This window comes from Mesorhizobium sp. M1403, assembly GCF_040317695.1.
Classification (GTDB): Bacteria; Pseudomonadota; Alphaproteobacteria; order Rhizobiales; family Rhizobiaceae; genus Mesorhizobium.
In genome coordinates this window covers 1-57,671 of the sequence record NZ_JAMYKY010000031.1, presented here as the reverse complement: position 1 = coordinate 57,671, position 57,671 = coordinate 1, and the positions used below count along the sequence as shown (strand labels likewise).

At 64.1% G+C, this 57,671-nt stretch carries 46 protein-coding genes (1 of these 46 running past the window's edge); 22 read left to right on the top strand and 24 right to left on the bottom strand.

Annotation, left to right across the window (positions count from 1 at the left end; translation table 11 throughout):
- Positions 1-99, top strand: the end of a protein-coding gene (locus tag NKH01_RS30530) for a methionine ABC transporter permease (protein WP_352495104.1). It extends 558 nt beyond the left edge of the window; only the last 99 of its 657 coding nucleotides appear in the window; its start codon lies off the left edge, out of view; its stop codon occupies positions 97-99.
- A gap of 32 nt (positions 100-131) precedes the next feature.
- Here the strand turns inward: NKH01_RS30530 and NKH01_RS30525 are convergent, their stop codons facing one another.
- Both NKH01_RS30525 and NKH01_RS30520 read right to left on the bottom strand, forming a co-directional pair.
- The gene (locus NKH01_RS30525; protein WP_353024012.1) at positions 132-1,874 is read right to left on the bottom strand and encodes a hydantoinase B/oxoprolinase family protein; all 1,743 of its coding nucleotides are present in this window, start codon (positions 1,872-1,874) and stop codon (positions 132-134) included.
- Position 1,875: 1 nt separating this feature from the next.
- Positions 1,876-3,960: a hydantoinase/oxoprolinase family protein gene (locus tag NKH01_RS30520; RefSeq protein ID WP_353024010.1), complete on the bottom strand. Its 2,085-nt coding sequence runs from the start codon at positions 3,958-3,960 to the stop codon at positions 1,876-1,878.
- 216 nt (positions 3,961-4,176) lie between these two features.
- Here NKH01_RS30520 and NKH01_RS30515 point away from each other — a divergent pair, with 216 nt between their 5' ends.
- From NKH01_RS30515 to NKH01_RS30495, 5 genes are all read left to right on the top strand, one after another.
- Positions 4,177-5,004, top strand: a complete 828-nt coding sequence (locus NKH01_RS30515; RefSeq protein ID WP_352591988.1) for a ferredoxin--NADP reductase — start codon at positions 4,177-4,179, stop codon at positions 5,002-5,004.
- A gap of 163 nt (positions 5,005-5,167) precedes the next feature.
- Complete coding sequence (deoC, locus tag NKH01_RS30510; protein ID WP_352481416.1) at positions 5,168-6,217, top strand: deoxyribose-phosphate aldolase; 1,050 nt, start codon at positions 5,168-5,170, stop codon at positions 6,215-6,217.
- A gap of 13 nt (positions 6,218-6,230) precedes the next feature.
- A complete protein-coding gene (locus NKH01_RS30505; RefSeq protein ID WP_353024007.1) occupies positions 6,231-8,603 on the top strand; it encodes an aldehyde dehydrogenase family protein in 2,373 nt (790 codons plus the stop codon).
- A gap of 178 nt (positions 8,604-8,781) precedes the next feature.
- Positions 8,782-9,513, top strand: coding sequence for an SDR family oxidoreductase (locus tag NKH01_RS30500; RefSeq protein ID WP_352495108.1), 732 nt, complete (start codon positions 8,782-8,784; stop codon positions 9,511-9,513).
- A 162-nt stretch (positions 9,514-9,675) separates the two neighbouring features.
- Positions 9,676-10,521, top strand: a complete 846-nt coding sequence (locus NKH01_RS30495) for a fumarylacetoacetate hydrolase family protein (RefSeq protein ID WP_023720565.1) — start codon at positions 9,676-9,678, stop codon at positions 10,519-10,521.
- A gap of 165 nt (positions 10,522-10,686) precedes the next feature.
- Here NKH01_RS30495 and NKH01_RS30490 read toward each other — a convergent pair whose 3' ends face one another.
- The 6 genes from NKH01_RS30490 to NKH01_RS30465 all read right to left on the bottom strand — a co-directional run bounded on the left by NKH01_RS30490 (position 10,687) and on the right by NKH01_RS30465 (position 16,993).
- The gene (locus tag NKH01_RS30490) at positions 10,687-11,685 is read right to left on the bottom strand and encodes an ABC transporter ATP-binding protein (RefSeq protein WP_023718925.1); all 999 of its coding nucleotides are present in this window, start codon (positions 11,683-11,685) and stop codon (positions 10,687-10,689) included.
- Between the two features lie 15 nt (positions 11,686-11,700).
- Complete coding sequence (locus NKH01_RS30485; protein WP_023718924.1) at positions 11,701-12,762, bottom strand: Gfo/Idh/MocA family protein; 1,062 nt, start codon at positions 12,760-12,762, stop codon at positions 11,701-11,703.
- On the bottom strand, positions 12,759-13,598 hold the full coding sequence (locus NKH01_RS30480) for a carbohydrate ABC transporter permease (protein WP_010912697.1): 840 nt from the start codon (positions 13,596-13,598) through the stop codon (positions 12,759-12,761). Before NKH01_RS30480 ends, NKH01_RS30485 begins: the two co-directional genes overlap by 4 nt.
- A gap of 12 nt (positions 13,599-13,610) precedes the next feature.
- Positions 13,611-14,534, bottom strand: coding sequence for a carbohydrate ABC transporter permease (locus NKH01_RS30475; RefSeq protein WP_023718922.1), 924 nt, complete (start codon positions 14,532-14,534; stop codon positions 13,611-13,613).
- A gap of 237 nt (positions 14,535-14,771) precedes the next feature.
- Positions 14,772-16,031 carry an ABC transporter substrate-binding protein gene (locus NKH01_RS30470; protein WP_352858740.1) on the bottom strand — a complete coding sequence of 420 codons (1,260 nt, stop codon included), beginning with the start codon at positions 16,029-16,031 and terminating at the stop codon, positions 14,772-14,774.
- Between the two features lie 2 nt (positions 16,032-16,033).
- A complete protein-coding gene (locus NKH01_RS30465) occupies positions 16,034-16,993 on the bottom strand; it encodes an N-acetylmuramic acid 6-phosphate etherase (RefSeq protein WP_353024003.1) in 960 nt (319 codons plus the stop codon).
- A 199-nt stretch (positions 16,994-17,192) separates the two neighbouring features.
- On the opposite strand from NKH01_RS30465, the gene NKH01_RS30460 reads away from it, so the two are divergent.
- The 4 genes from NKH01_RS30460 to nagA are packed head-to-tail and all read left to right on the top strand — an operon-like array spanning position 17,193 to position 21,050.
- The gene (locus tag NKH01_RS30460; RefSeq protein ID WP_352481411.1) at positions 17,193-18,074 is read left to right on the top strand and encodes a glucosamine kinase nucleotide-binding domain-containing protein; all 882 of its coding nucleotides are present in this window, start codon (positions 17,193-17,195) and stop codon (positions 18,072-18,074) included.
- The gene (locus NKH01_RS30455; protein WP_023718918.1) at positions 18,071-18,853 is read left to right on the top strand and encodes a GntR family transcriptional regulator; all 783 of its coding nucleotides are present in this window, start codon (positions 18,071-18,073) and stop codon (positions 18,851-18,853) included. The genes NKH01_RS30460 and NKH01_RS30455 overlap by 4 nt, the downstream gene beginning before the upstream one ends.
- Entirely contained in the window at positions 18,850-19,881 is a 1,032-nt protein-coding gene (locus NKH01_RS30450) for an SIS domain-containing protein (protein ID WP_352789046.1), read from the top strand. The genes NKH01_RS30455 and NKH01_RS30450 overlap by 4 nt, the downstream gene beginning before the upstream one ends.
- Positions 19,878-21,050: an N-acetylglucosamine-6-phosphate deacetylase gene (nagA, locus tag NKH01_RS30445; protein WP_353024001.1), complete on the top strand. Its 1,173-nt coding sequence runs from the start codon at positions 19,878-19,880 to the stop codon at positions 21,048-21,050. The genes NKH01_RS30450 and nagA overlap by 4 nt, the downstream gene beginning before the upstream one ends.
- 2 nt (positions 21,051-21,052) lie before the next feature.
- On the opposite strand, the gene NKH01_RS30440 is transcribed toward nagA, so the two are convergent.
- From NKH01_RS30440 to NKH01_RS30425, 4 genes are all read right to left on the bottom strand, one after another.
- Positions 21,053-22,576: a malonate--CoA ligase gene (locus NKH01_RS30440; RefSeq protein ID WP_353023999.1), complete on the bottom strand. Its 1,524-nt coding sequence runs from the start codon at positions 22,574-22,576 to the stop codon at positions 21,053-21,055.
- A gap of 39 nt (positions 22,577-22,615) precedes the next feature.
- Positions 22,616-23,293, bottom strand: coding sequence for a ribulose-phosphate 3-epimerase (rpe, locus tag NKH01_RS30435; protein WP_352481407.1), 678 nt, complete (start codon positions 23,291-23,293; stop codon positions 22,616-22,618).
- 230 nt (positions 23,294-23,523) lie between these two features.
- Positions 23,524-27,276 (bottom strand): DUF7929 domain-containing protein, encoded by a 3,753-nt coding sequence (locus NKH01_RS30430; RefSeq protein ID WP_353023997.1) that lies wholly within the window; start codon positions 27,274-27,276, stop codon positions 23,524-23,526.
- Between the two features lie 10 nt (positions 27,277-27,286).
- Positions 27,287-29,494 (bottom strand): hypothetical protein, encoded by a 2,208-nt coding sequence (locus tag NKH01_RS30425; RefSeq protein WP_502895966.1) that lies wholly within the window; start codon positions 29,492-29,494, stop codon positions 27,287-27,289.
- A gap of 321 nt (positions 29,495-29,815) precedes the next feature.
- Between NKH01_RS30425 and dnaK the strand changes: the two genes are divergently transcribed.
- The 6 genes from dnaK (at position 29,816) to NKH01_RS30395 (ending at position 35,476) form a co-directional block, all read left to right on the top strand.
- Positions 29,816-31,732, top strand: a complete 1,917-nt coding sequence (gene dnaK / locus NKH01_RS30420) for a molecular chaperone DnaK (RefSeq protein WP_023718912.1) — start codon at positions 29,816-29,818, stop codon at positions 31,730-31,732.
- A gap of 212 nt (positions 31,733-31,944) precedes the next feature.
- Entirely contained in the window at positions 31,945-33,075 is a 1,131-nt protein-coding gene (dnaJ, locus tag NKH01_RS30415) for a molecular chaperone DnaJ (protein ID WP_023679852.1), read from the top strand.
- Between the two features lie 116 nt (positions 33,076-33,191).
- Positions 33,192-33,797 carry a phospholipid N-methyltransferase PmtA gene (gene pmtA, locus NKH01_RS30410; RefSeq protein ID WP_352481404.1) on the top strand — a complete coding sequence of 202 codons (606 nt, stop codon included), beginning with the start codon at positions 33,192-33,194 and terminating at the stop codon, positions 33,795-33,797.
- 61 nt (positions 33,798-33,858) lie between these two features.
- Complete coding sequence (locus NKH01_RS30405) at positions 33,859-34,455, top strand: NADPH-dependent FMN reductase (RefSeq protein ID WP_352481403.1); 597 nt, start codon at positions 33,859-33,861, stop codon at positions 34,453-34,455.
- Entirely contained in the window at positions 34,452-35,165 is a 714-nt protein-coding gene (gene pyrF / locus NKH01_RS30400) for an orotidine-5'-phosphate decarboxylase (RefSeq protein ID WP_023718909.1), read from the top strand. Before NKH01_RS30405 ends, pyrF begins: the two co-directional genes overlap by 4 nt.
- Positions 35,166-35,188: 23 nt before the next feature.
- Positions 35,189-35,476 carry a DUF1330 domain-containing protein gene (locus tag NKH01_RS30395; protein ID WP_023718908.1) on the top strand — a complete coding sequence of 96 codons (288 nt, stop codon included), beginning with the start codon at positions 35,189-35,191 and terminating at the stop codon, positions 35,474-35,476.
- Here NKH01_RS30395 and NKH01_RS30390 read toward each other — a convergent pair.
- The 6 genes from NKH01_RS30390 to NKH01_RS30365 form a co-directional block, all read right to left on the bottom strand.
- Complete coding sequence (locus NKH01_RS30390) at positions 35,473-36,531, bottom strand: D-alanine--D-alanine ligase family protein (RefSeq protein WP_352593290.1); 1,059 nt, start codon at positions 36,529-36,531, stop codon at positions 35,473-35,475. The two genes, NKH01_RS30395 and NKH01_RS30390, sit on opposite strands and share 4 nt — an antisense overlap.
- 159 nt (positions 36,532-36,690) lie before the next feature.
- The gene (locus tag NKH01_RS30385; protein ID WP_353023991.1) at positions 36,691-37,572 is read right to left on the bottom strand and encodes an SMP-30/gluconolactonase/LRE family protein; all 882 of its coding nucleotides are present in this window, start codon (positions 37,570-37,572) and stop codon (positions 36,691-36,693) included.
- Positions 37,572-38,210 carry a 2-dehydro-3-deoxy-6-phosphogalactonate aldolase gene (locus tag NKH01_RS30380; RefSeq protein ID WP_023718905.1) on the bottom strand — a complete coding sequence of 213 codons (639 nt, stop codon included), beginning with the start codon at positions 38,208-38,210 and terminating at the stop codon, positions 37,572-37,574. Before NKH01_RS30380 ends, NKH01_RS30385 begins: the two co-directional genes overlap by 1 nt.
- Positions 38,207-39,157 carry a 2-dehydro-3-deoxygalactonokinase gene (locus NKH01_RS30375; protein ID WP_353024019.1) on the bottom strand — a complete coding sequence of 317 codons (951 nt, stop codon included), beginning with the start codon at positions 39,155-39,157 and terminating at the stop codon, positions 38,207-38,209. The genes NKH01_RS30380 and NKH01_RS30375 overlap by 4 nt, the downstream gene beginning before the upstream one ends.
- Entirely contained in the window at positions 39,157-39,924 is a 768-nt protein-coding gene (locus NKH01_RS30370) for an SDR family NAD(P)-dependent oxidoreductase (RefSeq protein ID WP_353023989.1), read from the bottom strand. The genes NKH01_RS30375 and NKH01_RS30370 overlap by 1 nt, the downstream gene beginning before the upstream one ends.
- A 132-nt stretch (positions 39,925-40,056) precedes the next feature.
- Entirely contained in the window at positions 40,057-41,856 is a 1,800-nt protein-coding gene (locus NKH01_RS30365) for a GtrA family protein (RefSeq protein ID WP_352999536.1), read from the bottom strand.
- 130 nt (positions 41,857-41,986) lie between these two features.
- Between NKH01_RS30365 and NKH01_RS30360 the strand changes: the two genes are divergently transcribed.
- The 5 genes from NKH01_RS30360 to NKH01_RS30340 all read left to right on the top strand — a co-directional run bounded on the left by NKH01_RS30360 (position 41,987) and on the right by NKH01_RS30340 (position 46,835).
- The gene (locus NKH01_RS30360) at positions 41,987-42,994 is read left to right on the top strand and encodes a glycosyltransferase (protein ID WP_023718901.1); all 1,008 of its coding nucleotides are present in this window, start codon (positions 41,987-41,989) and stop codon (positions 42,992-42,994) included.
- 7 nt (positions 42,995-43,001) lie between these two features.
- Complete coding sequence (locus tag NKH01_RS30355; protein ID WP_352640351.1) at positions 43,002-43,376, top strand: GtrA family protein; 375 nt, start codon at positions 43,002-43,004, stop codon at positions 43,374-43,376.
- 216 nt (positions 43,377-43,592) lie between these two features.
- Positions 43,593-44,534 carry a glutathione synthase gene (gshB, locus tag NKH01_RS30350; protein ID WP_353023986.1) on the top strand — a complete coding sequence of 314 codons (942 nt, stop codon included), beginning with the start codon at positions 43,593-43,595 and terminating at the stop codon, positions 44,532-44,534.
- Between the two features lie 160 nt (positions 44,535-44,694).
- Positions 44,695-46,227 carry a YifB family Mg chelatase-like AAA ATPase gene (locus tag NKH01_RS30345; protein ID WP_352495454.1) on the top strand — a complete coding sequence of 511 codons (1,533 nt, stop codon included), beginning with the start codon at positions 44,695-44,697 and terminating at the stop codon, positions 46,225-46,227.
- The gene (locus NKH01_RS30340) at positions 46,227-46,835 is read left to right on the top strand and encodes a GNAT family N-acetyltransferase (protein ID WP_352965328.1); all 609 of its coding nucleotides are present in this window, start codon (positions 46,227-46,229) and stop codon (positions 46,833-46,835) included. Before NKH01_RS30345 ends, NKH01_RS30340 begins: the two co-directional genes overlap by 1 nt.
- 201 nt (positions 46,836-47,036) lie before the next feature.
- Here the strand turns inward: NKH01_RS30340 and NKH01_RS30335 are convergent, their stop codons facing one another.
- The 6 genes from NKH01_RS30335 to lepA all read right to left on the bottom strand — a co-directional run bounded on the left by NKH01_RS30335 (position 47,037) and on the right by lepA (position 56,129).
- Complete coding sequence (locus tag NKH01_RS30335) at positions 47,037-49,208, bottom strand: malate synthase G (RefSeq protein WP_353023984.1); 2,172 nt, start codon at positions 49,206-49,208, stop codon at positions 47,037-47,039.
- A gap of 290 nt (positions 49,209-49,498) precedes the next feature.
- Positions 49,499-51,526, bottom strand: a complete 2,028-nt coding sequence (locus NKH01_RS30330) for a hydantoinase/oxoprolinase N-terminal domain-containing protein (protein WP_353023983.1) — start codon at positions 51,524-51,526, stop codon at positions 49,499-49,501.
- 298 nt (positions 51,527-51,824) lie between these two features.
- Positions 51,825-52,448 carry a CDGSH iron-sulfur domain-containing protein gene (locus NKH01_RS30325; protein ID WP_353023982.1) on the bottom strand — a complete coding sequence of 208 codons (624 nt, stop codon included), beginning with the start codon at positions 52,446-52,448 and terminating at the stop codon, positions 51,825-51,827.
- A 526-nt stretch (positions 52,449-52,974) separates the two neighbouring features.
- Positions 52,975-53,346, bottom strand: a complete 372-nt coding sequence (locus NKH01_RS30320; protein ID WP_353023981.1) for a hypothetical protein — start codon at positions 53,344-53,346, stop codon at positions 52,975-52,977.
- Positions 53,347-53,625: 279 nt separating this feature from the next.
- A complete protein-coding gene (locus NKH01_RS30315) occupies positions 53,626-54,150 on the bottom strand; it encodes a hypothetical protein (protein WP_353023979.1) in 525 nt (174 codons plus the stop codon).
- A gap of 173 nt (positions 54,151-54,323) precedes the next feature.
- Positions 54,324-56,129, bottom strand: coding sequence for a translation elongation factor 4 (gene lepA / locus NKH01_RS30310; RefSeq protein WP_353023977.1), 1,806 nt, complete (start codon positions 56,127-56,129; stop codon positions 54,324-54,326).
- A 166-nt stretch (positions 56,130-56,295) separates the two neighbouring features.
- Here lepA and NKH01_RS30305 point away from each other — a divergent pair, with 166 nt between their 5' ends.
- A complete protein-coding gene (locus NKH01_RS30305) occupies positions 56,296-57,393 on the top strand; it encodes a TadE/TadG family type IV pilus assembly protein (protein WP_353023976.1) in 1,098 nt (365 codons plus the stop codon).
- Positions 57,394-57,671 lie beyond the last annotated feature (278 nt).

Sequence of the window (57,671 nt, the reverse complement as noted above, 5' to 3'; positions counted from 1 at the left end):
TCAGTCATGATCGCCGTGGTCATCGTCCTGATCGTCCTGGTCTGCGGCATCCAGTGGGCCGGCGACCGGCTGGTCGCGAGGCTGGATCATCGGAACTGAGCGTGGCACAGCGGAGATGCTGGCCAGCATCGTCAGCCGGCGCGCTTCTTTTCGGTCGCTGACCGGTCAATCGCCAACCCGTTCGCCGACAGCGCGACGCCGAACTTTTCGCCGGCTTCTGCGGGTGTGTAATAGCCTAGGGCGATATCCCGAGCGACCCATTCCGGATCACGCTGCCAGGGATTGCCGTAGCCGCCGCCGCCCGGCGTGCCAACGCGCACGCGGTCGCCGGCCCTCAGCGTGATGTCCTGTTCCTTGGAGAGGTGCGGCGGCACATGCGCCTCACCGTCGCGGAACACGGTCACCGTGTTGACCGCGCCGTCCTTGCCGCCGAGCGCGCCTTGCGGGCCGAAACGGCCATGGTCCATGACGAAGGAGGCGCGGGCGTCGCCACGCAGGATCTCGACCTCATAAGCGAGCCCAAAACCGCCGCGATGCTTGCCGGCGCCGCCCGAGCCTTCGCGCAACGCATAGTGGCGATAGAGCACAGGGAAAGCCTGTTCCATGATCTCGACCGGCGGCGATTTGGAAATGCCGATGGTCGAGCAGCCATTGGTCAGGCCATCATGATCGGCATTGCCGCCATAGCCGCCGCCGGATATCTGGTACATGACGTAGTCGCGGCCACGGAGCGGATCGTTGCCGCCGAGCGCGAAATTGCCGCTGGAGCCGGCGGGAGCCGCAGTCACCCTGTCCGGCAGCGCCTGCACCATGGCCGCGAACACCGCCTCGGCGATGCGCTGCGAAACCTCGGCCGCGCAGCCCGATACCGGCCGCGGATATTTGGCATCGAGGAAGGTGCCTTCTGGCCGCTTGACGATGAGCGGCTCGAAGGCGCCGGCGCTGATCGGCACGTCCGGGAAAATGTGGCGCATGGCGAGGTAGACCGAGGACAAGGTCGTCGCCAGCACGCTGTTCATCGGCCCGGCGCAGGGTTTTGACGAGCCTGAGAAGTCGAAGCGGAGCGTGTCGCCTTTTTTCTCGACGGCAAGCGCAATGGTCAGCGGCTCGTTGACCACGCCGTCGGAATCAACAAAAGCCTGCGACCGATAAATGCCGTCGGGAATGGCCGATATGTTGACGCGCATCTGTTCAGCGGCGCGGCGCCGCAATTCGGCGATTGCTTCGACGACCGTTTCGTCTCCGTAACGATCCAAAATGCCGTTGAGCCGGTCCTGGCCGATCAGCAGTGCTGCCGCTTGCGCGCGGATGTCGCCGATGCGCTGGTCGGCAACCCTGATGTTCGAGCAGATGATGGCGTAGATCTCAGGGTCGAGCACGCCCTTCTTGAACAATTTCACCGGCGGCAGCCGCAAGCCTTCCTGCTCCACCGCAGTCGCCGAGGCGGAGAAGCCGCCCGGCACCGAACCGCCAATGTCGGGCCAATGGCCGGTGTTCGACAGCCAGCAGAATATCTTGCCGTCGCGATAGACCGGCATGGCGAAGCGCACATCCATCAGATGGGTGCCGCCGAGATAAGGATCGTTGACGATGTAGATATCGCCCGGCTCGGGCGGCAGGCAGCGTCCGTCGGCGATCATCTCGATCACCGTTTTGGTCGAATACTGCATGACGCCGACGAACACCGGCAGGCCCTGGCTGCCTTGCGCGATCAGCGAACCATCGACTGCCGAATAGATGCCGTCGGAGCGGTCATTGGCCTCGGCGATGACGGGCGAGAAAGCGGCGCGCGAAAACGTCAGGTCCATCTCGTCACAGACCTGCTGCAGCGCCGCCTGGAGGACCGAAAGGGTGATGGCGTCGAGCTTTTGCATCTCAGGCCTCACCAATGTCGATGATGATGTTGCCGTCGGCATCCGAGCGCGCCCGGTCGCCGGGCTCGAGCACGGTTGTGGCATCCATCTGTTCGAGGACCGCCGGGCCTTCGATGATGGCGTCGAGCGGCAACTTTTCCCTACTGTAGACCGGCGTGTCGTACCAGCGCCCGCCATACCAGACCGGCCGGATCTCGCGCCGCGCCTCTTCGAGCGTTTTGGCGCGGCCAGCCGGATCGATCAGCCGCGACAGATCGATCGCCGGCCGCACGCCGGTCACCGAGGTGTTGAGATTGACCAGATTGGCGCGGATTTCCGGCAGCTCGACCTTGAAGCGGGCGAAATAGGCCTTCTCGAACAGTTGCTGCAGGACCTCGCGCGTCACCGCAAACGACGGCAGCGGCACGTTAATAATATGCGTCTGGCCGACGAACTGCATGTCGGCGGAATGCGTGACGCGGATCGTCTCCGGCTTCACCGCTTCCTTGCCGATCAACTCTTCGCCTTCGTTTCGGTGCCGTTCCAATATAGCTTGGAGCTGGGCTTCATCGAGCCCCGCCACCGGCTGGTTGACCGTGTTGACGAAGTCATGGCGCAGATCGGCGACGACGCAGCCGAGCGCATTGGTAATGCCCGGCCGCGCCGGCACCAGCACCCGCGGCAGGCCGAGCTCGCGCGCCAGGGCGGTCGCATGCAGCGGCCCGGCGCCGCCGAAGGCGAACAGCGCGAAATCGCGCGGGTCGTGACCGCGCGACACCGAGACCATGCGGATGGCGCCCGCCATCTTCATGTTGCCCAGCCGCAGCACCGCACCCGCCGCCTCGACGCCGGACAGGCCGGTAGGTCGCCCGATCCTGTCCTCGAATATGCCCGTGACATGTTCGACGGTGACCGGGTTTTCCACCGCCAGCAGCTTTTTCGGCGCCAGCCGGCCGAGCACCAGATTGGCGTCGGTGATGGTCGGCTCCAAGCCGCCGCGGCCGTAGCAGATCGGCCCGGGATTGGCGCCGGCGCTTTCCGGGCCGATCTGGATCAGGCCGGCTGCATCGACGCGGGCGATCGAGCCGCCGCCGGCGCCGACTGTATGCACCGCCACCATCGGCACATGGATCGGCATCGCATATTCGATCTCGATCTCGTTCGACACCGCCGGTTCGGCATTGCGGATCAGCGCCACGTCGGTCGAGGTGCCGCCCATGTCGTAGGTGACCAGGTTTTCGAAGCCGGCGCGCTTGCCGGTATAGGCCGCGGCAATGACGCCGGAGGCGGGGCCGGACATAACGGTCTTGGCCGATTCACGTGTGACAAAGCGGGCCGAGATCATGCCGCCATTGCCGTTCATGATCAGGAAGTCGCGGGCGTAGCCTTTTGACGCCAGCTCCTTGCGCAGCCGTTCGACGTAGCGTTCGAGGATCGGTTGCACCGAGGCGTTGACCGAAGCGGTCACCCCGCGCTCGAATTCGCGCGCTTCCGAAAGCAGCGCATGGCCTGTCGTGATGTAGCCGTTCGGCCAAAGCTCGGCGCCGATCTCGGCCGCGCGCCGCTCATGCGCCGGGTTGGCGTAGGAATGCAGGAAATGGATGACGAGCGATTCGCAGCCGGCTTCGATCAGTTGTGAAATCGCTGCCCGCATCTCGGCCTCGTCGAGCGGTATGCGCACCGCGCCCGAGGCCTCGACCCGCTCCGACACTTCGAGCCGCAGATTGCGCGGAATGATCGGCACAAAGGTGCCTGTCATGCCATAGGCTTGCGGCCGTGTCCGCCGGCCAAGCTCGATGACGTCACGAAAGCCGCGCGTGGTGATCATGCCGGTTTTGGCCAGCCGGCGCTCCAGCACCGCGTTGGTTGTGGTCGTCGTGCCGTGCACGATGAGGTCGATGCCGTCCACGCGAAAGCCGGTGGCACCAAGAGCTGCAACGACGCCGAAAGCCTGGTTGTCGACCGTGGTCGGGGTCTTGGCGATATGCACCCGGCCACCATCACGGCCGTCGATCAGAAGCAGATCGGTAAAGGTGCCACCGACATCGATACCGGCGACGACGCTGCCCCTCGAATCCAGAGCTTGCGCCGAAAAATTCTGTTCCATTGTCGAAACCCGAAATGCCCGAACTGCTTACATGCCTCAGTTTGGAAAGCTGTTTTACGGCGACGTCTTGACGCAAATATCGTTTGTATACTAATAAATTCCGGACACAAGAGCTTACCGCTTCGGAGTGTGCAAGGGCACGCAGGAACCTGACCGGTTCGGGCGCGCAGGTGATAATTTGGCCCGGCGCTGAGCTGGCCCAGAAGGTTAGGTTTGATGAACACCACATCCGCGTTCAACACCGTCGGCGCCCGGCCGTTGCAGTTCCCGATACCGGCCAATGTCTATGCCGAAACCGTGGTCTCGGTGAAGCACTATACCGACCGGCTGTTTTCGTTCCGCATCACCCGGCCGCAGTCGCTGCGCTTCCGCTCCGGCGAGTTCGTCATGATCGGCCTGCCCAATGCCGAGAAGCCGGTGTTCCGCGCCTATTCGATCGCCAGCCCGTCCTGGGACGACGAGCTGGAATTCTTCTCGATCAAGGTGCCGGACGGCCCGCTTACCTCGGAGCTGCAGAAGATCCAGATCGGCGATACCGTCATCATGCGGCAGAAGTCGACCGGCACGCTGGTGGTCGACGCGCTGACGCCGGCCAAGCGCCTGTTCATGATCTCGACCGGCACCGGCATTGCGCCCTTCGCCAGCCTGCTGCGCGATCCCGACACCTATGAGAAGTTCGGTGAAGTCGTGCTGACCCACACCTGCCGCGACAATGCCGAGCTCATCTACGGCCAGGAACTGGTGGCCGCGCTGGAGAACGACCCGCTGATCGGCGAACTGACCGGCGGCCGCGTCACGCTCTATAATTCGACGACGCGTGAGACGTCCGAACGCATGGGCCGCATCACCGCGCTGATCGGCTCGGGCAAATTCTACACCGATCTCGGCATCGACAAGCTCAATCCCGAGACCGATCGCATCATGATCTGCGGCTCGATGCATATGCTGAAAGACGTGAAGGAACTGGCCGAAAGCCTCGACTTCCAGGAAGGCTCGCTGCATCATCCGGCAAGCTTCGTAGTCGAGCGCGCCTTCGTCGGCTGAGACGCGGCAGTTCAGCGTCCACTGCTTTGAGACCCTGATTTTGACCGGACGGTCAAAAATCGGCTGCCTTGACTGTCTTTTTCCGCTATGACCGCCTGAAGGACTCGTGAAGCGCTGCTTCACGGTCTATCTTCGGCATAAGTCGCTGAACAAGGGGCAGGAGATGAGCAGCACAATCCGCGAAACCGATCTCGGCACGTCCAAGATCACGCCGCTGCCGGCGCGCGCCGCCGCCAATGCGCCGATGCCGCAGGCCCATGCTATTGCTCGCAATCCCGGCATGAGGCTCGATCTTGGCTTCATGGAATCAATGCGCAGCGTCAACCGCTCGGCGCTGGAACGCCGCGTCGCCAGCCTGACCAAAAGACGCTCGATCAAGGCCGATAACCAGGCTGCCTGGCTGCTGCGTGCTGTCGCCTGCATGGACCTGACGACGCTGAACTCGAACGACACAGAAGAGCGCGTGCGCCGGCTCTGTGCCAAGGCGGTCAACCCATTCCGCCGCGACATTGCCGAGGGGCTCGGCATTACCGGCGAAAATATCCGCCCGGCGGCGGTCTGCGTCTATCATCCCTTCGTCGCCACTGCCGTCGAAGCACTGCGCGGCAGCGGCATCCGTGTCGCCGCCGTTTCCACGGCTTTCCCGCATGGCCTTGCCCCGCTTTCGACACGTCTGCAGGAGATCGAAGCATCGGTCCGGGACGGCGCCGACGAGATCGACGTCGTCATTCCGCGCGGTCTGGTATTCGGGGCGAAATGGCAGGAGCTCTATAACGAGATCGTCTCGATGCGGGCCGCCTGCGGCGAGGCGCATCTGAAGGTGATCCTCGGCACAGGCGACCTCGCCACGCTGCGCAATGTCATGCTCGCCTCGATGGTGGCGATGATGGCGGGTGCCGATTTCATCAAGACCTCGACCGGCAAGGAAAGCGTCAACGCGACGCTGCCGGTTGGCCTTGCAATGGTGCGCGCCATCCGCGCCTATTTCGAGGAAACCGGCTATCTCATCGGCTTCAAGCCGGCCGGTGGCATTTCTACGGCAAAAGCCTCGCTCGATTGGCTGGTGCTGATGAAAGAAGAACTGGGCCGGCCCTGGTTGGAGCCGGAGCTGTTCCGCTTCGGAGCATCGAGCCTTTTGACCGACATCGAGCGCCAGCTCGAGCATCACCTGACCGGCCACTACTCGGCCAATCATCGCCACGCAATGGCGTGATTCGGAGCGCTTCATGAACATTCTCGAACGCTATCACGCCATGGATTACGGCCCGGCGCCGGAGGCCCGCAACGAGGCCGATGCCTGGCTGACGACCCGTGATTTCTCGAAAGCCCTGTTCATTGGCGGCGACTGGAAAGCAGCTGCAAATGGAAAGACCTTCGACACCAGCGATCCCGCCTCCGGCAAACTGCTGGCCAAGGTCTCGGATGCCGGTGCTGCCGATATCGATGCGGCGGTTTCGGCCGCCACAAAAGCGCTGCCGAAATGGAGCGCCAGCACCGGTTATCAACGCGCCAAAGTGCTCTATGCCATCGGCCGCGCCATGCAGCGCCACCAACGGCTGTTCGCGGTGCTGGAATCGATCGACAACGGCAAGCCGATCCGCGAAAGCCGCGACGTCGACGTGCCGCTGGCGATCCGTCATTTCATCCATCATGCCGGCTGGGCGCAGGCGCTGGACAGGGACTTTCCAGCCCATAAGGGCGTCGGCGTCGTCGGCCAGATCATCCCCTGGAATTTCCCACTTTTGATGCTGGCCTGGAAGATCGCGCCGGCGCTCGCTGCGGGCTGCACCGTGGTGCTCAAACCCGCGGAATTCACGCCGCTCACCGCGATCCTGTTCGCCGAAATCTGCGAGCGCGCCGGCGTGCCGAAGGGCGTCGTCAACATCGTCCAGGGCGGGCCGGAGGCGGGCGCGGCCATCGTCAACCATCCCGGCATCCAGAAGATCGCCTTCACCGGTTCGTCCGAGGTCGGCAAGATCATCCGCAAGGCCACCGCCGGTTCGGGCAAGAAACTTTCGCTGGAGCTTGGCGGCAAGTCGGCCTTCGTCGTTTTCGAGGATGCCGATCTCGACAGCGCCGTCGAGGGTCTGGTCGACGGCATCTGGTTCAACCAGGGCCAGGTCTGCTGTGCCGGCTCGCGCCTTCTGGTGCAGGAAGGCATCGCCGACGCCTTCATCGCCAAGGTCAAGACGCGGATGAGCCGGCTGCGCGTCGGCAGCCCGCTCGACAAGAACACCGATATCGGCCCGCTGGTCGATTTGACCCAACTCGACCGCGTCAAGGGCCTGATTTCCGAAGGCGCCAAGCAGGGCGCGATATGCTGGCAGCCGGACTCGGCACTGCCCGCCTCGGGCTATTACCATCTGCCAACGCTAGCGACAGGTGTTTCGCCGGCTAACATTCTGGCCCAGGAAGAGGTGTTCGGGCCGGTGCTGGCGACCATGACCTTCCGCAATACCGGGGAAGCGGTCGAGCTCGCCAACAACACACGCTATGGCCTGGCCGCCTCGGTGTGGAGCGAGAACATCAATCTTGCGCTGCACGTCGCGCCGCAATTGAAGGCCGGCGTCGTCTGGGTCAACGGCACCAATATGTTCGACGCCGCCTGCGGCTTCGGCGGCTATCGCGAGAGCGGCTTCGGCCGCGAAGGCGGGCGCGAGGGCATGTTCGAGTATCTCTCGGCAAAACTGCCGCTCGGCCCGATCATCAAACCGGCTGTGGCCACTGCCCAGCCCATCGAGCGCCCGGAAGGCGATGCCATCGACCGCACGGCAAAGCTGTTCATCGGCGGTAAGCAGATCCGGCCGGACGGCAATTATTCCCTTGCCGTCGCCAGCGCCAAGGGCAAGCTCGCCGGCGAGGTCGGTCTCGGCAACCGCAAGGATATCCGCGACGCCGTCGCGGCCGCGCGCGCCTGCAAGGCCTGGCCGGAAGCGACCGCCTACAATCGCAGCCAGGTGCTTTACTATCTGGCCGAAAACCTGTCCGGCCGCGCCGACGAGTTTGCCGCCCGTCTGACCCAGCTCACCGGCGCGACGGCCAAGGCGGCGAGTGAAGAGGTCGAGCTATCGATCGAGCGGCTGTTCCTCTATGCCGGGCTTGCGGACAAGTTCGAGGGCCGCGTCCACCAGCCGCCGGCCCGCGCCGTCACATTGGCGCTGCACGAACCGGTCGGCGTCGTCGGCATCGTCGCATCGGACAACGCACCTTTGCTCGGCCTGATCTCGCTGGTTGCGCCGGCGCTCGCCATGGGCAACACCGTGGTCGCCGTGCCGTCCGAACGATATCCACTGCTTGCCATCGACCTTTACCAGGTCATCGAATATTCCGACGTTCCGGCGGGCGCCATCAATATCGTTACGGGCCGTAGCGCCGAGCTGGCCGGCGTGCTGGCCAAGCACGACGATGTCGACGGGCTCTGGATGTTCGCCGATGCCGAGACCTGTGCCAAGGCGGAGGCCGAGTCCATCGGCAATCTCAAGCGTGTCTGGACCGGCAACGGCCACAGCCTTGACTGGACATCGGGCGAAGCAGCCGGCGATGCCTTGCTGCGCCGTGCGATCGAGGTCAAGAACGTCTGGGTGCCCTACGGCGACTGAGTGTCCCGGAGGGACGTCCGGGCTTGACGGGCCAAAAGATGTTCTTTACCGAGAAAAAACATTTGGCCGGCAGGGCGAATATCGAAACAGGCGGGATGGTGGTGCCCGTCTGGCACATTGCGCCCCGGCCTTGTGCCGGTAAAAAGCCGAACGATCACAGACGGGCGAGGAGAAAAGCATGGCGGATCTGACAGGCAAGGTCGTTGTCGTCACGGCGGCGGCGCAAGGCATCGGCCGGGCAAGTGCGCTGGCTTTCGCCAAGGCCGGCGCCGTCGTCCATGCCACCGACATCAACGAAGTGGTGCTCGCCGACCTCGGCAAGACCCCCGGTATCAAGACCCGCAAGCTGGATGTCCTAAACGACGAGGCGGTGAACGTCGCTTTTGCCGAGATCGGCGCGGTCGACGTGCTGTTCAACTGCGCCGGCTTCGTCCATTCCGGCTCGATCCTCGAGATGAAGGACGGCGATCTCGACTTTGCCTATGATCTCAATGTCCGCTCGATGATCCGCACCATCCGCGCCGTGCTGCCCGGCATGCTTGAGCGCGGCGACGGCTCGATCATCAACATGGCGTCGCTGGCCAGCTCGACCAAGGGCGTGCCCAACCGTTTCGTCTATGGCCTGACCAAGGCGGCCGTTATCGGCCTGACCAAATCGGTTGCCGCCGACTATGTCGGCAAGGGCATACGCTGCAATGCGATCTGCCCGGGCACGGTCGAAAGCCCGTCGCTGCACGACCGCATGCACGCGCAGGGCGACTACGAAGCAGCCCGCGCCGCCTTCATCGCCCGTCAGCCGATGGGCCGGCTCGGCACGCCCGAGGAAATCGCCGACCTCGCCGTCTATCTCGCCGGTGCCACCTATACGTCGGGGCAGGCCTATAATATCGACGGTGGCTGGTCGATCTAGGAGTCTGAAAATCCAATTCTGCCGGGCGCCTGGCGCGGCGTCCGCGCTTGCCTAGGCTCACGTACTTTAAGTACGCTCCGCTCCGGTTCTCGAAACCCACGCCATTCGCCGCAGCGGAGCGAGTTTGCAAACGGCCTCTGGTCGCAACTGGGAGAAAACTGCATGAAACTGCTGCGCTATGGCGAGGCGGGGAGCGAACGCCCTGGCCTCCTTGATGCGGATGGAACGATCCGCGACCTCTCCGCCCATGTCACCGACATTGCCGGCAGGGCGATCGACCCGGCATCGCTCGAGTCATTGTCGAAGCTCGATCCGAAATCGCTGCCGGCAGTTTCCGGCAAACCGCGCATCGGCGCCTGCGTCGCCGGCACCGGCAAATTCATCTGCATAGGCCTCAACTATTCCGACCATGCCGCAGAAACCGGCGCAACCGTGCCGCCGGAGCCGATCATCTTCATGAAGGCAAGCTCGGCCATTGTCGGGCCGAACGACGACGTGCTGATCCCGCGTGGCTCGGTGAAGACCGATTGGGAAGTCGAGCTCGGCGTGGTCATCGGCAAGACCGCTAAATATGTCACCGAAGCCGAGGCGCTGGACTATGTCGCCGGCTATTGCGTCGCGCATGATGTCTCCGAACGCGCCTTCCAGGCCGAGCGGCAGGGCCAGTGGACCAAGGGCAAGAGCTGCGACACGTTCGGGCCGATCGGCCCGTGGCTGGTGACCAAGGACGAGGTCAAGGACCCGCAGAACATCCCGATGTGGCTGACGGTCAACGGCAAGACCATGCAGAACGGCTCGACCAAGACCATGGTGTTCGGCGTCGCTTATCTCGTGTCTTATCTCAGCCAGTTCATGTCGCTGCATCCAGGCGACATCATCTCGACCGGCACGCCGCCCGGCGTCGGCCTCGGCATGAAGCCGCCGGTGTTCCTGAAGCCCGGCGATGTGGTCGAGCTCGGTATCGAAGGGCTGGGTATCCAGAAGCAGACGTTCAGGGCGGATGCGTAGAAACCTTCCCTTCTCCCCTTGTGGGAGAAGGTGGATCGGCGCGCAGCGCCGAGACGGTTGAGGGGTGTTGGAAGGAACTCCAACGCCTCATTCCGTCTAGCACCTCTCATCTGACCGAGCTTCGCTCGGCCACCTTCTCCCGCAAGGGGAGAAGGAAGAGGGGCGCTACTTCATCACCTTGCCATCCGCTCCAAACCGATAGGTCTTTACCGGATCCGGCGTCGCATAGAGCGTGGTGCCGGGTTCGGCATTGTAGACGCCAAAAATGCGCACGGTGATCAAGCCGGCCTTCTCGCAGTCGAGATAGAGGTTGGTGTCGGCGCCGAGGTGCTCGGCATGCACGACCGTGCCTTTCCAGGCGCCGGATTTGGGATCGACGGTCAAATGTTCGGGCCGGACGCCGATGGTCTTTGCCGTTTCGCCAAGCCTGGTGCCGTCGACGAAATTCATCTTCGGTGAGCCGATGAAGCCGGCGACGAATTCATTTGCCGGCGAATTGTAAAGCTCCATCGGGCCGCCGATCTGCTCGATCTTGCCTGCGTTGAGGACCACAATCTTGTCGGCCAGCGTCATCGCCTCGACCTGGTCGTGGGTGACATAGATCATCGTCGCCTTCAGCCGACGGTGCAGCTGGGCGATCTCCAGCCTGGTGTTGACGCGCAGTGCGGCATCGAGGTTCGACAGCGGCTCGTCGAACAGAAAAAGCTTGGGTTCGCGCACCACGGCGCGGCCGATGGCGACGCGTTGACGCTGGCCGCCGGACAATTCGGCCGGGCGCCTTTCGAGGTAGGGCTCCAGCGACAGCATCGACGAGGCGATGCCGATGCGGCGGTCGATCTCGGCCGCCGGCGTGCCCGCCTGCTTGAGGCCGAGGCCCATATTGTTCTTCACCGTCAGATGCGGGTAGAGCGCATAGGTCTGGAACACCATGGCGATGCCGCGCTTGGCCGGCGGCGTGGCGGAAACGTCCGCCCCGTCGATGACCACGCGGCCCGAGGTCGAGTCCTCCAGCCCGGCAATGACCCTGAGCAGCGTCGACTTTCCGCAGCCGGATGGACCGACGAAGACGACGAACTCGCCATCCGTCACCTCGAGGTTGATGCCCTTCAGCACCTCGACCGGCCCGAAGGCCTTTTTCACGTTCTCGATGTTCAGCGAGCCCACGGCTTCGTCCCTGTTCTAGAGTTTCACGGCGAGGCCGCTGCGCACGCTCTCGTCGGCGGCAAGGCAGACGGCGAGCGACTTCACCGCGTCGTCCATGTGGCGGCCAAGATCGAGGTCCTCGCGGATCGCCTTCAGCACAAACGCCTGTTCGAGGTCACAGAGGTCCTGATGGCCGGGCTCGCCTTCCATCGACAGCATCTCGTCCGGTTTGGCGAACTTGCCGTCCGCGCCGGTTGCAGCACTGTGCAGGCGGATGGTCGAGGTCTTGGTGTGGGTGTCGATGTCGTCGGACCTGACGCCCTCCTTCATGACGATCGACACGCAGCCGTTGGGCGAGATCACGTCTTTGACGAAGAAAGCCGTCTCCGAAATCATCGGCCCCCAGCCGGCCTCGTACCAGCCGACCGAACCGTCGTCGAACAGCACCTGCAGGTGGCCGTAATTGTACATCGTGGGCGCAATCTCGTCGCTCAGCCGCAGCCCCATACCGCGCACCTCGACCGGCCTGGCGTCGGTGATCTGCAGCATCACGTCGAGATAATGCACGCCGCAGTCGACGATCGGTGACGTCGTTTGCATCAGCTGCTTGTGCGTCTCCCAGCTGTGTCCGGAGGATTGCTGGTTGAGATTCATGCGGAACACGTAAGGGCCGCCGAGCTTCCGCGCCTCGGCGATCAGCCTGATCCAGGACGGGTGGTGGCGCAGGATGTAGCCGATCACCAGTTTCTTGCCGTTGGCCTTGGCCGCGGCTACGACGCGTTCTGCGTCCGCGACCGTCGTTGCCAGCGGCTTTTCGACAAAGACGTGGCAGCCAGCCTCGAATGCCTTGACCGCATAATCGGCATGGCTGTCGGAATAGGTGGCGATGCAGGCGACGTCAGGCCGTTCGTCACGCAGCGCCTCGTCGAATGAACGCCGGATGCCATAGCTCGAAAGCCCTTCCGGCAGCGGCACATCCGAGCGGTTGACCAGTGCGGTAATCTGGAAGCCCGGGTTGGTGTGATAGGCCAGCGCATGGCTGCGCCCCATATTGCCGAGCCCGGCGACGACGACGCGAAGGGGTGTTTGCGAACTCACTTGACCGCTCCCGAAGTGATGCCGCGGATCAGCTGCCGCGAGAAGATGACGTAGAGGATCAGCACCGGCATGATCGCCAGCGACAGTGCGGCCAGAATGGCGTTCCAGTTGGTGACAAACTGGCCGAGGAACAGCTGCGCGCCGAGCGTCACCGTCTTGGTCTCCTCCGACGGCGCCAGGATCAGCGGGAACCACAGGTCGTTCCAGATCGGGATCATGGTGAAGACCGCGACCGTCGCCATCGATGGCCGCACAAGCGGCAGCACCAGCCGGAAGAAGATGGTGTATTCGGACAGGCCGTCGATCCTGCCGGCATTCTTCAGATCGTCGGAGACTTGCTTCATGAATTCCGACAGGATGAAGACGGCGAGCGGCAGGCCTTGCGCCGTGTAGACCAGGATCAGCGCCGTCAGCGTGTTGACCAGCCCGCTCGCCACCATCAGCTGCAGGATGGCGACGGTGCCGAGGCGGATCGGGATCATGATGCCGAGCGCCAGGTAAAGCCCCATCAGCGAATTGCCGCGGAAGCGGTATTCCGACAGCGCGAAAGCCGCCATGGCGCCGAACAGAAGCACGAAGAACAGCGAGGCGACGGTGACGACAAGGCTATTCTGGAAATAGTGGATGAAGTCGCCCTGACCGATCACAGTGGTGTAGCCGATCAGGTCGAAGGTTTTCGGCGTCGGCGGCGTCAGTGGCGCGCCGAAGATGCCCGCGCGGGATTTAAACGAATTCATGATCACGAGGATCACCGGAAACAGCGCGATTGCGGTGTAGGTCAGAAGGATCGCATGCGCGCCGATGGTGCGGGGCAGCGAACGGGTTGCGGTGCTCATGGTCGCGCTCCCCTAAAACTGGTAGCGACGCAAGCGCGTCTGCACGAGGAACAGGTAGACGCAGACGCCGCCGAGGATGATCAGGAACATCATCGTGGCGATCGCCGCGCCCATATTGGGGTCGCCGACCTGCAGCTGGAAACCGAAGAAGGCGCGGTAGAGGAAGGTGCCGAGGATATCGGTCGAATAGTTCGGCCCGGCGAGCGCGCCTTGCGCGGTGTAGATCAGGTCGAAGGCGTTGAAATTGCCGACAAAGGTCAGGATCGAGATGATGCCGATCGACGGCAGGATGAGCGGCAGCTTGATCTTCCAGAATTGCGCCATGCCGGTGATGCCGTCGCATTCGGCGGCCTCGATCACCTCTTCGGGGATGGACAGCAGTGCCGCATAGATCAGCATCATCGGGATGCCGACGAACTGCCACACTGAGATCAGGCTGAGCGCGGTCAGTGCATATTGCGCCTTGCCGAGCCAGGGCGTGAACAGGCTTTTCAGGCCGACAAGGTCCATCATATGCGGCGCCACGCCCCATAGCGGCGACAGTATCAGCTTCCAGGCGAAGCCGACGATGACGAAGGACAGGATCGTCGGCACGAAGATCGCCGTGCGGTAGAAGGCGGAAAACCGCAATCGGGGGCTGGACAGAAGTGCTGCCAAAAGGACGCCGATCGGGTTCTGCACCAGCATGTGGATGATGAAGAACCAGACATTGTTCCGCAGCGCGTTCCAGAAATTGACCGACCAGTTGGGATCACCGAACAGCATGCGGAAATTTTCCAGTCCGACGAACACCTGCGACTGGTTGATGTTGCGGAACAGCGACAGCTGCAGCGTGCCGGCCAGCGGCAAGATCATGATCGCCGTATAGACCAGCAACGCCGGCGCCAGGAAAACGCCGATATGCCAGCGGAACGGTCTTTTCGGTGCTGCGGCCATGCGTTCGGTCCCCGCCGATCAGGTCTTGCTATTGCCGTCAAAAGGCACGGCGCCTCCCTCTCATCGAGGGGAGGGTGCCTCGCGAAGCGAGGCGGGTGGGGTCGGCCGAGGCAGCGCGCCATCATCGTTCGACCGTGCTTTCCAGCAACGATCAAGCCGCGGCCTGCCTCGACGACCCCCTCTGTCGCCTTTGGCGACATCTCCCCTTCGAGGGGGGAGATATCGCTTCGCCACGCCTTACTTCGCCGGCTTGTACCAGCTGTCGAGGCCGTCCTGCAGCTTCTTGGCGGCAGCTTCCGGCGTGTCGGTGCCGTTGATGACGTTGGCCGATTCAACCCACGTCTCGTTTTCGAGGTTCGGCGTGCCGCGCGACAGGATCTGGTAGGTCGAGCGGATCGTCGACTTGCACTTGCCGCGCCAGGAGACGAATTCCTGGGCCAGCGGGTCTTCCATCTTCACCGGCGTGTTGTTCAGGCTGAAGAAGCCGGGCAGCGCGTTGGCGTAGATGGTAGCGAAATCCGGCGAGGCCACCCAGGACAGGAAGGTCTTGGCCGCATCCGCGTTCTTCGAGGCCGCATTGAGGCCCATGCCGATATCGGTGTGGTCGGAGATGTAGCAGGTGTCGCCGGCCTTCTGCACCGGCGGCGGGAAGGCGCCCATCTTGAATTGCGCCTGCGTGTTGAACAGGCCAATTTCCCACGAGCCGGCCGGGTAGATGGCGGCGCGGCCGAGCGTGAACAGGTTCTGGCTGTCCGGATAGGTCTGCGCCTCGAAGCCGTCGCCGAGATAGTCCTTCCACTTGGCCAATTCCTTGTAGGGCTCGACCCACTGCGGATCGGTCAGCTTCTGCTCGCCCTTGATCAGCGCCAGGCGGCCTTCCTCGCCCTTCCAGTAATTCGGGCCGATGTTCTGGTAGCCCATGGTCGCGGCTTCCCAGAGATCCTTGGTGCCCATCGCCATCGGGATGTAGGTGCCGTCGGCCTTGATCTTGTCGAGCGCGGCGTAGAACTCCTCATTGGTCGTCGGCACCTTGATGCCGAGCTTGTCGAAGGCATCCTTGTTGTAGATGAAGCCGTGGATGACCGAGGCCATCGGCACGCAGAAGCTCGACTTGCCGTCGTCGGTCTGCCAGGCGGCCTTGGCAACATCGGAGAAGTTCTCCATGCCGGGCAGCGTCGAGATATCGGCGAGATTGCCCTTCTTGAAAAGTTCCAGCGATTTGTCGAACGGGCGGCAGGTGATCAGGTCGCCGGCCGAGCCGGCGGCGAGCTTGGCGCCGAGGGCGGCGTCATATTCGGTCGGCGCCGACGGCGCGAATACCACCTTGATGCTGGGGTTCTTGGCCTCGAAAGCCGGGATCAGCTTGTCCTTCCAGATGGCAAGGTCGTCGCCGCGCCAGCTTTCGATGTTGAGCGTTACGTCGTCGGCATAAGCCACCCCGGCGGTGCCGAGAATGCTGGTGCCGAGAAGAAGTGCCGTCAGTAGCTTCGTTGTCATGCTCAGTCTCCCTGTTGACCTTTTTCAGGTTCGGTTTTGATGAGAACAGAGGCATTGCGCCCCTTGCTCCCCTCGATCGCGGAAAGGGCTGGCCGCAGCTTGTGGCCGGTCCCTTCCAGTATCTTCTCGGCCACATCGGCGCTGGCGGCGCCGGCGGCGAGCAGAATGGCGGTCTTGACGACGCCGCCGCTCTTTTCGAGCAGGCGGCCCGCCTCGTCCTTGTCGCGCCCGCTGACGGCGGCGACGATGCGCGCGGCGCGGTCGCGCAGCTTGATGTTGTCGGCCGTGAGGTTGACCATGTAGCCATCATGGACATGGCCGAGATGGATGGCTGCCAGCGTCGACAGCATGTTGAGTGCGATCTTCTGGGCGGTGCCGGCGCCCATGCGCGTCGAGCCGGCAATCAGCTCGGGCGGCGTTTCGAGCAGGATGGCGATGTCGGCCAGCCGCAGCAGCAGCGCATCCCCGTTGTTGGCGACAGCAATGGTCGCCGCGCCGCGGCGCCTGGCATCCTCGATCGCCCTGACAGCATAAGGCGTCGAGCCGCTGGCCGAGACGGCGATCAGGCAGTCGCCCTTGCCAACGCCGGCGGCGGCGACCGCTGCCGAAGCTTCGTCAGTGTCATCCTCCGGCCCGCCGGCCAGTGTCTTGAAAGCTTCGTCGCCGCCAGCGATCAGGATGGCGATACGGTCGCGCTGGATGCCGAAAGTGCCCGGCAGCTCCAGCGCATCGGCCAATGCCATCAGGCCCGAGCTGCCGGCGGCCGCATAGGCGAGCTTGCCGCCGCTTTTCAGTCTGCTTGCGATGATTTCGGCTGCCGCGGCAATGGCAGGAATGGCGCCGTGAACGGCCTTGGCGGCCTCGATCTGCGCGTTGGCCAAAGAGGAAAGGACGGCTTCCGGGGCCTGGATATCCAGTCCCTCGGCATTGTGGTGAAGCGCTTCGGTGCGCGTTTCGGCCATCCGCTTTCCTCCAATCGAGAAAACCATACCAAAAAAATACCACTTGTCCACACGCATTAATCAAATCCTTGCGGTGGCGCAGGCTTGCGGACGAAATCAGCTGATTTTCCAACAAACTACGCCTTAACTTTTTTGAAACGGAAATTAATCCTTGGCTATTGGTATTTTATTGGTATTATCCGTCTGGAGGAGAAATCGCGTGAAATTCGTGCTCGGCATCGATGGCGGCGGCACCAGCTGCAGGGCGGCCCTTGCGACGGCCGATGGCAGCGTCCTCGGCCGCGCCAAAAGCGGCGCCGCCAACATCCGAACCGATCTCACCGGCGCCAGGGCCAACATCGTCGACGCGGCGCAGCAGGCCTTTGTCGCCGCGGGCAGAGATCCCGGACTGATCCCGCAAACTCCGGCCATTCTCGGCCTAGCCGGCGCCAATGTCGGCACCTACAGGCAGCAGCTCGAAGCGATCTTGCCGTTCCGCATCAGCCGTGTCGAGACCGACGCCGAGATCGCGCTGGAAGGCGCGGTCGGCTCCGGTGACGGCGCCATGGCCATACTCGGCACCGGCACCGCCTATATGGCGCGCAAGAACGGCCGATCGCGTGCCATCGGCGGCTGGGGGTTCCAGGTCGGCGACCAGGGCAGCGGCGCCCGCATCGGCCGCGACCTGCTCGAGCAGACGCTGCTCGCCTATGACGGCATCCGCGAAGGATCGCCACTGACGCAGGCCATGCTCGCCATCTTCCGCAACAATCCCGAGGATGTGGTCGAATTCACCACCAATGCCAAGCCCGGCGATTTCGGCGGCTTCGCACCCAAGGTGTTCGAACATGCCGAAAAAGGCGACGTCGTCGCTATCTGGATCCTCGACAAGGCGGTGGCCGATGTCGAGGCAGCACTTGGCGTGCTCGACCTTGGTGGCGACGATCCGCTTTGCCTGCTCGGCGGCCTGGCGCCGCTTTACGCGCCGCGCCTGTCGGTGCGCTACCGGGCGCTGCTGAAGCCGCCGCTCGACGACGCGCTGGGCGGCGCGGTTCAGATGGCGGTTCGGATTTTTACGAAGGCGGCGGAGGCGGCGCGATGAGCGACGCCGCCGACCAGATTTTCGCGGCGCTGAGACAATCGTCGCAGAGTGGCGCGCCACTCTATCTGCAGCTGAGGAAAAGCATCGAGGACGCCGTCAAACGCGGGCTGATCGGACCGGGCGATGCGCTGCCTTCCGAGCGCGACATCGCCAGCAAGGCCGATATTTCGCGCGTCACCGTGCGCAAGGCGGTGCAGGACCTGGTCAAGGGCGGCATCCTCGTCCAGCGTCATGGTTCCGGCACCTTCGTTGCGCCGCGCATGGAGCGCGTCGAGCAGTCCCTGTCGATGCTGACCTCGTTTACCGAGGACATGGCACGGCGCGGCATGGCGGTGCGTTCGGCCTGGCTCGACCGCGGCCTCTATCCGCCATCGCCCGACGAGATGATGGTGCTCGGCCTGGCGTCGAACGAATTGGTGGCGCGCGTCGCGCGCCTGCGCATTGCCAACGACACGCCGCTGGCGATCGAGCGCGCCTCACTATCGACAAGCGTGCTGCCCGATCCGGCGGCGATCGGTTCGTCGCTCTACGCGGCGCTGGAAAAGACCGGCAACAGGCCGGTGCGGGCGGTGCAGCGCATTTCCGCCACCAATCTCGGCGATGGCGACGCGCATCTGCTGGAAGTGCCGCCGGGCATTGCCGGCCTGCACATCGAGCGTATCTCCTATCTGGCGAGCGGCAAGGTGATCGAGTTCACCCGCTCCATCTACAGGGGCGACGCTTATGATTTTGTCGCCGAACTCCGGCTGAGCGGGCCGGGCGAAGAGGGCAGGCCATGACCGCAACAATGACCCATATGCGGCGCGAGATCGAGGAGATCCCGGAGGCCACCGCCCGCCTGCTCGACGGCTCGGCCGCCGTGCTGACGGAAGCCGGGCGCGGCATTCGCGAGCGCGACCCGAATTTCATCGTCACAGTGGCGCGCGGCTCGTCCGACCATGCCGCGACCTTCATGAAATATGCCGTGGAGCTGACCGCGGGCCTGGCGGTTGCATCGGTCGGCCCGTCGATCGCCTCGATCTATGGCGCAAAGCTCAAGCTGGGCGGCTCGGCCTGCCTGGCGATCTCGCAGTCGGGCAAGAGCCCGGACATCGTTGCGATGGCGCGAGCGGCGCGGGCCGGCGGTTCGCTGACCGTCGCCATCACCAACACCGCCGATTCGCCGCTCGCGCGGGCTTCGGACTACGCGATCGACATCCTTGCCGGACCGGAGCGCAGCGTCGCAGCGACGAAGACCTTCGTCAATTCGGCGGTCGCAGGGCTCGCTCTGATGGCGCATTGCACCGGCGACGACAAACTTCTGGCAGCACTTGCCCGCTTGCCGGAGCATTTTCGGAAGGCGATCGCTTGCGACTGGATGGCGCTGGCCGGGGCACTCGAGACGCCGAAATCGCTGTTCATCCTTGGCCGGGGCCCGTCGGCGGCGATCGCCAACGAGGCGGCGCTGAAATTCAAGGAAACCTGCGCCATGCATGCGGAAGCCTATAGTGCCGCCGAAGTCATGCACGGCCCGCTGGCGCTGGTCGGTCCCGGCTTCCCAGTGCTGGCGCTGGCTGCCCGCGATGCGTCCGAACCATCCGTCGCCGAGGCCGCCGACAGCCTGGCCGGCAAGGGCGCCGCTGTCTTTGTGACTTCGGACAAGGCAAAGAAGGCGCAGCCTCTGCCGCATGTCGCCACCGGTCATCCGCTGACCGACCCGCTGACACTGATCGTGTCGTTCTATGGTTTCGTCGAGGCTTTTGCCCGCCATCGCGGCCTCGACCCAGACACGCCGCCCAATCTGCGCAAGGTGACGGAAACGCTATGAGCGATCGCTTTGCGCTGACCGGCGCCCGGATATTCGATGGCGATGACTGGCACGACAATGCGGCGCTTGTCGTGCGCGACAGCCTCGTCGAGGCCATCGTTGCCGCCGGCGCCGTTCCATCCGGTGTTGCGCCTATCGAGACCGGCGGCGGTATGCTGGTTCCGGGTTTCGTGGATTTGCAGGTCAATGGCGGTGGCGGCGTCATGCTCAACGACCATCCCGACGTCCCCTCGATCGAGACCATCTGCCGGGCGCACGCGCCCTTCGGCACGACGGCGCTATTGCCGACGCTGATCACCGACACGTCCGAGATCACCGCCGCGGCGGTTGCCGCCGGAGCAGAGGCCGCACAACGGAAGGTGCCGGGCTTCCTAGGCCTGCATCTCGAAGGCCCGCATCTGTCGATCGCCCGCAAGGGCGCACATGACCCGGCCTTGATCCGGCCGATGCTAGATCCCGACCAGGCGATGCTGATCGCGACGCGGAAAAACCTGCCGGTGCTGCTGACTACGGTGGCGCCCGAATCCGTCGAGCCCGACCAGGTATCGGCGCTCAGCAATGCCGGCGTCATCGTCAGCATCGGCCATTCCGATACCGACTATGCCACGGCCCGCACCTTTTCCGAGGCCGGCGCAACGGTGGTCACCCATCTTTTCAACGCGATGAGCCAGATCGGCAATCGCGAGCCGGGGCTGGCGGGCGCGGCAATCGATACCGGCACATTCTATGCCGGCATCATCGCCGACGGTATCCATGTCGATCCGGCCACCATGGCCATCGCCTTGCGCGCCAAGCAGGGGCCGGGCAAGATCCTGCTCGTCACCGACGCCATGGCGACGATCGGCACCGACATGACCTCGTTCACGCTGAACGGTCGCACCATCCACCGCAAGGATGGCAGGCTGACACTTGCCGACGGCACGCTGGCGGGCGCGGATCTCGACATGATTTCCGCGGTGCGCTTCGTGCATCGCGTGGTCGGTCTCGACCTCGACGAAGCCTTGCGCATGGCCTCGCTCTATCCGGCGCAGGCGATCGGCCAGTCGCACCGGCTCGGGCGCTTCGCCAGGGGAACCGCCGCCAACATCGTTTCGTTGTCGGACGATCTGGACATGAAAAGCGTCTGGATCGACGGCGCCAGAGTTTTTGCAGCCAGCCCTGCTGGTTAGGGTTAGCCGGCTTTGGACGTATAGAGGTCCTTGTAGGCTTCGCGCAGCAGGTTCTTCTGCACCTTGCCCATCGTGTTGCGCGGCAGTTCGTCGACGAAGATCACCTGTTTCGGATGCTTGTACCTGGCGAGGTGCCCAGCGATGGCCTCGATGATCGCGGCGGCGCTGATCGTCGAGCCCGGCGCCCTCACCACGATCGCCGTGACACCCTCGCCGAAATCCGGATGGACAACGCCGATGACAGCGCTTTCGGCAACACCGGCAAGAGCGTCGATCTCGCTCTCCACTTCCTTCGGGTAGATATTGTAGCCGCCGGAAATGATCAGGTCCTTGCCGCGGCCGACGATGTGGACATAGCCGTCGGCATCGATCAGCCCGAGATCGCCGGTGATGAAGTAGCCGTCGTCGCGGAATTCCGCCCTGGTCTTTTCCGGCATGCGCCAGTAGCCGCAAAAGACGTTCGGGCCCTTGACCTCGATCATGCCGACCTCGCCCCGGGCAAGTGTTTCGCCGCCATCGGGATCGGAGATGCGCAGGCAGACGCCGGGCAAAGGGAAGCCGACCGTGCCGGCACGCCGCTCGCCCTCGTACGGGTTCGACGTGTTCATGTTGGTCTCGGTCATGCCGTAGCGCTCGAGGATGGCGTGGCCGGTGCGCTCTCGCCAGGCTCTGTGCGTCTCGGCCAAAAGCGGCGCCGAGCCGGAAATGAACAGGCGGATGTTTTTCGCCGCTTGCCGGTTCAAACCGTCCTGCTGCAGCAGGCGGACGTAGAATGTCGGCACGCCCATCAGGACGGTGGCGCGCGGCAGCAGCGAGACGATGCGAGCCGGGTCGAACTTGGTTTCGAACAGCATCGAGGCGCCGGCCATCAGGACGACATTGGTGGCGACGAAAAGGCCATGCGTGTGGAAAACCGGCAGCGCGTGAATCAGCACGTCTGCGGCAGTGAAGCGCCAGAGGTCGACCAGCACCCGCGCATTGGAGGCGAGGTTTTCGTGGCTGAGCATAGCGCCTTTCGAACGGCCGGTGGTGCCGGACGTGTAGAGGATCGCGGCAAGGTCGTCCGGTCCGCGCGCCACATCGTGGAAGTCCACGGCCGCCTCAGAGGCTCGATCAGTCAACGAACCCTCGCCCTTGCTGCCGAGTGTCGCGACCGCAGCGCCCGAGGTCTGCGCCAAAGCGCCGATCTCGCCCGCTCGCGCCGGGTCGCAGACGACCAGTCGCGGCTCGGCATCCCTGAAGAAATAGTCGAGCTCGGTCAGCGTATAGGCGGTATTGAGCGGCAGGAAGATCGCGCCGGCACGCAGGCAGGCGAGATAAAGGAAAATGGCCTCCGGGCTCTTCTCGACCTGAACGGCGACGCGGTCGCCGGCTTCGACGCCCAGCTGCGACAGCGCATGCGCCAGTTGAGCGGAGCGCGCCAGCGTCTCGCCATAGCTGATCGAGCGCCCATCCTCTGTCTCCATCAAAAGGCGTTCGGGCGCGGGCATCCGGGCACGGAAAGCATCGAACAGATGGTTGCTCATATTTCCCCCCGAGCGGCTGGTCCGGCCGGACGGCAGCGGTCAGCCGGCCGCCTTGTCCGCCGCTGCCCTGATTGCCTCGATGTTTGCCCGGTAGGCGTCGACGCTGCCGCCCTTGAAGATAGCCGCGCCGGCGACCAGCACGCTGGCGCCGGCCGCGGTGACAAGGGGCGCAGTTTCAGGCGAAATGCCGCCGTCGATCTCGATCCGGATCGGCCGGTTGCCGATCAGCGCCTTCATCCGCTTCACCTTGTCGACGATCGCTGGAATAAAGGCCTGGCCGCCGAACCCCGGATTGACCGTCATGATCAGGACCAGATCAAGCCGGTCGAGCACGTATTCGATCATCGTCTCCGGTGTCGCCGGGTTGAGCGACACGCCGGCCTTCTTGCCAAGGTTTTTGATCGTCTGCAGCGAGCGGTCGAGATGCGGCCCGGCTTCGGCGTGCACCGTGATGCCGTCGCAGCCGGCCTCGGCGAAGGCGGCCAGATAGGGGTCGGCCGGCGCGATCATCAGATGGCAGTCGAAAAACGCCTCGGTGCGGTTGCGGATCGCCTTGATCACCGGTGGCCCAAACGTGATGTTCGGGACGAAATGCCCGTCCATGACGTCGAGGTGGATCCAGTCGGCGCCGGCGGCCGTCACCGCCTCGACCTCGTCGCCGAGCTTCGAGAAATCGGAAGCCAGCACCGATGGCGCGATCAGGGTTTTTTTGCTCATGATGCGGCCTTCCCGTACGCCCCGGTTTGCGGACCCTCTGTCTGTATCGACTGCCTAGACCATGAGTCCGGAAAGTGGAAGCCGGTTTGTCCTTCCGCCGATGCAGCGGCTTCAGGTTTGCGCTGCCTTCTCATCTGCCCGCTGAAGAAAAACCCCGCCGGATCGCTCCGGCGGGTATTGGGTGACGAGTACGGTCACTGTTTGAAGTTCTGGATTTCCCGCGCCGTATCCTATTGCTCCGGCTGCGGCTTGCGCCTTGGCACGACCTGCTGAGGAACATTCGGATTCAGCAGCAGGTTCGGCTCAAGCGTCGATTTCCTGCGGACCGGGACGCAGTCCGGATATCGTCCGACCGTTCCGATAGGGCAGCGCCGCTTGATGATCGGCTGGCACTGGCCATTGATCGGCCGCGCGCCCGGTGCGCATTCCAGCCGTGGTTTGCGGCAGGCGCCGTCGCGCAGCTCTGTCCCACGCGGACAGACGCAGGCGCCGCGCTTGTTGTGGATCTGGCCAGGTATCGGGCACTCCACCACAACCGGCTTCTTGCGCCTGCAGGCATTGCCCTGCAGTTCCGTACCCCTCGGGCAGATGCAATCGCCAGCGGCGTTATGGATCTGGCCCCGAATGGTGCACTGTTCGGGCTTTGGCTGGATTGGCCGGCAGGCATTGCCCCTGACTTCCGTACCTCTCGGGCAGACGCAATCGCCAGCGGCGTTGTGGCTCTGGCCACGAATGGTACACTCCTCGGGCTTTGGCTGGATTGGCCGGCAGACATTACCCCTGACTTCCGTGCCCCGCGGGCAGACGCACTCGCCGTTGGCGTTGTGGATCTGACCACGAATGGTGCATTGCTCGGGCTGCGGCTTGTTGCCCACGCAAGCGCCGTTCTCCAGCTCGGTCCCGCGCGGGCAGACGCAGCGTCCGTCCTCGGTACGGATCTGGCCTTTGAGGAGAACGCAAGGTTTTGGCTTCGGCACGATGACCGTGCCGCCGCCGGATGAGCATTGGCCGTTACGGAAGGTCGTGCCTGGCGGGCAGACGCAGTTGCCGGCGTCGTTCATGACAAAGCCTTGTGAGCATTCCTTCTTCACCTCATGCGTGATGATGAAGGGATGGCAGGCATAGGCCTTGCCGCGATCGCCCTGCACATTGGCGGCACCACGAGACAACACGTCGCCACCGCCTTGCACCGACGTGTTCGGAGACAGCACGCCGACGCAGTTCTGGCCGTTGACAGTGCCCTGCAGATTGGTCAGACGGCCATCGTCGGGAATGATCACGGTCACATTGTGCACATGGCTTTCCCCGGCGCCGAGCGTCAGTTGGGCGATGCAGGACAGAGGCAAGGTTGCCGGCTCCGGCGAGCAGCCGAAGGGCGGATCGATCGAGGTGATCGCAACGCCTTCCAGCCGGCCGAGGCCTTCGACGCCGATCGCATCGCCGATGCGAACCGGACCGGAGAAGGCGCTCGTCCCATCGTTCGTGATGGTGATCTCGAACGAGCAGGGCTGGCCGGGCTTGCACTCGGCGTCGCCGGTCTTCTCGACCCGGATGGTCGAGGCACCGCCGCCCTTGGCGCAGGCCTGGCCGATCGGATAGACGATATCGTCTCCCGGAGCCGGGCCGTAGGAGCCGCGTGCGCAGTTCTCGAATTCGCCGTTCGCAGCAACCGTCACGTCGAAATGGCGGCTGGTTCCAGGCGTCATAACGGCGCCGGGAATCTGGCACGACAGCGAATTGGCCGGAACCGGTCCGCAAGCCCATTCCGCACCGTCTGGGGTGACGGTCTGGATCTGGACCTGCGCTCCACCGGCTATCACCGTCGCGGCATCGTTGACCCGCACCGGACCGGTCGGGGCAGTGGCGCCGAGGCTGATGACGGTAATGCGGCAGGAAACGACCGCAGCACCGGCCAGCGAGCCATTGCACACCTTGGTGATGCGCATGGCCGGCTGCCCGCCATTCGGATGACGGATGCGTTCCTTGGCGCAGGCCCTGTTGTTGGTGATGTCGTTCTCACCGGGAATGGCCTTCACCTCGGCGCAGTTCTCGACGGTATCGGGCCGGAAGTTGGCCGGCATCACCGCCCTGACGAAGATCGGCGTCGAGGCGCCCGGCATAAGCGCGATGCCGGGATTGTCGCAGCGGAACTTGCCGGAACCGTTCGGTCCGCACGTCCATGGCGGAGTCGGGCCGAAGGTCGAGGATGCCGGCGCGCCGCCCGGATAGGTATCGACGACCGTCAGCGGCCCGTTATAGAGGACGCTGCCATTGTTGATGATGTCGATCACGAAGGTGCAGACGCCATCGGCCGAACAGAATTCGGTGCGGGCGCGCTTCTTCAGGATCAGGTCGACCTTCTTCTCCACCGGTGGCCGGCAGTCGCGGCCACGATCGCCACGGCGGCAGACCGGGATCGACGCACAGCCGCGGTCGTTTTGCTGGCTGCCGAAAAGCGGCTTGCCGCTGACGCCGTAATTGTAGGTGGCGCAGTTGCGCAAAACGCTGCCTTGCCAGCCTGCGGCCGGCTTGAAGCCAAGCTTGAGGTCGACTGAGGCGCCCGGATTGAGCGTGGTCACCGGATGAGTGCAAATCATCGGGGTGATTCCAGGCGCGCAGACCCAAGGCGGGTTCGGCCCTGAATCGAGGGTGGAGCCGGCCGGCAGGGTGACTTCGTCGAGCACGATCTTGCCGTGGTAGGGCGCATCGCCGACATTGGTGACCCTGATGGTGAAGTCGCAGCCGCCCGCCATCGTGCAACGTTGCACGATGGCACGCTTTTCGACTTTCAGATCCGGTTCCTTGTCCTTCGGCGGGCACCTCTGGTCACGCGGGATGACGATGTCGATGGTCTGCGTGCAGCACAGACCCCAGCCCTCCTTCGGGCCGGCATAGGTTTCGATGCCGGTGACGATGAGGTGGATGACGTCGCCCGGTGAGGCGCCGACGATCTTCCAGTTGAGCACACCGCCGCCCGCCGGCACCAATTGGGTGTCGGGAATGATGGTGATGCCCGGTGTCGTCGTCGAAAGCTGTATCCACTTGCCGGCCATCTCTGGACCGACCGGCATATGGTAGATGAAGGCGCCGCCGCCGGGCACGCAATCGACCGTGCCTCGCTCCACCTTGAAGCATTCACGATTGCCAGGAGGTGGAGGCGGTGGGTTGCACTCGGTGACGTCGATCTTGATCGACGTCTTTGCACCCGTGAGATAGTTGCCGTCGTCCGGCTTGCCCGGGTCCTGCGACGGAATTTCGACGCCAGCACCGCGGTCGCCGCGGCTCACCTTGATCAGCCCCTGGTTATCGACGATTGCCGGCGACGGAAACGCCGCATGGTCGATCTTGGCGGTGATCTGGAAGGTGATGGCGCGCTCGTTCGCAGCGCCGATGCCGTCGAGGTCGCTGGCGGAAATCCGGAAATCGGACACCGTCGCCGTATCGTCCGGGCCAGCCGAACTGCTGATCGCAGCGCCGGGCAGCGGTCCGCCGGATGCGTCGGTGCCGTCGCCGGTCACATGCACGCCGACAATCCGCAGGCCGTGCGGGAGTTGGTCCCTGAAGTCGAGCCTGACCTTTTTCAGCATGGCCGCGAGGCCCGGGCCGGCAAAACCCTGCGGATTGCCGCGCAAGCCAAAGCTCAGCGAGTATACGACATAGTCGCAGCCTCTCTGGCCGCCTTTCTTGGTGAAGAAGGGCACGATCCGGCCCGGCTCCGGGTTGACGATGCGAGGATTGTCGAAATCGAGCTTGGGATCTGGAATGACAGTGCCTGCATCGGCAGGCTTGGCCTTGGCCGGAGCAAGGTCTTCAGCGAAGCCTTGCAGCGGGCTCAGCATGGCGACCGCGATACCGGCCGCCATCAGCCAGCGCGCGCCGCGCCTGGCGAGTGACAGGGGTTTCATGATGGTCTCCATGACGAATGATTGTTTGCCGGTTGATTGGCTGCTCGTCGCAAGCGGGGACTGTGCAAGATTGCTCATCTTCCCCTTCTCACGGTTCGCAGCTGACGGCTGGGGTTCTGAGCGGCAAGGTCATCTTGCAGCAAGGGTAGTAGCCACCCTTGTCGCGGTCGGACTGCCTGTAGAAGCAGAGCCCGACATCGACCCTGTCGCCAGGATAATGGCCGGTGATACCGATCGTGAATGGCGCGCCGGGCGCATGCGACAGGGGCGAAGTCACCCCGACGCCAGGCGTCCTGGACAGAGCCTTGATCGAATCGCCGCCGAAGCCGGTATGGTCATGAAGATAGAGATCGGCCTCGAGGCCGGAGGGCGTGCAGAAATACTCGACATCCTCGACATCAAGGCAAGGAGGCAGATTGCCGGGGGGCGGGAAGTCCGGCGGATAGAACGGTGGCAGATAGCCGCCCGGCACCTGCTCGTAATAGCCGGCACGGCCTTCGCAGGGGCGCCAGACCTCGACGTCGCCGACATGGCCTTCCACTTCCGGGTCTTCGAAATAAGTGTCGAAATCGACGAACCACGAGCCGAAAGGCGGCACGTTGGCCGGCCTGACCAGCGCCGTCGGCGTGATCTGCACGCCGTGCACGGCAAGCGGCCCCCCGGCTGCGAGCTGTTCGGCGAGCGCCGGGTTGTCGCGCAACTTGTCGCCGGTATCGACCAGCGTGTCGGTGCAGATGCCGGTATCGAGATTGCCTTCGGAATCGTAGCCATATTGCAGGTCGAGGCCGCCGGCCGACTGCCGGTTGTCTTGCGGGAAGCCGACCGCATATTCCTGCGGCACTTCCACCCAGACCGATTCCGTTGCCGGATCGTCCGGATTTTCGCGCCAGTAGCGGATGACCTCACCCTTGCCGGAATCGGCGAACTGGCTGTAGTCGTAGCGGTTTTCCACCGGGCCGCGCTGAGCCAGATACATGAAGCCCTTGTTGTCAAAGGCGATGTCGGTGACCGCGTAATCCTTGTCGGCCTTGACGGTCAGCTCCCAGCGCGGGTCGCCGAAGCTGCCGTCGCCGGCAATGCCCACCGACCAGATCTCCGCCTTTTCCCCGACCGAGTAATAGAGCCGGCCGCCACGATAGGCGACCGACCAGACGCGGCGCTCGTCCTGTGTGTAGCCCCAGCTATCGGGGTCCTCGCTGTCGAAGGCAGCACCCTGGATGTCCATCACCGAGCCGTCGTCGGCGACTGGGGGCAGCCCGTGCGCCGGGCGGCCGGCGACGCCGTGGTCGAACGTGTCGACTAGCGCGCCATTGGCGTCGATGCGGTGGATAAGGCCGGTGTCGAGATCGCTGGCGAAGAACTGGCGGTGGATATTGTCGAAAGTGACGTCGCCGATGCCGGGACCGCTATTGGCGTCGATATCGGCGAATTTCGAGACGGCGCCGGTGATGCCATCGATCTTCCAGATCGTTCCGGGGCCGCCGCCGTTTTCGGTGCCGAACTGGCCGTCCATGAAGACCGCGTCAGCCGTGCCGCGGCGCTGCCGCTCCGGCCGGCCGTCGGCGTCGCCGTCTGGTGTGACGATGCGGATGCCGTGCAGCGAGGTGGCGCCGGCATAGAGGTTTGGAATGGCCGAGGGAACGCCGTCGCGCACGCCGTCGTCATAAGTGATGCCGAACACCTGGCCGATTTGCTCGGCCGTGACCTCGAAGGGTGGCGGGGTGAAGACCAATTGGCCAGACGCCGGCCCGCCCAGCCTTGAAACGTCGAAGACGCGCAAGGTTGCGCGCGCCGTGTCGATGAAGGTCTCGTCGACCGGATCGACGCCCGGCGGCAGGCCTTCCTCGAAATTGGGGATGATGGTGCCAGAGAATCCGGTCACTGCCATCGAGCCGGGATAGATGATCTGGGTTTCCTGGGCCTGTGCCGAGCCGCCGAGCCAGAGCCCAGCGGCGAGTGCCAAGGCCGATAATCCGCTGGCAGCCTGGATTGCGCGGCGCAAATGGCCGGCACGAGAGCGCACGGACGCGCCATGGTCGCAAGACATGGATCTCCCCCCACAGGTCATGGGAGAAACATCCGGTCTCGGCGCGCAAATCAGGGCAAGGCGCGGCGTTCCGGCACGTTCATCCCTGATCGAATTGTCTGCTTTCCTCACCGTCATGATACGCCGGCGTCCGCGCAGGGTCAACGGAACCAGCGGAAAGCCCAGCGCATCGACCCGGTCCCGAAGGCGACTGTCGCGCTGAGTTCCTGCTGTTCCCGGAGACCATCGAGCCTCTGGATCTGTGGTCATGGGGCTTTCCTTTCCGGGGCCGCACCACGCGGCACCTGAGCGTCAGTCGCGAGGTGAGGCGGAAAGGTTCATGGACCGGGGCCGGGCCGGCTGGATCACGGCCGGAAAATACGGGCCTGCCGGTCCCGAATCCGATCAACCGCGATGAATGGTGAACGCCTTGCGCAGAATGCTTGCGCGCCACGCAGCCTGTTCTTATATACGCGCCAAGCCGTCCAGCGCCGAATGCCGGTTGCCGGAGCGGAATTTCTTGTGAACAGGGGCTTTCGTCGGAACGCCTGTACGGGTCCTGAGAGCCTGCTTAGCGGAGAGATTAGAGAAATGGCAAAAGTAATCGGTATCGATCTGGGAACAACCAACTCCTGTGTCGCCATCATGGACGGCAAGGAATCCAAGGTCATCGAGAATGCGGAAGGCGCGCGCACGACCCCTTCGATCGTCGCCATCAACAGCGACGGCGAGCGCCTCGTCGGCCAGCCGGCCAAGCGCCAGGCGGTCACCAATCCTGAAAACACCATTTTCGCGGTCAAGCGCCTGATCGGCCGCCGCTATGACGATCCGGTGACGGAGAAGGACAAGAAGCTTGTCCCCTACAAGATCGTCAAGGGCGACAATGGCGATGCCTGGGTCGAGGCCGGCGGCAAGAACCAGTCGCCCAGCCAGATCTCGGCGATGATCCTGCAGAAGATGAAGGAAACGGCGGAAGCCTATCTCGGCGAAAAGGTCGAGAAGGCGGTCATTACCGTTCCGGCCTATTTCAACGACGCCCAGCGCCAAGCCACCAAGGATGCAGGCAAGATCGCCGGCCTGGAAGTGCTGCGCATCATCAATGAGCCGACGGCGGCAGCACTTGCCTATGGCTTGGACAAGAAGGAAGGCAAGACGATTGCCGTCTATGACCTTGGCGGCGGCACGTTCGACATTTCGGTGCTCGAAATCGGCGACGGCGTGTTCGAAGTGAAGTCGACCAATGGCGACACCTTCCTCGGCGGCGAGGATTTCGACATGCGTTTGGTCGAATATCTGGCGGCCGAGTTCAAGAAGGAACAGGGTATCGACCTGCGGAACGACAAGCTCGCCCTGCAGCGCCTCAAGGAAGCGGCTGAAAAGGCCAAGATCGAGCTGTCGTCCACCACGCAGACCGAGATCAACCTGCCCTTCATCACCGCCGATGCCAGCGGCCCCAAGCACCTGACGCTAAAGCTGACGCGTGCGAAGTTCGAGAGCCTTGTCGAAGATCTCGTCCAGCGCACCATCGAGCCCTGCAAGGCGGCGCTCAAGGATGCCGGCCTCAAGGCCGCTGAGATCGACGAGGTCGTTCTGGTCGGCGGCATGACCCGTATGCCCAAGATACAGGAGATCGTGAAGCAGTTCTTCGGCAAGGAACCGCACAAGGGCGTCAACCCGGATGAGGTCGTCGCACTTGGCGCTGCCATCCAGGCCGGCGTGCTGCAGGGCGACGTCAAGGACGTGCTGTTGCTCGACGTGACGCCGCTGTCGCTCGGCATCGAGACGCTGGGCGGCGTATTCACGCGGCTGATCGAGCGCAACACGACGATTCCGACGAAGAAGAGCCAGGTGTTCTCGACGGCTGAGGATTCGCAGTCGGCGGTGACCATCCGCGTCTTCCAGGGTGAGCGTGAAATGGCCGCCGACAACAAGGCGCTCGGCCAGTTCGACCTGGTCGGCATCCCGCCTGCGCCGCGTGGCGTGCCGCAGATCGAGGTCACGTTCGACATCGACGCGAACGGCATCGTCAACGTTTCGGCCAAGGACAAGGGCACCGGCAAGGAGCACCAGATCCGCATCCAGGCGTCTGGCGGCCTTTCGGACGCTGACATCGAGAAGATGGTCAAGGATGCCGAGGCCAATGCCGAAGTCGACAAGAAACGTCGCGCACTGGTCGAGGCCCGCAACCAGGCCGAGGCTCTGGTGCATTCCTCGGAGAAGTCGCTGAAGGACTATGGCGATAAGGTCTCGGAGACCGACCGCACGGCGATTGCCGATGCGATCGCGGCGTTGAAGACCGCTGCCGAAGGCGATGATGTGACCGAGATCGAGGCCAAGACGCAGACGCTCGCCGAAGTCTCGATGAAGCTCGGCCAGGCGATGTACGAGGCTTCGCAGAAGGAAGCCGCCGAGGCCGACGCCAAGGCTGATGCCGCCAAGGACAGCGATGTGGTCGATGCCGATTTCGAGGAAATCGACGAAGACGACGAGAAGAAGAAGTCGGCCTGAACCGCCTGACGGTACAGGTAAGCAAAAAGCCCGGCGCACAGCCGGGCTTTTTTGCAACCCTTTGCCGGAAAAACGCCGAGCTACCCGAAAAAATGCGGACAAAGCCTCGTAGACACTGGCATCCCGGCTCCATCACACCTAAATCGGAACAGCGTGCCGGCAAACGACGCAACGATACTTCAAGACGTTGACTATCCGGACTGCGGGAAAACATGAAAGCTGATTTTTACGAAACGCTGGGCGTGCAAAAAGGCGCCGACGAGAAGGAGCTCAAGAGCGCTTTCCGCAAGCTGGCCATGCAGTTCCATCCCGACCGCAACCCAGGCGACCATGCCTGCGAGCACAAATTCAAGGAAATCAACGAAGCCTACGAAACGCTGAAGGACCCGCAGAAGCGCGCCGCCTACGATCGCTTCGGCCACGCCGCCTTCGAGCACGGCGGCATGAATGGCGGGGCGCAAGGCTTTGGCGCCGGCGGCTTCGCCGACATTTTCGAGGACATTTTCGGCGACATGATGGGCGGGCGCCAGCGTCGCTCGTCCGGCGGTCGCGAGCGCGGCGCCGACCTGCGCTATAATATGGAAATCACGCTGGAAGAGGCATTTTCCGGCAAGACCGCGCAGATCCGCGTGCCGGCATCGATCTCCTGCTCGGAATGCTCGGGCAGCGGCGCCAAGCCCGGCACCCAGCCCGTCACCTGCTCGATGTGCAACGGCCACGGCAAGGTGCGCGCCACGCAAGGGTTCTTCTCGATCGAGCGCACCTGCCCGCAATGCCAGGGGCGCGGCCAGACCATCAAGGATCCATGTCCGAAATGCGCCGGCCAGGGCCGCGTCACCGAGGAGCGCTCGCTGTCGGTCAACATCCCTGCCGGGATCGAGGACGGCACCCGCATCCGGCTTGCCAATGAGGGCGAGGCCGGCCTGCGCGGCGGCCCATCGGGCGATCTCTACATCTTCCTCGCGGTCAAGCCGCACGAGTTCTTCCAGCGCGACGGCGCCGATCTTTATTGCAAGGTGCCGATCTCGATGACGACGGCAGCACTTGGCGGCTCGTTCGAGGTGACGACATTGGACGGCACCCAGACGAAGGTGAAGGTGCCGGAAGGCACCCAGAACGGCCGCCAGTTCCGCCTCAAGGGCAAGGGCATGCCGGTGCTGCGCCAGCCCAATATCGGCGACCTCTACATCCAGACCGTGGTCGAGACGCCGCAGAACCTTTCGCGCCGCCAGCGCGAATTGCTGGAGGAATTCGAGCAGCTTTCCTCAAAGGACAATTCGCCCCAGTCGAGCGGATTTTTCGCCCGCATGAAGGACTTTTTCGAAACGTTCGGCGAGCATTGAAGCTGATCCCTGGAAACGCTTCCCGAGCGTCATCAACACCTTATCCGGGGATTCGCCTTGTCTTGCACCTCGTAGCTGCTAAGTAGCATGCGAGGGAGCGTTGAGGAGGACTTTCGATGACGCGTAGTCCCGGACTGCGAAAGACGCTGGCGGAAAAGTTCGACGACGAACTGAAGTTCTTCAAGGGCTGGATCGACAAGCCGAAGGCGGTCGGTTCGATCGTCCCGACCAGTTCCATCACCGCGCGCAAGATGGCCTCGATCGTCAATCCGAAATCCGGCCTGCCGGTGCTCGAGGTCGGGCCTGGCACAGGCGTCATCACGCGCGCCATCCTCGCTCAGGGCATAAAGCCTGAAAATCTCTACGCGGTCGAATATTCCACTGATTTCGTGCGCCATCTGCGCCAGCTTTATCCAGGCGTCAACGTCATCGAGGGCGACGCCTTCAATCTCGACGCGACGCTCGGTGACAAGCGCGATCTGGTCTTCGATTCGGTGATATCGGGCGTGCCGCTGCTCAACTTCCCGGTCGCCCAGCGCATCGCCTATGTCGAGAGCCTGCTCGACCGCATCCCGGCGGGCCGGCCGATCGTGCAGCTGACTTACGGGCCGCTGTCGCCGATCCCGCCGGGCCGCGGCGACTATACGGTCGAGCATTTCCATTTCGTCATCCGCAACATTCCGCCGACGCAGCTTTGGATCTACCGACGCGGGGCCGCCTGAATTGCAGCGTTGGGTTTGAATAGCACTTGTCTTATACCCATCGGGTGACAAGGCAGACCCCATGGCTGTGATCCCGAAAATTCTCGTCGTCGCCGGTTCGGTGCGCAGCGGCGCCTATAGCGCCAGGACCGCCGACGTTGCGCAGAAGGAACTTGCCATGCAGGGCGCGGAGGTGACCCGCATCTCGCTCGCCGACTATCCGTTGCCGATCCTCGACCAGGATCTGGAAAAGGAAGAAGGCATTCCCGAAAACGCCGTCAAGCTCGGCCGGATGATCGCCGCCCATGACGGGCTGCTGATCGCGACGCCCGAATATAACGGCTCCATTCCACCGCTGCTCAAGAACACCATCGACTGGGTAAGCCAGCTGCGCAAGGATGGCGGCCGGACGTTCAGGCCGCTTGCCGGCAAGGTTGCCGGCCTCTGCTCGTCTTCCAACGGACCCTTCGGCGGGATACGCTGCATCAACCATCTGCGCGCCGTTCTGGTGCGCTGCCGGATGGAGGTGGTGACACCGGAATGCTCGGTGCCGGAGGGCGGCAACGCCTTCGACGACGAGGGCAACTTCAGGGACGAGAGACTACGCCAATCGATGGAGCACCTATGCCGAACGCTGATCGAAACCTCGCGCATGCTGTCGACGCGGATCGAGGCATGATCCCGGACGCCGCGCATGCCGACACGATGCAGGAAAGGCTGATCGTCGGCCTCGACCTGCCGACGCTGAAGGAAGCCGAGAAAGCGGTGCGCGAGCTCGACGGGATCGTCTCCTTCTACAAGATCGGTTACCAGCTCGCCTTTGCCGGCGGGCTCGACTTCGCCCGCGAGCTGGCCAGCGGCGGCACCAGGATCTTTCTCGACATGAAGCTGCTCGACATCGATAACACGGTGGCCAAGGGGGTCGACAACATCGTCAGGATGGGCATGAGCATGCTGACCATCCATGCCTATCCGAAGACGATGAAGGCGGCGGTCGAGGCTGCGAAGGGCAGCGACCTTTGCCTGCTCGGGGTCACCGTGCTGACCTCGATGGACGAGCAGGACGTGATCGACGCCGGCTATGAATATGATCCGCATACGCTGGTGCTGAGGCGCTCCGAGCAGGCGCTACATGCCGGCATGGGCGGCATCGTCTGCTCGGCCGAGGAAGCGGAGGCGGTGCGCCGCATCGTCGGCCCCGACCTGGCCGTCGTGACGCCGGGGATCCGGCCCACGGGCAGCGACCATGGCGACCAGAAGCGGGTGGTGACGCCGGCGCAGGCGATCCGCAACGGCTCCAGCCACCTCGTGGTCGGCCGGCCGATCGTCGGCGCGGCCGACCGGCGGGCGGCAGCTGAAGCCATCCTCGATGAAATGCGCTCGGCATAAGGACCAAAAACCAGGAGAAACCGATGCCCAAGGGATACTGGATCGCTCGCGTCGACGTGCGCGATGCGGAAGGCTACAAGGACTATGTCGCAGCCGCCAAGCTGGCCTTCGACCGCTTCGGCGCCAAGTTCCTGGCGCGCGGCGGCGCGCATGAGAAGGCCGAGGGGCCGGGGCGCGACCGCAATGTGATCATCGAGTTTCCGTCGCTTGCGGCGGCGCATGACTGCTACCACTCGCCCGAATACCAGCGCGCGGTCGCGATCCGCCAGAAGGTGGCTGATGGTGAAATCGTGCTGGTCGAGGGGATTTAGGCGCGAAGTCGGTTCATCGCGGTCTCGGCCATCGCATTGGCGAGGCTCAGGCCCCATTGCTGGCGACAGTAATCGCGGAAATCGAAGCAGGGCAGGCCGGGGCAGACCTCGAACTCGATGAGGTGCACGCTGTCGTCGGCTTCGACCCGGAAGTCGATGGAAAACACATCCCGCAGGCCAAGCCCGACCATCAGGCTTTCGGCGATGCGACGAATTCTTGCATCGGCTCGAGGCTGGCTGGCGCCAACGGGAAGCAGCAACGGCTCAGCGTAATTTCCCGCGGCTTTCGCCGCTACACCGGTATCGCCGTAAAGCGCCAGGCTGTCCTGCATGGTCTGGAAATCGCTGCCCGAATCGACAAGGGCGATGCCGATCGCCTCGGCGCCGGTATCCGGCTTCAATCCGAGAAAACTGGCGCGCGCGTTGCGGCCGGCGACATAGGGCTGGACCACGACATCGTCGCGATAGGCGGCGAAGACGCGCCGGCTAAGCTCCAGCGCGTGGCCGAGATCGTGGCAGCGCGAATCCGGCCAGATGCCGATCTTGGCGCCGAGCCGGTTCGGCTTGACGAACCAGCCGGCGGGCGAGTCCGGCGGCGCGACCAGCCAGGCTCCGTCACGGGCAAGGCCCGCCCGCGGCACCGGCAAGCCAAGCGCGCCGAGCACGGCGCCGGAACGGAACTTATCCTGACAGAGCGCAAAAAGCGCATCGTCGGCGCCGATCGCCTTCAGGCCGTTCAGCCGTGCCAGAGCTGGTGCCGCGCCGCCGCGGAAATAGGCGATGCCGTCGGTCAGTGTCCAGACGAGCGTGGTCTTCGGGTCCTCGCCGGCGAGAACGCTTGCGGCGTCGTCGAGTGTCACCGGCGCAAACGACAAGCCGCGCTTCTGGCAAGCGGCGGCAAGTGCGTCGAATTCAGCAGCGATGTCGGTCGATTGCGCCAGATAGGAGGCGATTTCGACGGCACGCTCCGGCACGTGGTTATCGGCGACCAGCCGATCGAAGCAGGCCTTTTCCGGCTCGTAGACAAGGATCAGCTTCGGCTTGCGGCTTGACATGGGTGGAACGGCTCCTGGCAGCACGATTGCCTACCATCGCACGGGGAACGCATTCGGCTTGCGCGGAACCGACGTTGATCGGACGCCTGCACGACAGCAAGCGCACCATCTTCTTGTTTGACCATGATCTTTTCCGAACCAAAGGTTCGGGACCATGGTCTAGCCAATCAGCACGCGCGGCTCGAAGCGACCATTGACTGGAATGTCGAGCATAAACGTCATGCCGGCTTGCGGGTCGAGCAGGCGCTGCTTCTCGCTCTTGCCGGACCAGGCGGAGGTGACCGCGATCCGGTCGGCATTCCTGCCGACAAAAGCCGGACAGGACGGCTGCGTCGCCGACATCGCCACCGAACGGACAAGCTTGCCGTCGGGTCCATAGGCTTCGACGACGCTGCCGCCCCAGCAAGCGTTCCACAATATGCCGTCGCGGTCGAGCACCGAACCATCGATATAGCCCTTGGCCGAACGGTGATCGACGAAGACCTTCGGTTCGCCAACCGGCAGGCCGGTCGCAGGATCGCAGCCGACGCGCATCAACAGCCCGGTGCTGGTGTCGGTATAATGGGCGATGGTCCCATCTTCGGAAAAGCAGATCGAATTGGGCACCGTGAGATCCGCATAGAGCCGGCGCAGCTCGCCCTTGAAGAACCAGTAGATAGAACCGGCGGCCTTCTCCTCGCCCTTACCCATGGTGCCGACCCAGAGGGCGCCGCAAGGGTGAACGCGGGAATCGTTCGAGCGGGTGACCGTATTATCGGCCTCGATCGGCGTGTGCAGCGTCAGCTTGCCGGTCGCGACATCGCGGACATGCAGGCCGGTCTCGGTGGCGATCAGCTGGCGTTGGTCGTCGACGATGGCGATGGCGCTGGCCATCTGACCGAGCTCGTGGATTTTGACCGCACCGCCGGACAAGCGCTGTTCCAGGAGCTGGCCGTTGACGATGTCGAACCAATAGAGCGTGTCCGTGGCAGGGTCATAGCTTGGCCCCTCGCCGAGTTGGCAGACATGGTCGGAAAAAACCGAAACGATGGTCTCGCTCATCATGCCGCTCCAAACGCCGCGTCCCAGGCCACGACCGCAGCCTTCGCCCGTGCTGCCACTTCGTCGATGCTCATGCCCGGCTTGAACAGGCTGGAGCCAAGACCGAAGACGGTGACGCCGGCCGCTTTGTAGCCGGCAAAGTCCTTGTCCGAAACGCCGCCGACGGCGCCGACCAGCACACTGGCTGGCAGCACCGCGCGCATCGCCGAAATGCCCGCCGCGCCAAGCACGCTCGCCGGGAAGAATTTCAATGCCGAGGCGCCGAGCCGGATTGCTTGAAATGCCTCGGTCGGCGTGAACACGCCGGGCATCGTCACCATGCCGTACTGCATGGCACGGCCCATGACCTCGGCATCGATATTGGGGCTGACCAGCAGCCGCCCGCCGGCCTTGTGCAGACCGTCGACATCGGCGGCGGTGAGCACCGTGCCGGCGCCGACCAGCGCCGTCGGAGGAAGCGCTTCGACAATACTGGCGATGGAAACAAAAGGCTCGGGCGAGTTGAGCGGCACCTCGATTGCTTCGATGCCGGCGCCGAAGATCGCCTGGCCGATCGCCACCGCCTCGCTTGGCTTGAGGCCACGCAGGATCGCGACCAGACCCCGCTTGAGCTTTGGAAAAGGTGCGGTTTCGGTCATGCGGCAACTCCATTTTTGGCGATCATGCCATTTTCGCGCGCGGCTTCGGCAAGGCCGGCACGCACCGCCTCATCGGCGTCGACCGCCCTGAAAGCGAGCCCGGCAAGGCCGAGCGCCTCGGCATAGAGCCTGCCGAGTGCGCCCGATGCGACCAGCACGACGGGCACGGCGCTTGCCCCATAGCGGCTATTTGCCGAAGCGATCTCGCCGCCGATCAGCAGGCCGGACAGAGAGGCTGCGGCATCTTCGGGCTTCAGGTCCTGCAACAGGCTGGCGGCGCGGATCGAGAACAGTCTTGAAACGATGTCACCGCCCTCGGCCAACGCCTTCAGGCACCAGTCCCGGAAAAACGGACTTTCGGCGGCAACCGGCTGCGGCGGCTCGCCCAGCGAATGGCGCAGGATCGAGTGCGCAGCCAGCACCGAAAACAGCTCGCCGGTCGGCCAGGTGCCGAAGCCGGCAATGGAACCGTCCTCGACCAGCACCCATTTCGAATGGGTGCCGGGCATGCAGACGAGGTGGCGTCCCTGTGCCGGCAAACCGGCGCCGGCAAGCTGCGTTTCCTCGCCGCGCATGACGTCAGGTGCATCGGCAAGGCGTTGGGCAAGGCCGGGCACGATGCGGATGTCGCGGCGCTGGCCGGGGATGCGGGCAGCGCCGGCGAGGATAGCGCCGATCGGCGCCGGCACGCTGACATAGGGCGCCTCCAGCCAGCCCTGGCGCGAACCGGCCATCCCGCAAATGATGACCGGCAGCGCCTCGGGGGCACCCATGGCAGCCAGATGCCCTTCGAGAACGGACGAAAATCCTTTAGCCTGGGCGGTGATCAGCCCGTCATCGCCGCGCCGCTCGGCGAGAACCTTGCCGGCGCCGTCGAGCAGCCACACCCTCATCCGGGTGGTGCCCCAGTCGACGGCCGCGACAGAAGGGGCCTTGCTCGATGAGATCACAGGAACCCCCCGTCGACGATCAGCATCTGCGCGGTCAGCATGCGTGAAGCATCCGACGCCAGGAACAGCACGGTGCCGACAACGTCTTCCGGCTGCATCACCTCTTTGATGCACTGCTTGGCGACGTGGGCGGCGAGCGCCTGTTCGGTGACCCAGAGCTTTCTCTGTCGCTCGGTGATCACCCAGCCGGGCGCGATTGCGTTGACGCGAATGCCGTCGACGCCGAGCTTGCCGGCAAGACCCTTGGTGAGGCCGACGATGCCGGCCTTGGCGGCGGTATAGGCCGGCATATCGGGATGGTTGATGAGAAACGAGGTCGAGGTGAAATTGATGATCGAGCCGCCACCGGCCCGCTTCATGCCCGGCGCCACCGCCTGTGCGCTGAAGAAATGCGGGCGCAGGTTGATGGCATGATTGTTGTCCCAGAACTCGACCGTGACGTCTTCGACGGCATGACGGTCATCCTGCGCGGCATTGTTGACCAGCACGGTCAAGTCGCCATGCGCCTCGGCGGCTTTGGCAACTGATAACCGCAATGCCTCGATATCGCGTATATCGGTCTTGAGATAGAGCGGCCGCCGGCCGAGCTCCTTGTCTAACCGATCGGCCAGCGCCAGGCTCGGACGGTCGGCGATATCGATAAAGGCGACCTTTGCCCCCTGGCGGATAAATCCCTCGGTCAAGGCGGCTCCAATGCCGGAGCCGCCACCGGTGATCAGCACCGAAGCGCCTTCGAGGTCGGCAAAGCGTGCCGATGGCATCATGAATTCTCTCCCGGTCCAACGATCTCGGTCTGACCGGCGCGCATCCTATCCAGCCATGTCGGGCGGGCAAGGGCGAAAGAGTGGATAGTCGGGACTTATGTCCGACAAAAGGCCGCACGCGCCCCCGATCGATCAGCCGCCCAGCCGGACGTGGTACAATTCGACGGCGGCTCCGCTGGTCCTGGCAACCGGCTCAAGCCATTCCGGTACGCTGCCGCGCATCAACCCGGCGAGAAAACCTGCCGGCGCCTTGGCGGCGAGGAGCTTGCTTTCGGGGCTGCCGGGGCACAATGCGACGAGGCCGACGTGATGATCCGCCAGGATTGTCCTGGCATCGGCATCGGACCCAAGGAAGGCATCGAGCGCCAGCAGGTTGCCGGCGACGTTGCGATGATAAGGCCCGGCGAAGACGCGGTGTCCGGAATAGGCCAGGATCGGCGATCCGAGATTGGAAATTGCCAGCACCGTGGTGCCGGGCAGGCGGCCAAGCGCCGCAAAGGAGGCCATGCGCTGGCAAGCGACATCGGCGCCGTCGCCATTATCGGCGGCGGTATTGCTGTCCTCGAAGGCGACCGAGGTCGCCGCGGCAGCCCCAGTCCAGACGGCATTCACCGAAACCAGCCAGACGGCGGCCATGCGCAGCGCCACGCCGCGCGACGGGCTGGCCTCGGCCCGTTGACGCCATTTGGCAATCCAGGCAGCAAGCGGGATGACGGCGAAGGCGATCGAGAATGTCGAACCGCGCACCTGCCAGGCACTGACGATGAAGGCCACGACAAGCAGCGTGCCGACAAGGCTGTCCTGCCGCCGCCAGCCGCCACGGCCAAGGCGAAGCGCCATCAGCACGAGCGCGATGAGCGGCGTAGCATAGCGCGCCACCACCCCGGCCGGATCTTCAGCGAGAAGCTTGAACAGCGATTGCGCCTCGTCGATGTGATCAAGCCATAGCTCCTTGAGGCGCGGATCGAGGTTGGCATAGGGCGCTGCCAGGCATTGCGGGAACAAAAAGACGACGACTGCGGCCAATATCAGGGCAAGCAGGCCAAGCGAGGCGATGCGCCGTTGGCGCGTGCGGCCAGCGGGCTCGACCGACGCTATCGCCGCAAGGCCGGTTCCGGCAATCGCTGCGACGACGAACTGCACGGTCGAGAAGGCGTCGCATTGCGCCTGACCCCAGGCGGACGGTGCGATGGTGGCGACAAAGACGAGAGCGGACACGCCGGCAAAGCCGAGGCCGAAATCCCTGGCAATCGGCCTCTCGCCATCGGCGTCGAGGGCAAACAGCGTGGCGACAGAGGCGCCGATGGTGGCGACATAAGGCGCGGTTTCCATGCCGACGGCCAGCATCAATCCGGCGCACAGGCCGGAGAGTAGTGCCGCCGGCCTGCGCAACGGCGCTTCAAGCAGAAGGCTCAGGCTGGCCATGCTCAGCATCAGCTGGACATTGTGGTGATCGAGCGCGCCAGGCGAAAAAATGCCGAGGAAGTGCAGTGCGGCGGCGCCGACGACGACAGCGGGCAGCACGGCGCCGTCACCAGCAAAGCTGCGCGCGGTGCGAGCGGTGAAAAACACGGTCAGGCAAAAGAGCAGCGCCGGCCACAGCACTTGCGCAAAATTCTCGGCAAAGACCGTGCTCCCGGTCAGGGCCGACACGGCCGTGATGGCGGCGATCGGCGCATCGACCAGCCGCGACCAGTGCATGACGAAGCCGCCTTCCAGGCCCATCCTGTACTGGTGCAGATCGAACCAGCTTTGGCCGGCCAGCATGTCGCGAACTTCGACAAGGCGCAGCAGATTGTCGTTGTCGCCGCCGGCATTGGTCAGTTCCGGGAAACCGGCAAAGGCATTGACGGCAAGCGCCAGCAGCGTGGCAAGCAGCGCCAGCGCGATATCGGACCTCCAAATGGAGGCGCCATCGTCGGCTGTGCTCATATCAGGACCTTTGGAAGGAATACGGGGCGGTTTAAACCTAGCCTTAACAGCTTCAATAAATAGTAAAGCCGCCCCGAGCGAGGCCGGCGTTTGAGCGGTCAGGGACCTCACAGGGCATCCGGAGACGAAAATGCCACAAGAAGTGCGCCATGAGCCGAGCATCGCCGTGCTCCTGCCTTGCTACAATGAGGAGCTGACGATCGGCGAAGTGGTGCGGCGCTTTCGCGAGACGCTGCCTGCCGCCGCGATATATGTCTACGACAACAATTCGCGCGATCTGACGGCGCTCCGAGCCCGCGCCGCCGGCGCCATCGTGGTGCGCGAGCCGCGCCAGGGCAAAGGCAATGTCGTGCGCCGCATGTTCGCCGACATCGAGGCCGACATCTATCTGATGGCCGACGGCGACGGCACCTATGCGCCGGAGGACGCGCCGCAACTGATCAACACGCTGCTGACCGAGCGCTCCGACATGGTGGTGGGCACCAGGCGCGGCGTCGCCGACGATGCCGGCAGGACTGGCCATGCCTTCGGCAACCGCATCTTCAACAGCCTCTACAAGCGGCTGTTCGGCTCGGACTTTACCGATATCTTCTCGGGGTACCGCGCCTTCACCAGGCGCTTCGTCAAGAGCTTTCCCGCCGTTTCCGGCGGTTTCGAGATCGAGACCGAAATGTCGGTGCACGCCTCGCAGCTCAAATTGCCGGTGAGCGAGATCGGGCTCGACTATGGCCGCCGGCCGGAAGGCTCCTCGTCGAAGCTGTCGACCTTTCGCGACGGCGCGAAGATCCTGTGGATGTTCGCCATGCTGATGAAGGAGACACAGCCGCTGCGTTTCTTCGGCGCTTTTTCGGTGTTCTTCCTGGCATCGAGCCTGTTCCTGATGGCGCCGGTGCTGATCGAGTTCGCCGAAACCGGGCTTGTGCCGCGCATGCCGACCTGGGTGCTGTCGGTCGGGCTGCTGCTGCTGTCGATGCTGGCGGCGGTGACCGGGGTAATCCTCGATTCGGTGTCGCGCGGCCGGGCCGAGCAGAAGCGCATCTTCTATCTGTCGATGCCTTCCGGTCGCGTCGAACGTGAACGTGCAAGCGCCCTCGCGACTTTGAAGGCCGGACCGGGCAAGACCCCGCGCGCGGCCTAGAGCCTGAATGGGACGCCTCGCCCGCTTCATTTTCGCCGGCGGCGTCGGCTTCGTCGCCGATGCGGCGGCGCTTTGGCTGGTGCTGACGATAGCGCCGCTCGGACCATTCGCGGCTCGCATCATTTCGATCGGTTTTGCCCTGTCCGTCACCTGGTTGATCAACCGCCATCTGACGTTTTCGCCTTCCAGCCGCGGCATCGCGCAAGAGGGCGCACGCTATGGCGGCGTCGGCATTGCCACCAGCGTCGTCAATTATCTCGTCTATTGCGCCATCCTGTTCGCGCTGCCGACGGTGTCGCCGCTCATCGCCCTTGCGGTCGCCTCGCTGATTGCCATGGCGCTGTCCTTCCTCGGCTATTCCAAGCTGGTCTTCGATCGCTGACGGCACATCGCATTGGGATCTGCGCCAAACGAAGCGCAGCCTCATCATGACCTTGGCCGATTGGCAGAAGCCGCCGATTTCCTTATATCGCTGTCGTCGATGCATCGGCGCGAAAATCGGAATCGATTTTCGGACAGCACGATGCATGGATTCAAAAGTGTTGGAGCGTACTTTGTGCATCCAAGTGGATCGCTGCAAGTGCGCCGGAGAGCTGCCATGCCCCTGAAAGTCGCCGTCCAGATGGACCACATCTCCACCGTGTCGATTGCCGGCGACACGTCGTTTGCGCTGTCGCTGGAAGCGCAGCGGCGCGGCCACCAGCTGTTCCACTACACGCCCGACCGGCTGTCGCTGCGCGACGGCAAGGTGTTTGCCCGCATCGAGGCGATGCAGGTCCGCGACGAGAAGGGCAGCCATTATTCACTGGGCGAAGAAATCCGTACCGATCTTTCGGAGATGGACGTCATCCTTTTGCGGCAGGATCCGCCCTTCGACATGAACTACATCACCACCACGCATATCCTCGAGCGCATCCATCCGAAGACGCTGGTGGTCAACGACCCGGCCTGGGTGCGCAACAGCCCGGAAAAGATCTTCGTCACCGAATTTCCCGACCTGATGCCGGACACGCTGATCACCAAGGATCCGCTCGAAGTCGCCGCCTTCCGCAAGGAGTTTGGCGACATCATCGTCAAGCCGCTCTACGGCAATGGCGGCGCCGGCATCTTCCACCTGCACGAGGCCGACCGCAACCTCGCCTCGCTGCTCGAAATGTTCGGCCAGATGTTCCGCGAACCCTACATCGTGCAGCGCTACCTCAAGGAGGTGCGCGCCGGCGACAAACGCATCATCCTGATTGACGGCGAGCCGGTCGGCGCCATCAACCGCGTGCCGGCCGAGCACGATTCGCGCTCCAACATGCATGTCGGCGGCCGCGCCGAAAAGACCGAGCTGACAGAGCGCGAACGCGAGATCTGTGCCCGCATCGGCCCGTCGCTGAGGGAGCGCGGCTTCATCCTCGTCGGCATCGACGTCATCGGCGACTACATGACCGAGATCAACGTGACCTCACCGACCGGCATACGCGAAGTGAAGCGCTTCGGCGGCGCCGACATCGCCAGCCTGTTCTGGGATGCGGTGGAGGGCAAGCGTAACTAGTCTCGCTTCGGAGCGGCCGCGTTGCAACCCATTGGAGCCGCTGCGTTCAGCCGTTCCCCAAATGTTCTTGCCTTCGCCGGAAATCTGTGGTTGTCTTCGGTGACGCCGTTCGCGGCATGATCGCAAGGGCTTGGGGCAAGCCTGCAGCCGGGGTGAAGACATGGTGGCGCGGGTTCGCACGGTTGCTTTCCAGGGCATCGAGGCCGTGCCGGTCGACGTGCAGGTGATGATCGCGCCGGGCAAGGTCAACATGCACATCGTCGGCCTGGCCGACAAGGCTGTAGCCGAAAGCCGCGAGCGGGTGCAGGCGGCGCTGCATGCATCCGGCCTGTCGATGCCGTCGAAGAAGGTCACCGTCAATCTGGCGCCTGCCGACCTGCCCAAGGAGGGCAGCCATTACGATCTGCCGATCGCGCTCGGTTTGATGGCGGCACTCGGCGCCATTCCGGGCGACATGCTGGCCGGCTATGTCGTGCTTGGCGAATTATCGCTCGACGGCACCATTGCCGCGGTGGCCGGCGCGCTGCCGGCGGCGATCGGCGCCAATGCCGAAGGCAAGGGCCTGATCTGCCCGTTCGCCTGCGGGCCGGAAGCGGCGTGGGCCGGCAAGGATTTCGACATATTGGCGCCGCGCAGCCTGATCGCCATCGCCAATCATTTTCGCGGCACGCAGGTCCTGTCGCGGCCGGAAGCCGGCATCCATGCTTCGGCGCGCGACCTGCCCGACCTTGCCGACATCAAGGGGCAAGAGACCGCCAAGCGGGCGCTGGAGGTGGCGGCAGCCGGCGGCCACAATCTGCTGATGGTCGGTCCGCCCGGGTCCGGCAAATCGATGCTGGCGCAGCGGCTGCCGTCGATCCTGCCGCCGCTTGCGCCGAAGGAATTGCTCGAAGTCTCGATGATCGCGTCGGTGGCCGGCGAACTCGGCGAAGGAAAGCTCACCGACCGGCGGCCGTTCCGCGCGCCGCATCATTCGGCCTCGATGGCGGCGATGGTCGGCGGCGGCTTGCGCGTGCGGCCGGGCGAGGCCTCGCTTGCCCATCACGGCGTGCTGTTCCTCGACGAGTTTCCCGAATTCTCGCCGCAGGCGCTCGATGCGCTGCGCCAGCCGCTGGAGACCGGCGACTGCATGATCGCGCGCGCCAACCATCGCGTCACCTATCCGGCGCGCATCCAGCTGGTCGCGGCGATGAACCCGTGCCGCTGCGGCATGGCCGGCGAGCCAGGCTATCGCTGCCTGCGCGGCGACCGCTGCCGCACCGACTACCAGGCGCGCATTTCCGGCCCGCTGCTCGATCGCATCGATCTCAGGATCGAGGTACCGGCGGTTTCGGCCAGCGATCTGATCCGGCCGGACCGGGCGGAGAAGAGTGCAGCCGTGGCACTGCGCGTCGCTCGTGCCCGTATGATCCAGCGTGAGCGTTTCGAACGGCTCGGCGCGACCTCCGCCACCACCAACGCGCATTGCTCACCGTCGGTTATCGAGGAGATCGCCATGCCCGATGCCGCCGGCCTGTCGCTACTGAGGGACGCCAGCGAAAAGCTCGGCTTTTCGGCAAGAGCCTACCACCGCGTCTTGAAGGTGGCGCGGACGCTGGCCGATCTCGAGGCCAGCGAAACGGTCGGCCGCATCCATCTGGCCGAGGCGATTTCCTACCGCATGAGCTCGGAGCGGATGGCACAGGCGGCGTAGTGCTTCTGCTGCTCGCTGGAAGTACGGTTGCGGGTTCGCGCCCGATGATCGCATATGTTACGGTCATGCACCTAACCGGGGCTGAGGCGGGGATGATTTCTGTTTCGCCGGCACGCAGTGCCGAAGACTTCGAGACCATGGCCGGGCTTTGCCGCAAGCTTGCACAATGGGATGTCGACGCCGTGCAGCCTTACGGCGTCTCGGAGGAGGACGTGAGGACCATCTTCCACCCCGAAAGGAGCGGCAGTTCGCTGGCAGCGAAGTTCGGCGCGCCAGATGCCATGGCGTTTATCGCGCGATCGGAGAACCTACCGGCGGGCTGCCTCGCCTTTGACCAGTTCGACGACCATACGGCGGAGATTCACAAGTTTTTTGTCGACGCGTCGTTTCGCGGAAAAGGAATCGGCCGTGCGCTGATGGGGGCCGCGCTGGCGGAGATCCGGAAAGGCCGAATCCGGACGGTATTGATCCACACGACGTTCTACATGAAAAACGCCATTGCCGTGTATGAGTCGTTCGGCTTCAGGCCCTGCCCGCCCTTCCGTGAAACCCCGGAGCCGGTCAGACATACCGATATTTTCATGTCGTGCTCGATCTCGCCCGCGTGAGGTTAGAGGCAGCCGCGGTGTGGAGGACGCGGCGTCCCTCGACTTGCCCTATTTTTGGAAATCGAACCTAGGCCCCGATGATCCTCTTCCTGAGGCGCATCGTCAGAATGGGCGTTGGCGCACTTCATGCAGGACCCCTCCCGGCCCTTCGGGTCACCCTGCCCTCAAGGGGAGGGGGACGCCGGCTCCCGCGCCTTCGCTTCAGGCGCCTTGCTTCGCCTTCAGTTCCAGCCGCCGCGCGTGAAGGACCGGCTCGGTGTAGCCGTTGGGCTGGATGCGGCCTTTGAAGACGAGGTCGCAGGCGGCGAGGAAGGCGATGGACTTGTCGAAATCCGGTGCCATCGACCGGTAGAGCGGATCGCCTTGGTTCTGGCGGTCGACAATCGCCGCCATGCGCTTCATCGTTTCCATGACCTGCTCGGGCGTGCAGACGCCGTGGTGCAGCCAGTTGGCGATGTGCTGCGAGGAAATGCGCAGCGTGGCACGGTCCTCCATCAGGCCGACGTCGTTTATATCTGGCACTTTCGAACAGCCGACGCCCTGGTCGATCCAGCGCACGACGTAGCCCAGAATGCCTTGTGCGTTGTTGTCGAGTTCCTTCTGGATGTCTTCAGGCGACCAGTTCGGCCGCACTGCGACCGGCACCGACAATATGTCATCCAGCTTCGCCCTGGGCCGGCTTTTCAGCGCCTGCTGCACGGCGTGGACATCGACCTTGTGGTAGTGCGTGGCGTGCAGGGTTGCCGCCGTCGGCGACGGCACCCAGGCGGTGTTGGCGCCGGCCTTGGGATGCGCGATCTTCTCCCGGAGCATCGCCGCCATCAGGTCGGGCATCGCCCACATGCCCTTGCCGATCTGGGCGTGGCCGGCCAACCCGCATTCCAGGCCGGTATCGACGTTCCAGGCTTCATAGGCGGCAATCCAGGCGGCCTGCTTCATGTCGCCCTTGCGGATCATCGGGCCGGCTTCCATCGAGGTGTGGATCTCGTCGCCGGTGCGATCGAGGAAGCCGGTGTTGATGAAGACGACGCGGTCCTTGGCGGCGCGGATCGCCTCCTTGAGATTGACGGTGGTGCGCCGCTCCTCGTCCATGATGCCCATCTTGATGGTGTTTTTCGCCATGCCGAGCAGCGCTTCGACGCGGTCGAAAATCTCGACGGCGAACGCGACTTCGTCGGGGCCATGCATCTTGGGTTTTACGATGTACACCGAGCCGGCGCGAGAATTGGCGCGGCGCCCGTTCGGGCCAACATCGTGCAGCGCGATCAGCGCCGTAATCGCCGCATCCATGATGCCTTCCGGCACCTCGTGGCCGTCGCGGTCCGATATCGCCGGATTGGTCATGAGGTGGCCGACGTTCCTGACCAGCATCAGCGAGCGGCCGGGCACGGTCAGCGTGCCGCCATCGGGCGCGGTATAGGTGCGGTCGGGGTTGAGCCTTCGGACAAAGCTCTTGCCGGCCTTGGTGATCTCTTCAGCCAGGTCGCCCTTCATCAGGCCGAGCCAGTTGCGGTAGACCAGCACCTTATCCTCGGCATCGACGGCCGCCACCGAATCCTCGCAGTCCTGGATGGTTGTCAGCGCCGATTCCAGCACGACATCGGCAATGCCGGCCGGATCGGTGCGGCCGATCTGGTTGTTGCGGTCGATGGCGATTTCGATGTGCAAGCCGTTCTTGACCAGCAAGACGGCTTCGGGGTCGGCGGCATCGCCGCGATAGCCGGCAAACTGCTTGGGGTCGGCAAGCGTGGTGGCGCCGCCGCCCTCGCCCAGCCGCAACATGCCGTTGGCGACCGAAAGCCCGTTCACGCCGGCCCATTTGCCTGTCGTGAGCGGCACCGCCTCGTCGAAGTAGCTTTTCGCCCAGGCGACGACCTTGGCGCCGCGCGCCGGATTGAATTTGTTGCCTCGCTCGGCGCCGTCCGTCTCCGGGATGGCGTCGGTGCCGTAGAGCGCATCATACAGTGAGCCCCAGCGCGCATTGGCGGCATTCAGCGCATAACGCGCATTCATCACCGGCACCACCAACTGCGGCCCGGCGACCAGCGCGATTTCCGGGTCGACATTTTCGGTCGTCACGCTGAAGGCCGGCCCCTCGGGCAGGAGATAGCCGATCTCGCGGAGGAAGCTCTTGTAGGCCTCCATGTCGACGGGCGCGCCATTGTCGCGGTACCAGCGGTCGAGCTTGTCCTGCATGGCATCGCGTTTTTCGAGCAGCGCCCGGTTTTTTGGCGAGAGATCATGGACGATCGCCGAAAAACCGCTCCAGAATGCCTCCGCTTCAATGCCGGTGCCCGGCAACGCCTCGTTCACGACAAAATCATGAAGCTCGCGGGCAATCCGCAATCCGGCGATCTCGACGCGATCGGTCATCAGGGCTTCTCCAGACGAAAGGCTAGGCCGGGCCTTTGGCATGTCGCGGTTGCAGGGTCAATTCGGCATAGGTGAAGGTAGGGCGTTTTCGCCGTTGCAGGAGCTGCCAATCTCCCCACTTGTGGGGGAGATGCCCGGCAGGGCAGAGGGGGGCGTGAAGGATCGCCGACCTTGCCATTTACGACCAGCCGCAAGTCTGAGGTGTTACCGCGAAAGACTGAGACGTTGGCGGGACAGCGCCCCCCTCTGTCCTGCCGGACATCTCCCCCTCGAGGGGGGAGATCGGCTAATCACACCGCAATCCTTGGCCTGCCCGACGCGATCGCCACGACATGCGCCTCGATGAACATGCGCTGGCCCTCGACGGTGGAGACGCGGAATTCGCTGGCGATTTCGATCTCGGCGCTGTCGGTGCCGGCGTCCTTCGCCCGCCCGGCGGCAATAGCGCGCACATCTCTCTCCGCCGCGGCGATCGCCGCCGCCTCGTCGTTGAAATCGCGCACGCTTTCGCCTGAGGCGACACGGAACAGCCCTTCCTTGGGCTGGCTGACCCGCGCCTCGGCCGAAACCCGGACCTGGCCGACGACGGCGCCGAGCGCATTGGCCACATCGGTATCCTCAGGCACCACGCAGTCATTGCCGACCAGCTCGGCCAGGCCGGCATAGTGCAACGGCGCCGAGGCGCCGAGGCCGATGACCGGACGGTCGAGCGCGACGCTGAGCCGGGCGATGCCGGGATGGGCGTCGACGGCGCGCTGGACCAGCGCGTGGGCGACGGTCGCCGCGCCATCCAGCCCATCCTCGGCGAAGGCGGTCTCGAGGATGACTTCCGCCGACAGGCGGGTCAGCGTGGTCAGCACCCGTTCCGAGATCGCCTCCGGCGAGGCGGCGATGAACTGGCCGCGGCCGTCACGCCTGCGCGCGAACAGCTCGGCACCCAGACGCGCCGCAGCCAGATCCCAATTGGCCTGCATGCCCAGCACATGCGCGGCATCCGACGGCGTGAAGCCGGCGACATGCACCAGCCCGCGCGACACCAGCCGGTTCAAGGTGGCGTTCTGGGCATTCGAAGTCAGCAATCTGTCGAGAGCCTGCGGCACGGCACCGATCAGCTCGTAAAGCTTGGCTTCGGCACCGGTCAGTCCGGCCGCGAGCCGCTCCGGCACGCCGGTGCGCACCGCGAGGCGGCCATCCATGCGGCCGGGATTAGGTGCGCGCAGCTGGCGTTCCAGTTCTGATGTGACGGCGTCGCCATGCACCATGCCGGCCAGCGCCAGCGGCACCAGGCGGCGCGGCCCGAGCAGGATTTTCGGGCTGAGCGCGCCGTCCTCCAGTGCCACTTCGGAATCGCCGCCGAGGCCAAAAGTGCGCATGGCGACGGCCTCGACCATGGTGCGGAAGCCGCCGACGGTCGCGCCTTCCGGATCGAGCCGCGGCCGGCCCTTGTCGAGCACGGCGACGTCGGTGGTGGTGCCGCCGATGTCGGAGACCACCGCATCGTCGAGTCCGGTCATGTGGCGGGCGCCGACAAGACTGGCGGCCGGGCCGGACAGGATCGTCTCGATCGGCCGCTGGCGGGCAAAGGCGGCCGAGACCAGCGCGCCGTCGCCGCGCACCACCATCAGGGGGGCAGCGATGTTGCGCGCGGCCAAAAAAACTTCGGTTGCCGCGACCAGCCGGTCGATCATCGAGATCAGCCTGGCGTTGAGCAAGGTCGTCAGTGCCCGGCGCGGGCCGCCGAGCTTGGCCGACAGCTCGTGGCTGGCGGTGACCGGCAGGCCGGTCCTGTCGCGGATCAGGTCGCGGGCGGCAAGCTCATGCGCCGGATTGCGGGTGGCGAAATAGGCGCAGACGGCAAAGCCGGACACCGACTTTTCCAATTCCGGCAAAGCTGCCTCCAGCCCGGACAGATCGAGTTTTGCCGCATTGCCATGGACATCGTGGCCGCCGGGGCAGAACACCACCGGGTCAGTGCCAAGCGCCGCCTTCAGCCCGTCGCGGGCAAGGTCGCCCTCGGCAAAGCCGATCATCACCAGCGCGACGCGGCCGCCCTGCCCTTCGACCAGCGCATTGGTGGCGAGCGTCGTCGACATCGACACCAGCTTGATCGCCGCCGGGTCGGTGCCGGCTTTTTGCAGCACCGCATCGACCGCGCCCGATATGCCGACCGCCAGGTCGTGACGGGTGGTTAGCGCCTTGGCCTTGGCCAGAACTTTTCCGCCGGGGCCGCCGGCCTCCGACCACAGCACCGCGTCGGTGTAGGTGCCGCCGGTGTCTATGCCGAGGAACAGGGGGGAGGGTTTGAGCTTGGCGGTCATTGGCGGGTCCGGAGAATTCGTCTCCGCCCCTTAGCGGATACCGGCCGATCGATAAAGCCGCGATGGCTGGGCCACGGGCGAACACGCTGCAGGCTCGCCCAATGCCGGCGGGACAGCACCCCCCCTCTGTCCTGCCGGACATCTCCCTCTCAAGGGGGGAGATTGGGTGTCACCCACGCTCTCGCAAATTTTCAACGCTGCAAACAGGGTGGCCGCCGGCGAAGCTGCCAATCTCCCCCCTTGAGGGGGAGATGTCCGGCAGGACAGAGGGGGGTGTGACGGATCGCAACCTTGGCAATTACCCGACAAACCCCACGCGCTTGTGGCTGCCATCGCAGAACGGCTTGTTGGCGGAGTGGCCGCAGCGGCAGAGGAAGGTGCGTTGCGTGCGGTCGACCGTGTGGCCGGTGCCGGTGACGATTTCGAGATTGCCTTCGAGCTTGAGCGGGCCGTTGGTGGTCGGCGTGACGGTGAGCGGGCCATCGCGCGCTTCCAATGCCGGCGTGTCTTTCAGCGCCGGCTCGCCGGTGGCGGTGAAGCCCGCCTTGGCGTGGCTGCCATCGCAGAACGGCTTGTTTTCCGAGGCGCCGCAGCGGCAGAGCGTGGCGCGGTAAAATGTTTCGCCGCCCAGCACGATCTCGGCATGCACGGCCAGCGGGCCGTTTTCCCTTATGCGCACAATGTTGACCACCGGCGGCTGTTCCTGCGGCCCGCCATCCTTGCGGACATAGGTGATGGCGCCGGACGGGCAGCCTTCGGCGAGCGCCACGATCTTCTCGACGCTGGCCGCCTCGGGGTGGATCCACTGGTCGGGCGCATTGGGCACGAAGACACGCGGATCGCCAAGCACGCAGTTGCGCGAATGGATGCAACGTTTTCCCGAAAAGCCGATGTCGATGTTCTCGCCTTCGACCACTGCCATGGGTGGGCCTCCTGTCGGACTACGCTATGGCGACGGCCAGGACGACGTCAAGGCAGCATTCTCCCCCTCTTGAGGGCCGACCTCGGGCGCGGCGGGAAGGGAATTCGCATTTTTTGCTCGCCGCGCCGCATTTTGTTCTTGCTTTGTGCCGGCAGCTATGCTACTAATCTGACTATGGTGCCAATTGGCTCCAACGACCCGCCCCACCGAGGCGGGTTTTTTTGTTTCAGCTTTGAATTCCGGCGTTGCCGGCCGACGTTGGCGGGACAGCGCTCCGCTGCTATGGCCTCTGTACGACCACCTGGCCCACAAGGGTGAGGCAATCGCATACGGGAGTCCCCCTCATCCGGCCGCTTCGCGGCCACCTTCTCCCCGAGGGGAGAAGAGGCTGGCGCCAGTGCAGGCGACTCCTCTCCCCTCGGGGAGAGGTCGGATTGCGCCGAATTGCCCTTCGCAATTCGGTTGGCAATCCGGGTGAGGGGGCGCTTGCCGGTGTGCAATAGCCCTCGAACAAAAGGGAGACAGTTCACGGAACCAGATCGATTTCCTCGGTCTCGCCACCGCTGCAGGTGTAGCAGCAATCGTCGCATTTTTCCGCGTTGGCGGGGCCGACACCCCAGTAGGTATTCTCGTCGCCGTCGACCCAGGCGCCGTAGCAGATCGATTCGCCGTCATTGCAGGACAGCGGGATCGACTTGGTCTCGCCGTCGTTGAGATAATAATCCTGATTGTTGCCCGGCCAGACGTGGTCGCGGTCCTGGCTGTAGAGTTCGACGCGCATGGCGTTGGGATGGCTGTTCTTGATCTCGAACGTGACATCGCCGGCATGCGCGGCGGGCGCAAACAGCGCGGCGAGGAAGAGCGCAGCGGCAGCGCGGCGCGCGAAAGCGTAGAGCATGATTATTCCCCCCGGAATGAAACGGCCTGCCCGGCCGCGAGAGGGAACATGGCATGGCGGGTTGAAGGGTGGAAGAGGTGATTGCGGCATTTGCGTCGCAAGACGCGCAAGGCTGCCAAGGAAGACCCCTCTCCGGTTTGCTTCGCAAACCACCTCTCCCCACTCCGTGGGGCAAGGAACCGCCAATCGCCGAAGCTTATAAAGCTTGGCTTCCTCGCCCCCACAAAGTGGGGGAGAGGTGGCCGCGGAGCGGCCGGAAAGGAGGCCGTCCGACCGGGCTCACCGGCCAGGCTTCAGCAGTGTCCAGATCCAGCCGATGAATGTGAGGACCAGGAAGGGATATCCGGCAGCGGGCAGCGGCGCCGAAGTCGGCAGCAAAGCCGCGCCCCACAGGATCAGGCCCACTGAGACGACGAACAGCACAGCCGCCACAACAGCGGTGAGCCGCATCCACAGCGCGAAGGTTTTCGGCGCGCTGACCATGACCAGCGCCGCCGCCCAGAGCGAGATACCGCCCACATAGGAGGGCACGCTGGCCTCAAGCCCCGCCGCATTGCCGGAGAGCAGCAGGCTTTCGCCGGCGAGAAAGGTCAGAAATCCGGCCGCCACGCAGTCATTGCCCTGCCGCTGATATTTCATCGTCAACAGCGCGGTCGCCAGCACGAGTGCCACGCCGTCGATCGTCCAGAGCGTTTCGCGGAGGGGCGCGCTCTCGACGAAGGTGCCGGCTAGGCCCAGAGCGCCGCCAATGGCGAGGCCGATCGCGGCGACGGTGTCGGAGATAGCAGGGCTGGCGGGACGCATCGAGACCTCCCTTCCAAGCTCAAGGATACTTCAAGACGGGACCTTCTCCAATGGCGGCCCGCTGCCTAAAGCGAAGGGCATTGGCCGGCGCATATTTGATCGCATCGGGAGGCGGTTCGGTCAGCTCGAAATTGGGAACAGCCCGGCCACGGGGGAAATGGGCGTAACCCCGTTCAATCGCCCATCTTCAGCGCCTGGATAAACGCCTCCTGCGGGATATCCACCTTGCCGAACTGGCGCATCCGCTTCTTGCCCTCTTTCTGCTTGTCGAGCAGCTTGCGCTTGCGTGAGACGTCGCCGCCGTAGCATTTGGCAGTGACGTCCTTGCGTAGCGCCGAGATGGTCTCGCGGGCGATAACCTTGCCGCCGATCGCCGCCTGGATGGGGATCTTGAACAGATGGTGCGGGATCAATTCCTTCAGCTTCTCGCACATCTGGCGGCCGCGCTTTTCGGCCGCCGTGCGGTGGACCAGCATCGACAGCGCGTCGACCGGCTCCTCATTGACCAGGATCGACATCTTGACCAGGTCGCCTTCCTTGTAGTCGGTCAGGTGATAGTCGAAGGAGGCATAGCCCTTGGAGATCGACTTCAGACGGTCGTAGAAGTCGAAGACCACCTCGTTGAGCGGCAAATCGTAGATCAGCATGGCGCGCTTGCCGACATAGGACAGGTCGGACTGGATGCCGCGCCGGTCCTGGCAGAGTTTCAGGATGCCGCCGAGATAGTCGTCGGGGGTGAGGATGGTGGCGCGGATCCATGGCTCCTCGATGGCCGAGATCTTGACCACGTCGGGCATATCGGCCGGGTTGTGCAGTTCCTTGACCGTGCCATCGTTCAACAGCAGGCGGTAGACGACGCTCGGTGCCGTGGCTATGAGGTCGAGGTTGAACTCGCGCTCCAGCCGCTCCTGGATGATTTCGAGATGAAGCAAGCCGAGGAAGCCACAACGATAGCCGAAGCCGAGCGCCGCACTGGTTTCCATTTCGAAGGAGAAGGACGCGTCGTTGAGGCGCAGTTTGCCGACGGCGGCGCGCAGGTCTTCGAAATCGGCGGCATCGACCGGGAACAGGCCGCAGAACACCACCGGCTGCGCCGGCTTGAAGCCGGGCAGGGCTTGTGCCGTCGGGCGCTTGTCCTCGGTGATGGTGTCACCGACGCGGGTGTCGGCAACCTCCTTGATCGAGCCGGTGAAGAAGCCGAACTCGCCGGGGCCGAGCTCGTCGACATTGATGCGGGCGGGCGTGAAGACGCCGGTGCGCTCGACCAGGTATCTGGCGCCGGTGCCCATCATACGGATGGTCTGGCCCTTCTTCAGCACGCCGTCGATGATGCGCACCAGCACGATGACGCCGAGATAGGCGTCGTACCAGGAGTCGACCAGCATCGCCTTCAGCGGTGCCGCGATGTCGCCCTCGCGCGGCGGCGGCAGATCGTTGACGATGGCTTCGAGCACATCGGGAATGCCTAGCCCGGTCTTGGCCGAGATCAACACGGCGTTGGAGGCGTCGATGCCGATCACCTCCTCGACCTGTTCGCGGATGCGCTCGGGCTCGGCGGCGGGCAGGTCGACCTTGTTCAGCACCACGACGATCTCGTGGTTGTTGTCGATCGCCTGGTAGACATTGGCCAGCGTCTGCGCCTCGACGCCTTGCGAGGCATCGACGACCAGCAGCGAGCCCTCGCAGGCGGCGAGCGAGCGCGACACTTCATAGGCGAAGTCGACATGGCCGGGCGTGTCGATCAGGTTGAGGATATAGTCCTGCCCATTGTTGGCGCGGTACTTCAGCCGCACCGTCTGCGCCTTGATGGTGATGCCGCGCTCGCGCTCGATGTCCATCGAGTCCAGCACCTGCTCCTTCATGTCGCGCAGCTCCAGCCCGCCGGTCGACTGGATCAGCCGGTCGGCAAGCGTGGATTTGCCATGGTCGATATGGGCAACGATGGAGAAGTTGCGGATGTTCTTGATCGGCGTGGTCATGCGGCGCGCTTTAGCAGGGGCACGGTACATCGGCAAGCGGCGGGGCGCGGACGGGGCGGCGGGGCGGCGGGGCGGCAAAGTCGTTAAACTTTGATCCATGAGATTAGAGCATAGTTTGCGCCCGGCGTGATAGCCCCACTGGCCTATCGCCGTTTGGGGGGTCGGAATGCCGCTGTCAGCACGCAAATTTCTCAAATCGGTGAGCGGCTCGTTCGCGCCAATGCTCGCCATCTTGCTTATGCCGATGGTTGCCGCATTGGGTTTTTCCATCGACTATACCTCGGCGGTTTCAACCAGGGCCTCGATGCAGAATGCGCTCGATGCAGCATCGCTGTCGATCACGACGCTGGAGACGACCACGACGTTGGCGGACCGCCAGGTGAAGCTGCAGGAGGCATACCTGGCCAATGGCGGGCAAGGCACGGCCAAGCTCGACAGCTTCGTCGTCGCCACCGACGGCGCTGCCAGCATCAAGGCTTCGGCTGGCTTCGCCATGCCGACGAGTTTCATGCAGATCGTCAAGATCAACACGGTGCAGGTCGGCGTCGCGTCGGCGGTGACAAAGCGGCCGGCACTGATCGAGGCGACGTTCAAGATCGACAAGGTCTCGGGCTGGTGGGACAAGACGATGACGCTCTACGGCACCAAATTCGGTGAGACGAACGCCAATAAGCTGATGAAGATCGTCTACGTGCATAACAAGTTTGGCGATCCGAAGGGCTACGGAACAACCTCTGCATACACGATCAACGGAACGACGGAGACGCTGGTCCAAAAACAAGTATGCACGACCATCACGGTGAACAGCTTCTACGGCCTGCCCACCACCACGATCGTCCAGACCGACTCCAACGGCCGGAAATACGCGACCACCTGCGTCAATACCGGCGCCGGCGCGGTGGTCAATGTGACTGACATGGATAACCTCTATCTGGAGATGAAGATACCGAATCCCAATCCTGGTCTTGATTTCAGATTTGGTCCTGGTCTTGGCGGCGGCTATCTGCAATCAGGCACGAAAGAAACCCTGCGATCAGACGACAAGGCCACGTCCGACCGGCTGTTCATCGACAAGATCAAGACGCCAGCCAATACGATCGTGGACATCTTTACGGCCGTGCCGTGCGGCATCACCGGCAGCCAAGCGTGGGAAGATGGCGGATCACTTACCAACAACACCGTAGGTGACGCCGATTTTTCCTATTTTGTGACCGGCAAATGCGCCTTCAACAAGCGGCCTTCGGAGACCGTGCTTACGCAATAGCCGGGCCAAGTGCCGATCTCCCCCCGTGTGGGGGAGATGGCCGGCAGGCCAGAGGGGGGCGCTGTCCCGCGGCTCTCGTAATTTGCAAATCTGGCAACCTCCAATCCGCTTGGCCCATCCTAGCATCGAGTTGGCGTTACTCGGCGTCCACGTAGGATGACGCTCGGTGGCGCCCCCCTCTGTCCTGCCGGACATCTCCCCCACAAGGGGGGAGATCGGATGTCGCCTCGGCTCTCGCCAATCCCTAAGACGAAAAACTTGGACTTCTCCTCAATCAC

Coding starts and splice junctions, on each gene's coding strand:
- NKH01_RS30430 (WP_353023997.1), bottom strand. CDS start 27,276: ATGAGCAATCTTGCACAGTCCCCGCTTGCGACGAGCAGCCAATCAACC.
- lepA (WP_353023977.1), bottom strand. CDS start 56,129: ATGACCACGCCGATCAAGAACATCCGCAACTTCTCCATCGTTGCCCAT.
- NKH01_RS30455 (WP_023718918.1), top strand. CDS start 18,071: ATGAGCGACGCCGCCGACCAGATTTTCGCGGCGCTGAGACAATCGTCG.
- gshB (WP_353023986.1), top strand. CDS start 43,593: ATGCCCCTGAAAGTCGCCGTCCAGATGGACCACATCTCCACCGTGTCG.
- dnaJ (WP_023679852.1), top strand. CDS start 31,945: ATGAAAGCTGATTTTTACGAAACGCTGGGCGTGCAAAAAGGCGCCGAC.
- pyrF (WP_023718909.1), top strand. CDS start 34,452: ATGATCCCGGACGCCGCGCATGCCGACACGATGCAGGAAAGGCTGATC.
- NKH01_RS30465 (WP_353024003.1), bottom strand. CDS start 16,993: ATGGCCGAAACGCGCACCGAAGCGCTTCACCACAATGCCGAGGGACTG.
- NKH01_RS30360 (WP_023718901.1), top strand. CDS start 41,987: ATGCCACAAGAAGTGCGCCATGAGCCGAGCATCGCCGTGCTCCTGCCT.
- nagA (WP_353024001.1), top strand. CDS start 19,878: ATGAGCGATCGCTTTGCGCTGACCGGCGCCCGGATATTCGATGGCGAT.
- NKH01_RS30385 (WP_353023991.1), bottom strand. CDS start 37,572: ATGAGCGAGACCATCGTTTCGGTTTTTTCCGACCATGTCTGCCAACTC.
- NKH01_RS30335 (WP_353023984.1), bottom strand. CDS start 49,208: ATGACCGATCGCGTCGAGATCGCCGGATTGCGGATTGCCCGCGAGCTT.
- dnaK (WP_023718912.1), top strand. CDS start 29,816: ATGGCAAAAGTAATCGGTATCGATCTGGGAACAACCAACTCCTGTGTC.
- deoC (WP_352481416.1), top strand. CDS start 5,168: ATGAGCAGCACAATCCGCGAAACCGATCTCGGCACGTCCAAGATCACG.
- NKH01_RS30470 (WP_352858740.1), bottom strand. CDS start 16,031: ATGACAACGAAGCTACTGACGGCACTTCTTCTCGGCACCAGCATTCTC.
- NKH01_RS30315 (WP_353023979.1), bottom strand. CDS start 54,150: ATGCGTCCCGCCAGCCCTGCTATCTCCGACACCGTCGCCGCGATCGGC.
- NKH01_RS30425 (WP_502895966.1), bottom strand. CDS start 29,494: ATGACCACAGATCCAGAGGCTCGATGGTCTCCGGGAACAGCAGGAACT.
- NKH01_RS30330 (WP_353023983.1), bottom strand. CDS start 51,526: ATGACCGCCAAGCTCAAACCCTCCCCCCTGTTCCTCGGCATAGACACC.
- pmtA (WP_352481404.1), top strand. CDS start 33,192: ATGACGCGTAGTCCCGGACTGCGAAAGACGCTGGCGGAAAAGTTCGAC.
- NKH01_RS30395 (WP_023718908.1), top strand. CDS start 35,189: ATGCCCAAGGGATACTGGATCGCTCGCGTCGACGTGCGCGATGCGGAA.
- NKH01_RS30500 (WP_352495108.1), top strand. CDS start 8,782: ATGGCGGATCTGACAGGCAAGGTCGTTGTCGTCACGGCGGCGGCGCAA.
- NKH01_RS30520 (WP_353024010.1), bottom strand. CDS start 3,960: ATGGAACAGAATTTTTCGGCGCAAGCTCTGGATTCGAGGGGCAGCGTC.
- NKH01_RS30345 (WP_352495454.1), top strand. CDS start 44,695: ATGGTGGCGCGGGTTCGCACGGTTGCTTTCCAGGGCATCGAGGCCGTG.
- NKH01_RS30495 (WP_023720565.1), top strand. CDS start 9,676: ATGAAACTGCTGCGCTATGGCGAGGCGGGGAGCGAACGCCCTGGCCTC.
- NKH01_RS30325 (WP_353023982.1), bottom strand. CDS start 52,448: ATGGCAGTGGTCGAAGGCGAGAACATCGACATCGGCTTTTCGGGAAAA.
- NKH01_RS30320 (WP_353023981.1), bottom strand. CDS start 53,346: ATGCTCTACGCTTTCGCGCGCCGCGCTGCCGCTGCGCTCTTCCTCGCC.
- NKH01_RS30505 (WP_353024007.1), top strand. CDS start 6,231: ATGAACATTCTCGAACGCTATCACGCCATGGATTACGGCCCGGCGCCG.
- NKH01_RS30370 (WP_353023989.1), bottom strand. CDS start 39,924: ATGATGCCATCGGCACGCTTTGCCGACCTCGAAGGCGCTTCGGTGCTG.
- NKH01_RS30480 (WP_010912697.1), bottom strand. CDS start 13,598: ATGAGCACCGCAACCCGTTCGCTGCCCCGCACCATCGGCGCGCATGCG.
- NKH01_RS30355 (WP_352640351.1), top strand. CDS start 43,002: ATGGGACGCCTCGCCCGCTTCATTTTCGCCGGCGGCGTCGGCTTCGTC.
- NKH01_RS30475 (WP_023718922.1), bottom strand. CDS start 14,534: ATGGCCGCAGCACCGAAAAGACCGTTCCGCTGGCATATCGGCGTTTTC.
- NKH01_RS30440 (WP_353023999.1), bottom strand. CDS start 22,576: ATGAGCAACCATCTGTTCGATGCTTTCCGTGCCCGGATGCCCGCGCCC.
- NKH01_RS30365 (WP_352999536.1), bottom strand. CDS start 41,856: ATGAGCACAGCCGACGATGGCGCCTCCATTTGGAGGTCCGATATCGCG.
- NKH01_RS30525 (WP_353024012.1), bottom strand. CDS start 1,874: ATGCAAAAGCTCGACGCCATCACCCTTTCGGTCCTCCAGGCGGCGCTG.
- NKH01_RS30405 (WP_352481403.1), top strand. CDS start 33,859: ATGGCTGTGATCCCGAAAATTCTCGTCGTCGCCGGTTCGGTGCGCAGC.
- NKH01_RS30515 (WP_352591988.1), top strand. CDS start 4,177: ATGAACACCACATCCGCGTTCAACACCGTCGGCGCCCGGCCGTTGCAG.
- NKH01_RS30305 (WP_353023976.1), top strand. CDS start 56,296: ATGCCGCTGTCAGCACGCAAATTTCTCAAATCGGTGAGCGGCTCGTTC.
- NKH01_RS30390 (WP_352593290.1), bottom strand. CDS start 36,531: ATGTCAAGCCGCAAGCCGAAGCTGATCCTTGTCTACGAGCCGGAAAAG.
- NKH01_RS30380 (WP_023718905.1), bottom strand. CDS start 38,210: ATGACCGAAACCGCACCTTTTCCAAAGCTCAAGCGGGGTCTGGTCGCG.
- rpe (WP_352481407.1), bottom strand. CDS start 23,293: ATGAGCAAAAAAACCCTGATCGCGCCATCGGTGCTGGCTTCCGATTTC.
- NKH01_RS30450 (WP_352789046.1), top strand. CDS start 18,850: ATGACCGCAACAATGACCCATATGCGGCGCGAGATCGAGGAGATCCCG.